A 56193-nucleotide genomic window follows, 5' to 3' on the forward strand; every position below is an offset into this window, starting at 1 on the left:
CCTCGCCGTGGATATCGTCCTCCAGAATGAGCACATCGGCCCCGCCCGCCACACCCGTCCGAAGCCTTCTCCGGAAGGTCCAGCTCGTGGTGCGTCCGCTTCGCGTAAGCTACCCGCAGCCCCGGAATCGCCAGCCGCTCCAGCAAACCACAGATCATCGCCGTCTTTCCCGACCGCGAAGGTCCCCGAACACACACCACCACCGGCCCAGCGGGTCCATCGGTCATCGTCGCCTCCCAGCCGCAGCCGCAGCCACACCATCATCCCCGCGGCTGCCTACCCTTTCTCCGTCCCATCAGCGCCAAAATCCCGACCCTATCGGCCCTACTGGGCCGGCGCAACGAACGACTTGAACGTCGGTTCCATCCGTTCGAACAGCTCGTCCACCGTCCACGGCTTCGCCCCCTGCAGCACCACCTGCGGAGCAATATTGTTGTAGAGCGTGATGCGGTACCCAGCGATTCCAAAACAGCGCCCCGTAATCCAGCCGCCCGCGTCGCTCGCCAGGTACACCAGCGGCGGCGCGATGTTCGCCGGGTCCCGCTCCGTCCCCCGCGCAGCCTCCGAGCTCACCCGCCCCGAACCCTGCGCCGAGCGATCGGCCGGAACCGTATCCGTCATCCGCGTCGCCGCCCCAGGCGCGATCGAGTTCGCCGTCACACCGTAGCGGCCCAACGCCCTCGCGCAGCTCAACGTAAAACCCCAGATGCCCATCTTCGCCGCCGCATAGTTCGGCTGCCCCGGCGCTCCGAAAAGCCCCGAACCCGACGTGAAATTGATCAGCCGCCCCCCATGCCGCGCCTGCCGCCAGTAGAGCGAAGCGAACTTCGTCGTCGCGAACGTCCCCTTCAGATGGACACGAATCACCGCGTCCCACTCCTCCTCCGTCATGTTGAACACCATCCGGTCCCGAAGAATCCCCGCCACATTCACCACAACGTCCAGCCGACCCCACTCGTCCAACACCGTCCGCACCATGTCCTCCGCCGCCTCCAAGTCCGCCACATCACCGAAATGCGGAATCGCCTCCCCGCCGGCCGCCCGAATCTCCGCCACCGTCTGCGCCGCCGGCGAACTGTCCGCACCCTCCCCCGCCACCGACGTCCCCAAATCGTTCACCAGCACCCGGCAGCCCTCCCGCGCAAACAACAGCGCCACCTCCCGCCCGATGCCCCGCCCAGCACCCGTCACGATCGCCGTCTTCCCATCCAGCCGACCAGCCATTGCGAACCTCCAGTCCGTTCAACCTGCGATGGCCCGCAATCTTACCCTCACGTCAGCGTTCGTCGCACCTCACCGCATCGCCTTCGCACCCGCGATGCGCTCGCTGTTCTCCAACAACACGTTCACCTGACTCTCGCTCAAGTGCTCGTCCAAAAGCGGCAGAAAAACCGCGTCCTCCGCGTCGAGGTGCGCCCGCGCCAAAGCGTAGAGCCCGTACAGCAACGGCTCGAGATACCTCGCATAAGCGCCCGCCTCCCCGCCCTCGTTCGCCGCCGCCACGACCCGCCGCAAATCCCCCACCATCGCCCGCATCTCCCCGTGCTGGTGCACCAGAACATCGCACGAGCCCACCGTACCCATCACCCCATCGACCGTCGGAAAGAGCGTAAACTCCTCCGCATCCGAAGCCGGTAGCAGCGTCCCCTCCACAAAACCGAGCGCCTCCGCCAAAGCAGCCCTGGCCTCCCCCTCGTCCCCTCGCCCCACCGCCGCCGCCGCCCTCATCAGCCGCGGCAGCCCCCCACGAAGCGATGCCCGCCACTCCCGGTACGGCCCGATCACCCGGTCCATCGACACCTACCCCCGGCGAAACTCCCCGCCGAGTCTGACGTCCCCGCGCCCCCGGGGCAACTCACCCAGCCCCCGTGCTACCCTTTCCCCAAACCACTGCGAACGAAACCGGAGTAGCACCCGTGGCCACCAAAGACCCGCGCGAACCCTTCACCCGCATCACCGTCCACGAAGCCAAACAAAAACTCGACCGCGGCGAAGCCGTCCTCATCGACGTCCGCGACCCCCACGAATACGTCGAAGTCCACGCAACCGGAGCCCGGCTCATCCCCGTCAACACCGTCATGAACGAAATCAAGCAAATCCGCGAATTCGCCAACGGCAAAGAAGTCCTCTTCATCTGCCGCAGCGGCCAGCGCAGCGCCCTCGCAGCCGAATTCGCCACCGCCGCCGGCCTCGATGACCTTCCCCTCTACAACGTAGAAGGCGGCACCCTCGCCTGGGTCGAAGCAGGCTTCCCCACCGGCGACTAAGCAAACCCCCACCCCATACATCACGACTCGGCACCCTTCCTTTACCGACAGGTAAGGCCACCTTGACCATCGGCTCACCGCATGACTAGGATTCGCCCGCTGCACGTGACGAATCCCGCCACCCGTGTCACCGGCCCGGCACGAGCAGCTTCACTCCAGGAGGGAAAAAACGATGTCCAACGCTCGGGGATGGACCAGGGTCACCTGGCTTCTCCTCATCGCCGCCCTCGCCACCGTCCTCGCCGTCGCCTGCGGCGGAGACGACGATGACGACACCGGCGGCGACGTAACCTACGGAAAGGCCGGCTTCAAAACCGTCGAAATCGCCTCCGGCCAGCCCATCAAGATCGGCTACTCCGGCCCACTCTCCGGCGACCTCAAAGGCATCGGCGAACCGATCCAGAAAGCCGTAGAACTCGCCGCCAAAGACAAAACCATCAAGGGCCACAGCATCCAGGTCGTCTCCAAAGACGACCTCTGCTCCGCCGACGGCGGCGCCTCCGCCGCCACCCAGCTCATCCAAGAGGGCGTCGTCGCCGTCGTCGGCCCCGTCTGCTCCGGCGCCGTCGTCGCCGCACAGCCCCAGTACGAACAGGCAGGCATCACCCACGTCTCGCCGTCGTCCACCGCTCATAAGCCCACCTACCCCGACCGCGGCGAAGTCTTCCAGACCTTCCTCCGCACCACCTATAGCGACGATATCCAAGGCCCGGCCCAGGCCAAATTCGCCAAAGCCACCCTCGGCGCGAAGACCGCCTACATCGTCTACGACACCGACGCCTACGGGTCCGGCCTCCGCGACGCCTTCAAAAAAGCCTTCGAAGCCGAAGGCGGCAAAATCCTCGGCAGCGAAGGCTACGAAAAAAAGCAGACCGACTTCAAAGCCATCGTTACCAACATCAAGAACCAGAATCCCGACATCGTTTACTTCGCCGGCTTCTACTCCGAAGCAACCCCGTTCATCAAACAGCTCCGCGCCGAAATGAAAGACGTCAAATTCCTCGCCGGTGACGGCGTCAAAAACGACGAATTCATCAAAGGCGCCGGCGCCGATGCCGAGGGCGCTTACCTCTCGCTCCCCAGCCCCGTCTACACCGGCACCGCCTACCAGACCTTCGGCGACCGCTTCGAAAAAGAAACCGGCATCAAGCGCGACGCCAGCCCCTTCGTCGCCGAGGCCTACGACGCCGCAACCATCATCCTCAACGCCCTCGAAAAAGTCGCCAGCGAAAAAGACGGCAAACTCGTCATCGACCTCGCGAAGCTCAACGAAGAAATCCGCAAGACCGAAATCGACGGCGCCTCCGGCAAAATCAAATTCGACCGCCGCGGCGAAAACGTCGGCGGCGAGACCCCCGTCAGCCTCTTCGTCGTCAAAAACGGCGCCTTCGAACAGCTCAAACAGTAGCGTCCAAGGGCGCCGGCCCCCATACTCCCGTCGCCCAGCGGAGAGGCGCCAGGCCCCTGGCGCCTCTCCGCACGTCAACCCCGCTCAGGAACGCCCATGTTCGCAGCGCTCCCACTCTCCGTCAGCTTCTGGTCCGACCAGTTCGTCAACGGCCTCACCACCGGTAGCCTCTACGCCCTCATCGCCCTCGGCTACACCATGGTCTACGGCGTCCTCAAAATGATTAACTTCGCCCACGGCGAAGTCTTCATGATCGGCTCCTTCGCCGGCTACGGCGCCCTCGTCGCCATGGGCGGAAACGACCTCGCCGGTCCCACCATCGCCGTCGCCATCCTCGGCGCCGTCATCGTCGCCATGGCCGCCTCCGTCAGCACCTCCGTCATCGTCGAACGCCTCGCCTACCGCCCCCTCCGCAACGCCCCTCGCCTCGCACCGCTCATCAGCGCCATCGGCGTCTCCATCTTCCTCCAGTACCTCGTCCTCGAACAGACCTCCGCGCGGGCAAAGTTCTACCCCGATATCTTCCCCCGCGGCTCCCTCACCGCCGGCCCCTTCCAAATCACCTACATCCAGCTCTTCCTCATCGCCAGCTCCATCGCCATGATGGCCATCCTCTACGCCATCATCCAACGCACCCGCCTCGGACGCGCCATCCGGGCCGTCGCCGAAAACCCCACCAACGCCTCCCTCATGGGCGTCGACGTCAACCGCACCATCGTCTTCGTCTTCATCCTCGGCGCCGCCATGGCCGGCGTCGCCGGCGTCCTCTACGGCCTCTTCTTCCAAACCATCCGCGGCTCCATGGGCTTCATCCCAGGCATCAAAGCCTTCACCGCCGCCGTCCTCGGCGGAATCGGCAGCATCCCCGGCGCCATGGCCGGCGGCTACGCCCTCGGCCTCGCCGAAACCGTCGGACGCGAACTCCTCAACCAACTCCCAGGCATCGACCTCGGCAACCAGTGGCGCGACGTCATCGCCTTCACCCTCCTCGTCGGCATCCTCATCTTCCGGCCCACCGGCATCTTCGCCGAACGGAGGACGACCCGTGCCTGAACCCAACCCCACCCGCCCCCCCGCACTCGCCATCCTGCTCCAACTTCGCTGGCCCCTCTTCCTCGCACTCTGCTGCCTCGTCCCCTTCTTCGTCAGCGACGTCTGGGTCCAAATGCTCGTGTTCGTCACCCTCTTCGCCCTCCTCGGGCTCGGCCTCAACGTCGTCGTCGGCTTCGCCGGCCTCCTCGACCTCGGCTACGTCGCCTTCTTCGCCGCCGGCGCCTACACCATGGGGCTCCTCACCTCCCCAGGCTCGCCCATCGACGCCAACCTCGACTTCTGGCTCATCCTCCCCCTCGGCATCCTCATCGCCAGCGGCGTCGGCCTCCTCCTCGGCCTCCCCGTCCTCCCCCTCCGGGGCGACTACCTCGCCATCGTCACCCTCGGGTTCGGCGAAATCATCCGCCTCTTCCTCATCAACCGCGACGACCTCACCCGAGGCTCCCAGGGGCTCTCCGCCATCCCCCGCCCAGAACTCCTCGGCATAGAAATCGATAACTTCACCCGCTGGTACTACTTCGTCATCGCCGCCGCCGTCCTCGTCGGCTTCTGCACCACCCGCCTCCGCGATTCCCGCATCGGGCGCGCCTGGGAAGCCATCCGCGAAGACGAAGACGTCGCCGCCGCAATGGGCGTCAATACCACCAAATACAAACTCCTCGCCTTCGCCACCGGCGCCGCCATCGGCGGCCTCGGCGGCGTCATCTACGCATCCTTCATCGGCTTCATCAGCCCCGCCGCATTCTCCCTCCAAGTCAGCATCGACGTCCTCGCCATCGTCATCATCGGCGGCATGGGCAGCACACCCGGCGTCATCCTCGGCTCCCTCATCCTCGTCGGCGTCCCCCGCATCCTCCAATTCCGCGAAACCAGCGACTTCCTCGCCAACCTCGGATGGCTCCGCGAAACCCTCAACGCCATCATCGGCGGGCTCGACGCCATCACCCCTGGCTCCATCGGCCGGCTCCCACCAACCGAAACCTGGGGCGCCCAACTCGCCGACGACACCCGCTTCATCATCTTCGGCGCACTCCTCGTCCTCGTCATGGTCCTCCGCCCCTCCGGCCTCTGGCCCTCCACCCGCCGGCGACTCGAATTCGCCCACGACGAACCCCCCGCACCGGCAGCCGCCCCATGACCGCCGCCGAACTCATCGTCGACGGCCTCGGCATGCAGTTCGAAGGCCTCACCGCCCTCGCCGACGTCACCCTCCGCGTCCCTCCCGGCGAAATCCACGGCCTCATCGGCCCCAATGGCGCCGGCAAAACCACCTTCTTCAACTGCCTCACCGGCTTCTACCGTCCCACCGCCGGCGCCGTCTACCTCGCCGGCCAACGCATCGATGGCCTGCCCCCCCACGTCATCACCGGACTCGGCATCGCCCGCACCTTCCAGAACATCCGCCTCTTCGCCAACATGACCGTCCTCGAAAACGTCCTCGTCGGCGAACACCAACACATCGCCGTCGGCGGCACCGACATCCTCAGCACCCGCCGACCCGTCTACCCGACCGTCATCGAACGCCTCCTCGTCCTCCGCGGCTTTCCCCGCGCCGCCGCCAGCGGCATCGTCGAAATCGCCGGCGCCATCGCTCGCCCGCCCCGCGTCCGCGCCGCCGAATCCGCCGCCCTCGACCGCGCCCGCGCACTCCTCGCCGCTGTCGGACTCCGCGGCCGCGAAAACGACCTCGCCCGCAACCTCCCCTACGGCGACCAGCGCCGCCTCGAAATCGCCCGCGCACTCGCCACCCGCCCCAGCCTCCTCCTGCTCGACGAACCCACCGCCGGCATGAACCCCCAAGAAGCCAGCGCCATGGTCAACCTCATCCGCCGCATCCGCGACGAATTCCAAACCACCATCATCCTCATCGAACACCAAATGCGCGTCGTCATGGGCGTCTGCGAAAACATCACCGTCCTCGACTACGGCCGCAAAATCGCCGAAGGCCCGCCCGCCGCCATCCAGCGCAACCCCACCGTCATCGAAGCCTACCTCGGCACCCGCGCCATCCAGAGAGACGGCCATGCCACTCCTTGACATCCGCGACCTCCACGCCGGCTACGGCGCCATCCTCGCCGTCAAAGGCATCTCCCTCCACGTCGAAGAAGGCGAAATCGTCACCCTCATCGGCTCCAACGGTGCCGGCAAATCCACCACCCTCCGCGCCATCTCCGGCGTCATCCGCCCACGATCCGGCCAGATCACCTTCGCCGGCCAACGCATCGACCGCCTCCAGCCCCACGCCATCGTCCGCCTCGGACTCTCCCACGTACCCGAAGGCCGCGGCATCTTCCACAGCCTCTCCGTCCACGAAAACCTCCTCATGGGCGCCTACACCCGCAACGACACCGTCCAACAAGACCTCGACCGCGTCTACCGCCTCTTCCCCCGCCTCCAAGAACGCCTCCGCCAGCCCGGCGGCACCCTCTCCGGCGGCGAACAGCAAATGCTCGCCATCGGCCGCGCCCTCATGGCGCGCCCACGCCTCCTCCTCCTCGACGAACCCTCCATGGGCCTCTCCCCCGTCCTCGTCGAAACCATCTTCCAAACCATCCAGGAAATCCGACGCGAAGGCGCCACCGTCCTCCTCGTCGAACAGAACGCCCTCATGGCACTCGAAATCGCCGACCGCGCTTACGTCATCGAATCCGGCCAAATCACCATCTCCGGCACCGGCGCCGAACTCAGCCGCGACGACTCCGTCCGCCGAGCCTACCTCGGCGAAGCCTAGCCCCGCGCCCAGCCACCAGATCACCAGAACCGAGCATCTCCCGCCCCCTTCCAAACGACCCCTTCGTTCCCCCGACAACTGGCGGCCAATTCTACCACTGCACCATCCGCGCACCCGGCAGACCATCCGCGCCCCCGATACCCCTCACAGGACAGCCGAGCCATCCTTCAGGCACAATCTCCGCGGCACCAACCCCACCGCGACAGGAGCACCATGGACGCACTCCAGGGCGTCACCGTCCTCGACTTCACCAGCCACCTCGCAGGCCCTTACTGCACCAAACTCCTCGCCGACCTCGGCGCCCGCGTCATCAAAATCGAACGACCAGGCGGCGACCCCGCCCGAAACCTCCCCCCATTCCTCCACGACCAGCCCGGGCCCGAACGCAGCGCCACCTTCCAGTACCTCAACACCAACAAAGAGTCCGTCGTCGTCGACCTCAAAAAGCCCCCCGCGCGAGACCTCGTTCGCGCCCTCGTCGCCATGGCCGACCTCGTCGTCACCGCTTCCCCACCCCGCGTCGAAGAGCGGCTCGGCATCGACTACCCCACCCTCTCCAGCTACAAAGACATCCCCGTCGTCGCCATCACCAACTTCGGCCACGACGGGCCCTACCGCGACTACACCCTCGACGACCTCGTCGTCTACGCCATGGGTGCCGAAATGTACAGCCACGGCCTCGCCCACCGCGAGCCCCTCAAACTCGGCGGAACAGCAGCGACCCTCCAATGCGGCGCCATGGCCGCGGTCGCAGCCATGGGCGCCCTCACCGCCTACGAAGTCCACGGAACAGGACAGCTCGTCGATGTCCCCTGCTTCACCACCCAGATCAGCAACATCGACCGCCGCAGCTCCAGCATCCTCGCCTACCGATTCTCCGGCCGCATCCAAGACCGCCCCACCTCCCACATCTCCGGACTCGCCGGCGGCATCTATCCCGTCGCCGATGGCTTCGTCGAAATCGCCGCCCTCCCCGGCACCTACTGGCGACGCTTCGTCGACATGATCGGCGACGAAACCCTCCAAGACCCCGCATGGGATAGCCCCCTCGCCGCCCTCCAGCCCGGCGCCCGCGAAACCGTCGACGCCATCGTCTACCCTTGGATGCTCGAACGCACCCGCGCCGAAGTCTGGCAAGCCGCCCGCGAGCACCACGTCATGTGCGGCCCCCTCTACACCGGCCTCGACCTCTGGAACGACGAAACCTTCCACCAACGCGGCTTCTGGACCACCATCCAGCACCCCGACCTCGGCCAACTCCCCATGCTCGGCCGCCCCTACATCTTCGAAAAGACCCCATGGCGCATCCGCACCGCCGCACCACGCCTCGGCGAACACACCCGCGCCATCCTCGGCGAAGCCGGCCTCCAACCAGCCGCCATCGATTCCCTCATCGCCTCCGGAGTCATCGCATGACCACCCCCCTCCCCCTCCAAGGCATCCGCATCTGCGACTTCACCGCCGTCTGGGCCGGCCAGACCGCCACCATGTACCTCGCCGACCTCGGCGCCGAGTGCATCAAAGTCGAAAACCCCTTCATCTGGAACCCTATGACCCGCGCCGCAAGCCCCCGGATGAACGCCATGATGGCCCAGCTCATGCCCCCGTGGATCGCCGGCCACCCGCCCGATCCCGGCCCCCGCCCTTGGAACAACAGCCCCGCCTTCATCCAAGTCCTCCGCAACAAAAAATCCTTCACCGTCGATAGCCGCCGGCCCGAAGGACGCGCCATCGTCGAACAGCTCATCGCCACCAGCGACGTCCTCGCCGAAAACCTCGCCATCGGCACACTCGAAAAACTCGGCCTCGACGACAACGCCATCCGTGCCATCCGCCCCGACATCATCATCCTCCACATGCCGGCCTTCGGGCGCACCGGCCCCTACGTCGAAGGCCGCGGCTATGGCGCCCACATCGATAGCGTCGCCGGCTCCACCATCCTCCGCGGCTACCGCGACACCGCCCCCATCGACAACGTCAGCATCTTCGCCGGCGACTTCTGGGGAGGCATGCATGGCGCCATCGCCATCATGGCCGCCTTGCGCCATCGACGACGAACCGGCCAAGGACAGACCATCGAAATGGCCCAGGTCGAATCCTCCGCCCATATGTTCCCCCAGGCAGCCCTCGACGCAGCCTGGAACGGCCGCGAACACCGCACCATCGGCAATCGCTCCATCGAAGGCCACGTCCCCAGCGGCGTCTTCCCCACCGCCGGCTCCGACCGCTGGATCGCCATCTCCTGCCGAAGCGACACCGAATGGCAAGCCCTCGTCGATTTCCTCGGCCGCCCCGCCTGGGCCTCCGACCCCACCCTTACCACCGCAGCCGGTCGCGTCGCCGCCCAGGACCTCATCGAACAGCACCTCGCAGCGTGGACCGCCACCCGCGACCGCGACGAACTCTTCCACGCCCTCCAGAACGCCGGCGTCACCGCCGGCCCCGTCCTCGACGCCAAAGAAGCCGCCGAAGACCCCCACCTCGCCGCCACCAACGCCTGGAAACGCCTCCCCGCCACCGACGACTACCCCGAAGTCGATTGGCTCCGCCCACCCTACCGATTCTCCAAATCCGACGTCGACCTCCGCACGCCCCCCTGCCTCTTCGGCGAACATAACGACTACGTCTACCGCGAAGTCCTTGGCCTCGACGACGCCCAAATCGAAAAACTCGCCGCCGCCGGCCACGTCGCCACCACCTTCGACCCCGACGTCATCGCCAACGCATGATCCCCGGCGCCACCAAAACCCTCGTTCCCACCGCTCCCGGGATCCACCTCGAAGTCTACGAAGCCGGTGCCGGCCCCACCGTCATCCTCCTCCACGGCTTCCCCGAACTCGCCTACTCCTGGCGCCACCAACTCGGCCCCCTCGCAGCGGCCGGCTATCGCGTCGTCGTCCCCAACCAGCGCGGCTACGGAGCCAGCTCCGCCCCGCCCGAAATCGAAGCCTACGACCTCGAAGCACTCGCCGGCGACGTCGCCGCCCTCATCCGCCACACCGGCAACCGCCCCGCCGTCGTCATCGGACACGATTGGGGCGCGCCCGTCGCCTGGCACACCGCCCTCCGCTACCCACACCTCGTCCGAGCCGTCGGCTCGCTCAGCGTCCCATACGCCGCCCGCCCGCCTCGGCCACCTCTCCAAACGTTGCGCGAGGCGGCCGGGCCCGACCACATCCACTACATCGACTACTTCCAGCAGCCAGGCCTCGCCGAATCCGAACTCGAAGCCGACGTCAGCGCCTCCCTCGCCGGCTTCCTCTGGTCCATCTCCGGCGACGCCCCGCCCGCCGAACGATTCCGACCCATCCGCAAAGGCGCTCGCTTCATCGACTCCTTCGCCCCACCAGCCACACTCCCCTCCTGGCTCCGCCCGGTCGACCTCCAGGTCTACGTCGCGGCCTTCTCCAAAACCGGCTTCCGCGGCGGACTCGCCTGGTACCGCAACCTCGACCGCAACTGGGAGCGTACCGCCGACCTCGCCCACGCGGTCGTCCACCAGCCCGCCCTCTTCATCACCGGCTCCCGCGATCCAGCTCGCAATCCACCAGCCATCGACCGCATCCGCGACGTCGTCCCCCACCTCCGCATCCTCGCCATCCTCCCAGGCTGCGGGCACTGGACCCAGCAAGAGCGCCCCGCCGAAGTCACCGCCCACCTCCTCCAATTCCTCGCCACCCTCCCCACCGCCTGACGCGCGCTGTCACCCATCGGTACCCCAGCTTCCACCCAACCGTCCGCGCATTTTGCCCGACGTTTACGAATTCCCCGGACGCGCTTCACACCCCACCCGTATCCTGCCCAACGAAGGGTCGGAGGTTCGCACGCTCTCCCCCACCTTCTCCGCCCCGGAGCTCACCGCTCTGGGCCGGTCTCCGGCGAACCTCCCCCCTCGGCCCATTCCCCGCGGCACCAGCCGCGGGTCCGTCCTCGCGAGCGCCCGCCTTTCCCCGGGGCGGGCGCCTCGCCCAAAAGCCCCAGCCTCCCGGCGTCCCACACCTACCTCTCCAGCGTGAACGCCCGACAAGCAGAGAACCCGCCGTTGGCCCGGCGGGTTCTCTCGTCGTACCACGTTCCTAGATCGCTGATGGCAACCCGCCGATCAGCTCGCCGTCGCCGGCACCCGCGCCTCCAGCCGCACCGTCGCAACACCAGCCGTCGCAAAAAAGCCCGTCACCACACCGCCTTGCAACAGACTCGAAAGATACACGTGCCCCGCCGGGACCCGTTCTGTCACCCACGCCGGCGCCTCGACCACCTGGCCGTCACCGCTCACCCGCACCAGGTCGCCCGTCGCGATGCCCAGCGCCCGCGCATCCTCCTCGCTCACCTGGATACGATCGTACCGGTGAAGCTTCTCCGCCTCTGGATGCCGCAGTGCGGCCGCATCCTGCGCCGTATAGAGGTCCCGCGAAGCGATGACGCGCCAGCCCTCGCCCACCGCCGGCGCCTCGACCGGAACGGCCACCGCCCGGCTGCTGCGCGGCACCGGCAGCTTCACCCCCTCCCCGATAATCAGATCCCACGCCGGCTCGTACAACGCATCCGCCTTGGCGATAGCGCCCAACGCCTCGTCCGGCGTCGCCGGCACCTCCACCCCGAGCTCCTTCGCGAGCACGCGGAGCGCCTCCCACAGCGGGACAGCGTCCCCCTCCGGCCGCACCGCCGGTGCCAGCCGCTGCGCCCGAAAATCCGCGCTCGTGTACGTGCCCTCCGACGCATAAGCCCGCCCCTCCGCAATCACCGCCCCCGCCCGCTTCGCCGTCGCATGGGTGAGACCGTCGACTACCACGACCGTACCGATCCGATCCAACGCCGCCGCAGCCCCTGGGAGCCGCATCGTCGGGTCGTCGCGGATCACGAGCAGCCCCGCCAGCCCGTCCAGCGGCGCAGCGCCCCCCTCGGCACCGATCCCCTGGTCCAGGAGCCCCCACGTGTTCGCCTCCGGCGGCAGCACCGCAAGGTGCTCGCTCGCCGCCTCGCCGAACAGCGCAACCGCAAGATTCGCCGCCCCACCCGTCATCGACTCCGCGATCGTCGGGCTCACCGGGTTCGGCGCGCACACCACCATCGTCGCCTCCCGCGGAGCCTCCCGAAGCAGCGCCGCCGCCTGGGCGATCTCCTCGCTCGCCGCGGTTCCGCCATCCAGCGCCTCCGCCAGCCGCTGCGCGGCCAGGCCCTCCTCGCCCGCAGCCGTCCTGATCCAAACCGAGGCAAAGTCGACCAACTCGCTCCGCAGCGGACCGATCACCACGAGCTTCGCCTTTTCCCACACCACCGCATCCTTGATGCGGACGCTCACCACGTTGTGGCTCTCCTCGATATCGTCCGCCACCGTCACGATCGCCTTCGCCTTCGGCAGCCGTTCGAGATTCGCAGCCATCCGCCAGGTGCCGAAGCGCGCCTCGAGCGCGCCCTTCACCGCCCGCACCACCGGCCCCATCGCCTGGTCCGCCGGTCCACCGAACGCCTTCCTCGCCAGCGTCTGGATAACCAGCGCCTCTTCGTTCGTCACCGTCCCGCCAACCAGCACACCCACCCGGCCCCGGCGAGTTGCATCGCGCAGCATCCTCGCCGCCTCTGCCGCCGTCTCCGCCAGCGTCGCAGGCGCCTGAATGTTCCCCCGTCGCAGGAGATGCTTCGCCAGCCGCTCACGCGGCTTCAACGAATCGTAGTGGTATCGACCTCGCACACAGATCTGGTCGCCGCTGAACGCATTCCCATCGCCCGGCCGCACGATCACCCCCCTCCCATCCTTCGAACCCAGACGAATACTGCAGCCCACCGCACACGAATCGCACGTCGTCGAGGTCCACCTCTCCGGTTTGGCCACCCACTTGTTGGGATGCTCCATCAACGTCGCCGTCGGGCAGACATCGATGCAAGCCCCCGAAAAATCGCAGTTGCTCTCGTGAATCGGGCCACCCGCCCCAAAAGCGATCATCGCATCCCAGCCACGCCCACTCAGCGTAATCGCACCCGTGTGCCGCTTCTCATCGCACGCCCGCACACAGCGCGTACAAATGATGCACATCTGTGGGTCGAATTCCATGAACGGATTGCCGCGGTCCGCCGGCGGCTGGGGCGTCTGGTACCACGTCCGCTGCTCCCCCACCCACGGTTCGTACCCCGCACTCCCCACCATCTCGCACGTCGCCTGCAACTCGCATCGGTAGTTCTTCGAGCACGTCAAGCAGCGGTGCGTCACCACATCGTCGCGAAGGCAGATGTCACCCGGGTGGCAGTGCTCCCGCCGATGACACGTCAGGCAGCGGTCGCTGTGATTCGCCAAAATGATCGACACCACCGACCGCCGCCCCTCCAGCACCTCCGGCGTGTTCGTGCGAACCACCATGTTCTCCGTCACCACCGCCGTGCACGAAAGCTGGAGCCCTGGCGGCCCCTCGATATCCACCAGACACGAGCGGCAACCCGCATACGGCTTCAGCCCATCGATGTAGCACAGACTCGAAACGTAGAACCCGTTGTTCTTCAGCACCTCGACCAGCGGCGCACCAACCGGCGCCTCGATCACCTTGCCGTCGACAGTTATCTGGACCATGGGCTCCCTACAGGCGGTGGAAATCGGCGTCCGGGTCCGGTGCCTTCATGCCGTTCGGATACGTATTGTTGTTCCGCTTCAAAAATTCCTGCGCCACCCGGGTCAGCGCATGCTTATCGCGGTACATCTCCTCGAAGTCGTACACCGCATCGTCCAGCGGGCCCCCAGGCTGAATCGCCTCGTACGGGCACGCCTCCGTACAGAGCCCGCAGTACATGCAAATCCGAAAATCGATCTCGTACCGGTCGATATTCCGCCGCCCCTCCGCATCCTGGCTCGTCGCCACCAGAATGCACCCGTCCGGGCACGCCTGCGCACACGTCGAACACCCCGTGCACCGCTCCTCGAACCACAGCAGATTCGTCCGCGCGTAAACGGGGACCTTCCTCACCTCTTCCGGATACTGAATCGTCGCCGGCGGCCTGAACATGCTGCGGAGCGTCAGGCTCATCCCCTTCGCGATGCCCTTGCCGTATGCCATCAGGCCGTCCCCCAGTCGTCGCCGAGTCCCAATCCGGCTTCGGCCCCCTGATCCTACCAACGGGGGATTGTGATTACAAACACAAGGCTCACTCCGGCGCAAGCTCCCGCCGCCTGCCCGCCATCCCCTCCTCCTGCACGAACAGCCCGTACATCACCATCGAGACCAACGCCAGCCCCGCAGCCGTCGGCCCCAACGCCGTATAGCCGCCCACCTCCAGCGCCAACCCGCCCACCAACGACCCCGTCACAATCCCGAACTGCTGGCCCGCCGCATTCAACGCCATCACCGTCCCTCGGTACGCCGGCGACATCTCCGTCATCATCGCCTGCGAGCTCGCGAAGCGCGCACCGCCCGATACCGCGAACAAGAACAAAAACCCCAAGCCCATCGCCATCGCACCCGCCGCCGTCGTCGTCAGCGCAATGAACACCGCGCACATCGCCGACGTCCAGAGAATCACCGGCCGCTTCCCCACCCGATCGGCCAGCCGTCCCCCCGCATTGCTCCCCGCCAACACCCCCAGCCCCATCGTCATCGTCAGCCCGCCCAGCGCCCACTTCGCCACCCCAAACTCATCGTGAAAATACGCACCCATATAGGTCGCAAAAACGAACCAATAGCTCGTCGACAAATAGTTCGAAACCAGCGCGGCCGTCGTCGCCCAGTCCCGCAGCACCCGCGGTACCACCTCCATCCCATTGCCCGACGCACCCGCCTCGCGCGGCGCATCCGGCGGCAGCCGGCGGAACAGCAACCACGTGAACACCACCAACAAGCACGCGAGCGCCACGAACGTCCACCGCCACGAAAGCACCCCACTCACCACCGCCCCCGCAGGGACCCCGAAAATACTCGCACTCGTATTCGCCGAGATCACCCACGACATCGCCCGCCCCCGCTCCTCGTACGAGAACAAGTCGCCCACAGCCGCGAACACCGCAGGCGTCAGACAGGCCACCCCGAGCCCCGCCAGCGCCCGCGCCGCCAGCAGCGGCACGAACCCAGGAGCCAGCGCCGAAAGCACCGTCGCCACCGTCAACGTCGCCATCCCCGCCACCACCACCGGCTTACGCCCGACCCGATCGATGAACGGCCCCGAAAACACCGCCGCCACCCCGCCCGCCACCGAATAGGCCGTCACCAGCAAGCCCGCCACCGCCACCCTCACCCCGAAATCCTCCGAAATCTCCGGAAGAATCGGCGTGATAATCAAATTGTTGAACACCACAGCGAACGAGGCCACCGACAACAGCGCCAGTACCAGCGTCCGTTGCGATCGTGGCCCCGTCAGCGACACACCCCAAGCCTACACGGCAGCCCGCGGATCCGTCAGTTCAGCAGCTTCAGTAGCTCCCTCGTCGCCTCCGCCGCCGCCACCACCTTCGCCCGCTCCTCCTCCGTCAGCGGCAGCTCGAACGTCCGCTGAATCCCGCCCTCCCCCAGCTGGCAAACCGTCCCGCTGAACACGTCCCGGATACCGTACTCACCCTGGTGGTACACCGAGCACGGAATCAGCCGCCGCTGGTCCAGCAAGATCGCCTCCACCATCGCGATCGTCGCCGCCGAAGGCGCAAAATACGCCGACCCCGTCTTGTACAGCTCCCCGATCTCCGCACCCCCACGCATCGCGCGGGCCACGATCGCCTGCACCCGCTCGGGCGGCAGCAAATCCGTCAGCGGCACCCCGCCCACCCGCGTCTGCGAAACCACCGGAACCATCGTCGTGTCCGTATGCCCGCCGATCACGTAGCCGTGCACATCGTTCACCGAAACCCCGAGCTCCGCAGCGATGAAATACCGATAGCGCGCGCTATCCAGCGCCCCACCCTGGCCGATCACCCGCTCCCGCGGAAAGCCACTCGCCTGCATCGCCACGTGACACATCGCATCCATCGGGTTCGAAAAAACGATGATCACCGCCCCCGGCGAAGCCTTCGCCGCAGCCGAAACCTTCGACCGGACAATCTCCGCGTTCCCGTTCAGCAACTCCTCACGGCTCATCCCCGGCTTCCGCGGCGCCCCCGCAGTCACCACCACCACGTCGCTGTTCGCCGTCTCCTCCCAACCATCCGTCGCCGTGAGCCGCGTCGAAAACCCCTCCCATGGCGCCGCCTGCGATTCGTCCAGCGCCTTCCCGTGGTGCATCGTCCCCGCGAACTGCGGATCGTCCTGCAGCACCACATCGCAAATCCCCCGCTCGATGAGGCGCTGGGCCATCGCACCGCCGGTCATCCCGGCGCCCACAATCGTCACTTTCTTCCGAGGCATCGAAGCTCCTGCCGAACTGAACTTTGCTCGCCAAGGCTAGCACGCACCAGCCTTACCCGCGCCGCGCCAACCCCCGTACGTCCGCCCTCGCGTACACTCGAACCGTGGACCAAGCCCACATCCGCAACTTCTGCATCATCGCCCATATCGACCACGGCAAGTCGACCCTCGCCGACCGCCTCCTCGAACGCACCGGCACCATCTCCGACCGCGAAAAAGCCGAACAGGTCCTCGACTCCATGGACCTCGAGCGCGAAAAAGGCATCACCATCAAAGCCGCCGCCGCACGCATGCTCTACCGCGCCAGCGACGGACAAGAATACGAACTCAACCTCATCGATACCCCCGGCCACGTCGACTTCGCCTACGAAGTCTCCCGCTCACTCGCCGCCTGCGAAGGCGCCCTCCTCGTCGTCGACGCCTCCCAAGGCATCGAAGCCCAGACACTCGCCAACGTCTACCTCGCCATGAACCAGGACCTCACCCTCATCCCGGTCCTCAACAAGATCGACCTCCCCCACGCCGAACCCGAACGCGTCGCCGCCGAACTCGAGCGCGTCATCGGCTTCAGCCGTAACGAGATCATCCTCGCCAGCGCCAAAGAAGGCACCGGCGTAGATGCCATCCTCGAAGCCATCGTCCAACGCATCCCACCCCCCCGCGGCAACCCCACCGCACCCCTCAAAGCCCTCATCTTCGATTCTAAATACGACAGCTACAAAGGCGTCGTCGCCCACGTCCGCGTCTTCGACGGCGAGATGCACGGCCGCCGCAACCTCCGCCTCATGGCCACCGGAGCCGTCTTCGAACCACTCGAATTCGGCATCTTCAGCCCAAGCATGCGGCCCCTCGAAGGCCTCGCCTCCGGCGAAGTCGGCTACGTCGCCACCGGCCTCAAAGACGTCGCCGAATGCCGTGTCGGCGACACCATCACCTGGGCCGACGAGCCCGCACCAGAGCCCCTCCCCGGCTACCGCCGCGCCAAGCCCATGGTCTTCGCAGGCATCTACCCCACCGATTCCGACCAATACCAAGAGCTCCGCGACGCCCTCGCCAAGCTCGTCCTCAACGACGCTTCCCTCGTCTACGAACCCGAATCCTCCGCCGCCCTCGGCTTCGGCTTTCGCTGCGGCTTCCTCGGCCTCCTCCACCTCGAAATCATCGTCGAACGCCTCGAACGCGAATACGGCCTCGAACTCCTCACCACCGCCCCCTCCGTCGAATACCGCGTCCAGCTCACCTCCGGCGAAGAAATCCTCGTCGACAACCCAGCCGACCTCCCCGACCCATCCAAAATCGCCGTCATCTCCGAGCCCTGGGCCAAGATCGACATCATCACCCCCAGCCGGTACATCGGACAGGTCATGGAGCTCGTCACCAGCCGCCGGGGCCAGTTCCTCCGCATGGAATTCCTCGAAGCCGAAAACGACCTCGCACCCGGCGAAGCCCGCGTCCTCCTCGAATACGACGTCCCCATGGCCGAAATCCTCGTCGACTTCTACGACCAGCTCAAAGGGTCTACCTCCGGCTACGCCAGCCTCGATTACCAAATCAAGGAGTACCGCCCCGCCCGCCTCGTCAAAGTCGACATCCTCGTCAACGGCCAGCCCGTCGATGCCCTCTCCGTCATCACCCACACCCAAAACGCCGACAAAGTCGGCCGCGCACTCGTCTCGAAACTCAAAGACCTCATCCCCCGCCAGCTCTTCGAAGTTCCCATCCAAGCAGCCGTCGGCGGCAAAATCATCGCCCGCGAAACCATCCGCGCCATGCGCAAAAACGTTCTCGCCAAATGCTACGGCGGCGACGTCACCCGCAAGCGCAAACTCCTCGAAAAACAAGCCGAAGGCAAAAAGAAAATGAAACGCGTCGGCAGCGTCGAAATCCCCCAAGAAGCATTCATGGCAGTCCTCCGCCTCCGCGAATAACCGTCCACCAACACGTAATCCGTCCGAAACGCGAGCCTGTTACCCTACATCCATCCCGGACACCGAGCCGAACCTGGAGCGTCCCCCGTGGTCAAAGCCTTCGTCCTCATCGTCGTCGACCCCGCAAAGACCGTCGAAGTCTACGAAAAACTCCGCACCGTCGAAGGCATCTCCGAGGTCTACCAGGTCATGGGCCCCTACGACATCGTCGCCGTCGTCCAAGTCTCGTCCCTCACCGAAGTCCCCACCGTCATCTCACGCCACATCCGCGCCATCGAAGGCATCGAAAGCACCACCACCTGCGTCACCTTCCCAGAATCCAACAACGCCTGAGACCTCACGGACAAGACGCCAGCGCCTCCCTCACCAGCGCGAACAACCCCTCCGCATCCACCCGCGTCGCCAGCCGGCAGTTCCCCACCGGCCCGACTCCCGGCTCCTCGCTCTCCCAGCGTCGCCGGTCCACCACCGTCATCCCGCGCGTCCACTCGCCCCGCGTCTCCACCTCCACCTGCCCGAAGCGGAACTCGAACAGCTCCGGAGCCGCCAGCACCGCCACCGCACACGGATCGTGCAGCGGGACCGTCGGCGAACCCGTCAACCCCTCCGACGCCGCACGATAAAACTCCAGCAAATCAGCGATAACGCCAGCCGTCCGCGTCCCCACCCCCCGGAACCCCGCGATCGTCTCCCTCCCCACCGCCGCCTGCCGGGTCAGGTCCAGCCCGCACATCGTCAGCTTCGCCCCCGAGGTGAACACAATGTGCGCCGCCTCCGGGTCCGCCCAAACATTGAACTCCGCCGCCGCCGAAACGTTACCCCACGTCGCCGAGCCGCCCATGATGCTCAACCTTGCCACGCTCCGCGCAAAACGCGGCTCCTGCCGCATAGCCAAGGCAACGTTCGTCAGCGGCCCCGTCGCAATCACCACCGTCCCCGGGTTCGACATCACCGTATCGATCAGGAACTCCACCCCATTGCGCGGAATCACAGCCCGCTGCGACCGGGGCAGATCCGCTCCGTCGAGGCCCGTCGCGCCGTGCACTCGCTGCCCCACCCCAGGCAGCGAGCCCATCAGCGGCCCAGCCGCTCCTCGCGCCACCGGAATGTCCGGCCGCCCTATCAAGTCCAGCACTCGCAGCGCATTGTCCGTGACCCGCCACAGCGGCGCGTTCCCTCCCACCGTCGTCACGCCCAACAGATCGAAATGCTTCGCCGCCAGAACGATCGCCACCGCATCGTCATGGCCAGGATCGCAGTCGATAATCGCCTTCATTCGCGCCATACCTGCCCTCCAACGAATCCATCCGTCAGCTCAAAAAATAGGCCCCGTTTCCGGCGCCCCCTCGTCCTCCAAGCCCAGCAGCCACTCCGCCCCCAATAGGCCGCCACCGCGCAGCAGCCGTCGCCGCATCCCACGCAGCGCAGCCTCGTCCGCACCGCCCAACGCCCGCCGCACCAGGTCGAAGAGCGTCCGCGCCGTCACCAGCCCGAACCGATAATTCTCGCAGGCCCGCACCAGCGGCTCGCTCACCTCCGGCTCCCGCTGATCCGGGTCACGCTCACGAAAACCGTTCGCCACAACCAGCCCCCGCGGAGCCGGCCTCCCCGCCAGCAGCTCCGCCTCGATCCGACGCTGGAGCCGGATGTACGGCCACTCCACCACCTGGCCCGCCACACTCTCCAGCTCCACGAACGCCAACTCATCGTCCGAACGGACAGCCAACGGCTCGCCCGGGCCCGAAACCACCGCAAAACCCAGCTCCTGCAACGCCGCCTCCACCGCATCGCGGAAGCCAGCGCCATCACGCCAGAGCAGCTCACGGTGCCGCGCCAGCGCATCGTGCCGCTCGCGCACCGCAGCCAAATGCTCCGCCGCCGCCGTCGCAGCTGCCTCCGCCTCCTCCAATTCCGCCTCCGCCTGCTCCAGACCCGGGACCGCCACCCCCCGCACCCAGAACGGCGGCTCCTCCGGAACCGCCAGCCCACGCAGCTGCCGACACGCATCGACGAACGCCTGCGCCAGCTGCGTCCGCTGCGCCCCGAACGATTCCACGATCACCGGCACGAAAACCACCCGCCCGCCAGACACATCGAACTCCACCGCGATCGGCACCCCCGAGCCCCCCAGCGCGACCACCCGCCCGTTCCGGCGAAACTCCGGCTGCCGATCGTCGAACCACGCACGCCACGCTACCTCCTTGCGATACTCCCGCAACAGCGCGGCAAACGGATGATGCTCGTCAGCGATCCGCACCGTCTTCCCCTCGCCCGCGCGCAACCACGGCGGCGACCACCCCAACCCAGGCGGCGCCGGCAGCCAGTGGTACCGATCGCAACCCTCGAACCCCACCACCCCTGCCTGGAACGCCTCCGGCCGCGCCAAAACCACCACCAACCCCCCAGCCTCCAGCAGCCGTTGCGTCTCCTCCAGCCGCCGCCGAAGCTGCTCCCCCAACCCTGCCACCGTCGCCGACCCCGGCACGTTCAACACCGGCCGACCGTCGAACGCCTCGAACTCCTTCTCACCCGCGAGCAGCTCCCGCACCGTACGGTCCACACCCACCGGATCGACCACCAGCGCGTCGTAATCGTTATAGTTCGGCGCCGTCACCGGGTTGTAATTGTCGACCGACACATTCGGCAGCGGAAACGAAACACTCAGAATTCGCATCAGCCCTCCCCCTTCAGCAGCGGCGCCAACCGGTCACGCAACGCCGGCGCCAACTCCGGCCGCCGCATCGCCGCGGCCACGTTCGCCACGATATATCCCAACGGCCGCCCCGTGTCGTACCGCCGCCCCTCGAACCGCAGCGCCGACACCGGCTCCCCAGCCCCAATCTGCCGCGCGATAGCGTCCGTAATCTGCCGTTCCCCATTCCGCCCCGGCGGCGTCTCGTCGATGTACCGCAGGATGCTCCCCGAAAACACATACCGCCCCACGATACCCAGCCGCGAAGGCGCCTCCTCCAGCCGCGGCTTCTCCACCACACGTCGAAGCCGCATCGGATTCCCATCCTCCATCGGGTCGACGATGCCATACTGCGGCACATCCACATCCGCCACCTCCTCCACCGCGATCACCGTCCCGCCCCTCGCCTCGAACGTCTCAACCAGCTGAGCCGTACACGCCCGCCCGCCCAGAATCACATCGTCCGGAAACAGCAGCGCGAACGGCCGCCCCTCGATGAACTCCCGTGCACACGCCACCGCGTGGGCAATCCCCAGCTGCCTCGGCTGATACACCGCATGGAACTCCGCCTTCGCCGCGATCGCCGCCAGCGAATCCGCCAACTCCTGATTGCCCGTCTCCCGCAGCGCCGTCTCCACCCGCGCACCAGCCCGGAAATGCTCCAGGATCGCCTCCTTCCCCTCAGCGATCACGAACACGATGCGCTCGATGCCCGCCTCCAACGCCTCGTCCACGCAATACTCGATCAACGGCCGATCGACAACCGGCAGCATCTCCTTCGGCACCGCCTTCGTCGCTGGCAACATCCGCGTGCCCAGCCCCGCCGCCAAAATCACCGCCGTCGTCACCCGTTCCTTCATCCACGCCCGATCCTAGGCCCGAGCACCCTTACCGGATATACAGAACACGCCACCCTTGCTAGCATGAGAACCTGTTCGAAACTCTCACGGGGAGCAGTTTGAGGAGACGACCTAAGGTACCACCACGGCCGGCACCGCCGGAGCCCCGGATCAACGAACGCATCCGCGTTCCGGAAGTCCGCTTGATCGACGAAGAGGGCCGCCAAATCGGCATCGTCAAAACGTCCGAGGCCCTCGCCATGGCCCGCCAACGCGACGTCGACCTCGTCGAAGTCGCCGCCCAGGCCAACCCACCCGTCGCGCGGCTCATGGACTTCGGCCGGTTCAAATACGAACAATCGAAGAAAGAGCGCGAGGCCCGCAAACACCAAGTCAACGTCCAGCTTCGCGAAGTCCGCATGAAGCCGAAAATCGACGACCACGATATCGACTTCAAAACGCGGACAGCCGCCAAGCTTCTCAAAGAGGGCGACAAGGTCAAAATCACGGTCATGTTCCGCGGGCGCGAAATCACCCACCCGCAGATCGGCAAAGCCCTCATCGACCGGGTGATCAAGTCCCTCGAACACATCGCCACCGTCGAAAAAGAGGCCGCCCTCGAAGGCCGCCACATGACCGCCATCCTCGCGCCCGACAAAAGGAAACTCGCCGCCCTCGCCAAAGCCGCCTCCGCTCCGTCGAGCGCCGGAGCCCCGGCCAAGGCCGACGAGGAAGACGAAGAAGTCGCAAAAGCCGCCGCCGCTGCCCCCGTAGTCGGCGACGACCTCCCCGACGAAGACGACGACGAAGACGCCGACGAGGAGTAACCCAGCATGCCAAAGCTCAAAACGCACAAAGGCGCCGCATCCCGCTTCCGCGTAACCGGTAGCGGCAAGATCATGCGGATGTACGGCAGCCGCAATAACTTCCGCCGCAAAAAGCGGAAGCCCGTCAACGTCCTCTATAGCCGCACCGTCGAACTCGCAAAATCCCATACCGGGCTCGTCCGCCGGCTCCTCGCCGGCCAAGACTGAGCCCCGAGAGGAGCCACCCCATGAGCCGCGTCAAACGGGGCGTCACCGCCCATCGCCGCCACAAAAAAGTCCTCGCCCTCACCAAAGGCCACTCCGGCCAGCGCCACCGCCTCTTCCGCCGCGCCAACGAGAGCATGCTCCATGCCCTCCGCTACAGCTACGAAAACCGGCGCGACCGCAAAGGCGACTTCCGAGAACTCTGGATCGTGCGCATCAACGCTGCAGCCCGCCTCAACGGCCTCACCTACAGCCGCCTCATCGCGGGCCTCAAGCGCGCCGGCATCGAGCTCGACCGCAAAATGCTCGCCGACCTCGCCGTCACCCGCCCCGACGCATTCGCCAAGCTCGCCGAGCAGGCCCGCGCCGCGCTCGCCAGCTAATCCACCCAGCGCCCACCACACCACCGACCGCGTCGGGATGGCACCGCCATCCCGACGCCCCGTTTCAGGCCCCTACGCACCCGACCAGGTCAACTTCGGAACCCGGCTCGAACCGAACGCATACACCGCCACACCGAGCCCCCCCAGCACCGCAAAATCCACCCCATACCCCAAGAACCCCTCCGAACTCGTCGCGTACGTCGCCAGCTGCAGAGCATCCACCGCGTACGTCAGCGGATTCACATACACCAGAACCTTCATCCAGGCCGGCAGCCCCTCCGTCGGGAAAAACGCCCCCGAAAAAAACAACAGCGGGAACAGCGCCAAGTTCATGATCAAATGGAAGCCCTGCATCGATTGCACCCGCGTCGCCAGCGCCTGCGCCAGGCCCGTCAGCATCGAATTCAGCAGAACGACCGTCAGCAACGCCAGCGCCAGCCCGCCCGCTACCCCGTGCTGCCAACCGAAATCCACGAACGGCGCCGCAACCCCGAGCACGATCGCCGCCTGCACCGCACCGATCACCAGCGCAGCCAGCGACTTCCCCAGCATCACCGCCCGCGCTGGATGCGGACTCGAAAGCAGCAGCCGCAGAAAGCCGCTGTCACGGTCCCGGTAGTACGACGCCGACGAAAACGTCGACGAAAAGACCGAAGTCATCACCACCGTCCCAGCCACCAGGTAGGCCGTAAAGTTCCCCGCCGGGAGGCGCGAAGGCTCCAGCCCCTCCGAAACCCCATTCCCAAGGAACACCAAAAACAACAGCGGCGTCAGCATCGACGAATACAGCTGCGACCGCGCGCGCACCACCGCCCGCAAGTCCCGCGCCGCAATCGCGGCCACCGCCCGAACCGTACTCGCCTCGCTCATCCCGCACCCTCCACGCGACGCTTCACGAACCGGAAGTACGCATCCTCCAGCGAAGCCTCCACAATCCGCAGGCCGGCGATCGCATCGCCCGCCACCGCAAAAAGCCGCGGCACCAGCCCCGCCGCGTCGTCCGTCGTTACCCAGAGCTCCCCGTCCACCAGCGACACGAGATCCCTTCCCACTGCCTCGGCGATCACCTCCGCCGCCGCCTCCCGGCCCGCAGCGAGCTCCACCCGCACCGTTTGGCGCCGCAGATTCCGCTTCAGCTCACCCGGCGTGCCCTCCGCCACCACCCGTCCCGCCTGCACGAACGCCACCCGGTCGCAGACCGCCTCTGCCTCGTGCAAATCGTTCGTCGCCACCACCACCGTCGCCGCCCCACGCGTCTCCCCAACCGTCTCCCAAAGGAGCCTCCGCTCCTCCGGGTCGACCCCCGTCGTCGGCTCGTCCAACAACAACAAGTCCGGCCCGTGGAGCAGCGCCCGCGCCGCTTCCAGCCGCCTCCGCATCCCACCCGAAAGCGTACCGATCGGATCCCCAGCGCGCTCCGCCAGCCCGAACCGTCCCAGCAACACCGCCACGCGCTCCCGCGCCTCCGCCCTACCCACGCCGAACAGCCGCGCCGCGAACAGCAAATATTCCGTCGGCGACATCAGCGGATCCGAAGCATTCTCCTGGAACACCGTGCCAATGCGCCCCCGGAGCCGCAACGTCGGCGTCTCGCCCAAAATCGTCAGCGAACCTTCCGGTGGCCGCTCCGCCCCAGCCACCATCGCCAGAAACGTGCTCTTCCCACTTCCATTCGGCCCCAGAATGCCGAAAATGCACCCACTCGGCACCTCCAGCGAAAACCCGTCCAACGCGACCCGCTCACCATAACGCCGCCGTACCTCGTGCGCGACGATAGCACTGCTCACGAACGCAGTCTCACACCTCCCCCCGCCACGATCGAGTGCCACGCCGAACCCAGAAATCCCATCCGAATGCCAGGCACGGCCTCAAGCCGGTGCCGCGAGCATCGCCACCAGCTGCTGCATCACCAACAACGCCAGAATCGCCATCATCGGCGAAAGATCGATCATGCCCGCCCGCGGCATCACCCGCCGGAACGGGTCGATAATCGGCTCCGTCACGCGGAACAGCAGCTGATACAGTGGGCTCGACTGATCCACCGGAAGCCAGCTCAGCAACGCCCGCGCGATGATCGCCCAGGTCAGAATGTTGAGCCAAGTGAACGTCAGCTGGGCAACGTACGGATTGATGGCTCGCCCCCCTGCGTCGCTCCTTCCAGCTTAGCAGATCGGCCGACCGAAGCCCCGTCTTCACTGCGCAGCCGCACGCTCCACCACCGCAATCATCACATACAACAGGATGATCACCACCATCCCCGAAAAATCGATCATCCCCGTCCGCGGCAACACCCTCCGCACCGGATCCAGCAACGGCTCCGTCACACGGTAGAGCAGGCGAGCCACCTCGTTGTCCTGGCTCACCGGAAACCAGCTCAGGAGCGACCGTAAGAACACCGCCACAATCAGCAACCAGAGAAACAGCGTGAACAGCTGCGCAACCGAATCGTTCATGCCCCACCGCCCAGCTCGACAGCACGGGCGAACGCCGCCCGGACAGCCTCGATCACCGACGCCCGCAGCGCACCCCGCTCGAGCTCCAACAGCCCCGCAGCAGTCGTCCCCGCCGGCGAAGTCACCATCGCCCGAAGTTCCGCCGCACCCTTCCCACTCTCCTGCGCATACTGCGCCGAACCCAGAACCGTCTGGACCACCAGCTCCTCCGCCTGCGCCCGCGCCAACCCTACCGCCACCGCACCCTCGATCAGCGCCTCCATGAACAGAAACACATACGCCGGCCCGCTGCCGCTCACCGCTGTCGCCATGTCGACCTTCCGTTCATCGTCCACATAGAGCTCCCTGCCCACCGCCCCCAGCAGCTGGCGCGCCACACTGCGCTGCTCCACCGTCACCCCCGGCGCCGCCGTCCACACCGTCATTCCCGCGCGAATCGCCGCCGGCGTGTTCGGCATCGCCCGCACAACGAACGGATGGTCGAACGCCTGCTGGATGGTCGCGATCCGCACCCCCGCCATGATCGACACGATCAGCGCACCAGGCCGCACCCGACCCTTCACCGTCGCCAGCTCCTGCGGCTTCACCGCCAACACCACCAGCCCCGCCGAACCCATCGGTTCGAAATCACCCGTCACCTCCACCCCGTACGCCGCACGCAGCTGCGTCCGGCGCGCGTCCAGCTTCTCGATCACCGTCACGTCGCTCGCATCGAAAACGCCACGATCCAACGCACCGGCCAGCAGCGCCTCCCCCATCACCCCGCCACCGACGATCGCCGCCTTCATCGCCGCCCCCCGAAAATCGCCCGGCCAACGCGCACCATACTGGCCCCTTCCTCGATAGCCACCTCGAAATCGTCCGTCATGCCCATCGAAAGCTCGCGCAGCCCATGATCCCGCGCCAGCGCCGCCAACCTTCGAAACACCGGTCGTACCTCCTCCGGATCGGCCACACGGGGCGCCACCGTCATCAAACCCACCAGCTCGACCCCCACCAATCCGCGCGCACGCGCAACCGCAGCCGGCAGCTCGCTCGGAGCTAGGCCGAACTTCGTCGGCTCTCCAGCCACGTTCACTTCCAGCAACACCCGAACCGGGCGACCTGGCGCCCAGCGGTCGAGCACATCGAGGAGACGGACCGAATCGATACCGTGGAGTATAGCAAAGGCCCCGACCGCCGCCCGTGCCTTGTTCGATTGCAAATGCCCGACCAAATGCCAGGTCGGCGCCGAAAGCCCGCGCACCGCCGCCAGCTCGGCAACCGCCGCCTGCTTTCCCAGCGCCTCCTGGACCCGGTTCTCGCCGAAATCCGTCACCCCCGCAGCCAGCGCCTCCACCACCGCCTCCGGCCCGAACGTCTTGCTCGCCGCAATCAACCGCACCTCGGCCGGGTCCCGCCCCACCCTCGCGCACGCCCGCCCCACCCGCTCCCGCACGGCCGCCACCCGGGCCGCGATCTCCCCGCTGCCCAACACACTCATGGCAGATCCGGAGGGTGCCGAGCCTCCCAGATTCCTCGCACCACCACCGCGGCCACCAGAGCACCGAGGAGGGCCAGCCCGAGCCATACCGCCGTCAGGAACGCCCAGAGGAGCACGACGAATCCGATGACCGCACCGAACAGCAGCCCCAGCGGCAGCGCCAGCGCCTTGAACACCACCCAAATGATGATCGCCGTCTCTTTCCACGAGCCCGGCGGCGGCTCGTCCTGCGGCTGATTCGGCCCGTAGTAAAAGCCCATGCCCCGATTGTCGGCTGGCGAGCCCATCCCTGTCGAACCGCCCGGGTACCACGCCGGGGACCGAAACCCCCGGCGTGGTACCCAGCACCGCAGCGTCAGCTCAGCCGCACTTGTTGTAGAAACAGTTGTGGCAGACGAGGCACCCCTCCGCGTAGTACAGCACCGCCCCACACTCCGGGCAGCCCACCCCGCTCGCCACCGCATCGCTGTGCAGCTTCGCCGCCACGCTCGGACCCGTGCTCTCCACAACCAGGTCCGGCGGGATCAGCGCCGGCTGAGCCGCCGCCCTCGAGCCGCCGAACTTCAGCTCCAGCCAACGGAACACATAGTCCACGATGCTCGTCGCGATCGGAATCTCCTTGTTGCTCGTCGGGCCACTCGGTTCGAAGCGCGTGTTCTTCAGCTTCGAAGCCAACTCCGTGAGCGGCACCCCGTACTGCAGCGCATAGCTCGTCAGCATCGCCACCGTATCCATCAGCCCCGAAACCGTCGAACCCTGCTTCGAAACGTTGATGAACACCTCACCAGGCGTCCCGTCCTCGAACAGGCCGACCGTCATGTAACCCTCCTGCTCCCCCACCCGGAACTTGTGCGTAATCGCCTGCCGCTCGTCCGGCAGCCGACGACGCACCGGCCCCACCGCCTGCGCCACGATCGCCTGGGCAGCCTCCACCGCCTTCTCCGCGTCCGACTTCTCGGCGTGCTTCAGCACCTGGAACTCCCGCGAACCATCCCGGTAGATCGTGATCCCCTTGCAGCCCGTCCGATACGCCAGCTCGTAGGAAACGCGCACATCGTCCACCGTCGCCGAATTCGGGAAATTGATCGTCTTCGAGACCGCGTTGTCCGTGAACTCCTGAAACGCCGCCTGCATCCGCACGTGCCACTCCGGCGCAATCTCGTGCGCCGTCACGAACACATCCTTCACCCACTGCGGCACCTCCGGCCGCTCCGACAGATGCCCACCGTGCGCGAGAAAATCCATCAGATCCTCACTGTAGAACCCCTCCTGCCGCGCCACCGCCTCGAACTGCTCGTTCACCTCCCGCAGCTCCACCCGCTTCGTCGGGTCATCCTTGTCCAAGTAGTGCGACCGAACGAACGCCAGCGCGAACACCGGCTCTATCCCACCCGAACAATTCGCGATGATGCTCAGCGTCCCCGTCGGCGCAATCGTCGTCCGAGTCGAATTCCGCATCGGCCGCGGCCCCTCCGGTCCCTTCGGCCCATAGATCGAATCCGCCCAGTCCGGGAAATTGCCCCGCACACGCGCCAACTGCTCGCTCGCAGCATCCGCCTCCTTCTGGATGAACGACATCACCTCGCGCGCCAGCCGTAGCGCCTCCTCCGAGTTGTACGGAATGCGCAGGTCGATCAACATGTCCGCCCAGCCCATCACCCCAAGCCCGATTCGCCGAATCGCGTGCGATGTCTCCGCAATCTCCGGAATCGGGTACTGGTTCATCTCGATCACATTGTCCAGTAGGTGCACCGACCGCCAGACCGTCTTCCGGAGCCGCTCGTAGTCCACCTGCTTCGCCCCCGGCGTACCCACCGTGAAGTGCTTCAAATTGATCGAGCCCAGATTGCACGAATCGTGCGGGTAGAGCGGCTGCTCCCCACACGGGTTCGTCGATTCGATCGGCCCCCGCTTCGGGACCGGGTTCGCCCGCCCCGCATTGATCCGGTCGATGAAAATCACCCCCGGATCCCCGTTCTTCCACGCGTTCCGGACCATCTTCTCCCACACCTCCCGCGCATCGCGCCGCCCGACCGCCTCACCCGTCTGCGGGTCGATGATGTCGTACGACGTCCCCGCCTCCAGCGCCTTCATGAACGGCTCCGTCACCGCGACGCTGATGTTGAAATTCGTCAGCGTCACCATGTCCGCCTTCATCTCGATGAACTCGTCGATGTCCGGGTGATCCACACGCAAAATACCCATGTTCGCCCCCCGCCGCGTCCCGCCCTGTTTGATCGCCTCGGTCGCCGCATCGAACACCTTCATGAACGAAACCGGCCCACTCGCCACCCCCATCGTCGTCTTCACCTTGGCGTTCGCCGGCCGCAGCCGCGAAAACGCAAACCCGGTGCCGCCGCCCGACTTGTGGATGATCGCCGTTTGCTTGATCGCCTCGAAAATCCCCTCGATCGAGTCCGGCACCGGCAACACGAAGCACGCAGAAAGCTGCTGCAGCTCCCGCCCAGCATTCACCAGCGTCGGCGAATTCGGCAGAAAGTCCAACGACGCCATCAACCGATAGAACGACTCCTCGGCCGCAGCCCGATCCTGCTCCGTGCCGCCCAACCGCAGCTCCGCCTCCGCCAGATTGCGCGCCACCCGGCGAAACACCTCGTCCGGCGTCTCCACCGCGTCGCCCAGCTCGTTCCGCTTCGCGATCCGACGCTCGATCACCACCTTCGCGTTCGGCGAAAGCTCGGCCGGCTCGAATTCACCCCCCAGACCTGTCCATTCGTGCGTCGTGGTGACCATCTGCTTCCTCCAAATGCTCCGGTCGCGGGTGACCGGGAGTATACGAACAAACGTTCTTCTTGCCTAGGGCGCCCAGCCCCCCGCCGACGCCCGAACGACAGCCTCGTCGTTCCGCCGGAGAACGAGCTCCCCAAGCCGCGTCCGCCCCACCGCCAGACCCCTCCCCGTACCGTCCAGCTCCTGCCCAGCGAATCGCTCCAGCAACGCTTCCATCGCCGCCTCGGCGCCGACCCGCTCGACCAGGTCCACCAGCTCCTGCGGTCGCATCTGCCGCATCACCAGCAAATACGCCCTCTCCGAAAGCAGGAGACCAGCCACATCCGCGTCGCCATCCGGCGTCGTTCGGATCGGCCCAAGGCCCAGGTTGGCATGCACTTCCCAAATCTTCATGGCGCTACCGTGACGATTCCGCCAGCGCGCTCGGCGCCTCGCGCGCCGCCCGCGCCACCCGAAGCTCGGTCGGCTCGGGATCCGGCAACGCCAGCTGCAAGGTCCGCTCCTCGAACGTGGGCACGTGCCCCTGCTCGAGCTGCTCGACCGCCTCCTTCAACGACTCGATATCGGCGAACGACCGGTACACCGACGCGAATCGGATGTAGGCGATCTGGTCCAACTTCCGGAGCGCATCCATCGCAAGTTCTCCCACTACCTGCGATGGAACCTCCGGTCGACCGTCGCTCATCACCCTCGCCTCGATGTCCGTCACGATCGCTTCCAACTGCCCCACCGAGACATTCCGCTTCGCGCAGGCCGCCCGGAGCCCGCGGAGCAGCTTCTCCCGCGAAAACTCCTCCCGCCGCCCATCGCGCTTCACGATTTGCACCGTCGTCACCTGCACCTGCTCCACCGTCGTGAACCGCTCCCCACAGCGAATGCACTGCCGCCGTCGACGGATACCGTCATCCGTCGACCGGCTGTCCGTCACCCGAGAATCACGATAGTGGCAGTACGGGCAGCGCACGAAAAACTCCTCAACGGTATGGGCGCCTTCGCAATTCCCTTGCGACAACGCATCGGGCACGCGGGATAGTGCCCCAAAATCTAGTACGGTGTCAACCCCAGACCACAAAATCTTGTGATCGCCCCGCAGTCACGCCCCTGGATAGCGCCCCGCCGAGCGCCCCCCGCCAGCCCAGAAATCGCAACCAGGCGTGTCCGTCCACGGGTGCAACACCCCGCTCCCCGGGTGCAGGCACGTCCCCCTCCCCAGCTCGCCGTCCTCCACGAACTCCCGGCAGCGCCCACACGTCCGCACCGAGAGCGACTCCACCACCGAGAGCCCCAACTCCCCCGTCGTCCCACCACGCCCGTCCGTCAGGTCCAATGCCGCCGGCCAGGCCCCATCCACCCCGTCTCCATCCCGCTCGCGGCCCCCGTCCCACCAATCCAGTCCACCGCGGCGGCGCTGGCGGCGCTCCACCTTCCGTGCACGCTTCCTACCCATCACCCCCACCCTACCGCATCGAGCACCGCCCGGCGACCCGCCCCCGTCCACCCGCGCCGCGCGCCGGCCGACCCGGCGGGGCCCCAGCGAAAGGCCCTACGCGGCTGGCCGCCTTCTCCGGTCGACCGGCACCGGGACACTCACCCGTCGCCGCTCCCAGACGAACCGCTCCGAGGTCCCCTTCAGCTCCCGGGCGAGCGCCTGCATCAGCTTCGCCGTCTCCTCCAGCCGGTGCGCGTGAGCCGTCAACTCCTCCGTCGAAGCCGCAACCTGCTCCGCTGCCGCCGAATTCTCCTCGCTCGTCGCCGCCACCTGCAGCACCGCGCCCCGAAGCGACGCCGCCGCGCGGGCCGTCTCCGCAGCCCGCCCGGCGTTCTGCTCCGCCGCCTCGGCGATCGACGAAACCGCACCCACGATCCGCTCCGCACCAGCCCGCAACCCCCCGATCTCCCGCGCGATGCCCTGAATGTGCTCCGTCGAACCCCGCACCGCGTCGATGATCGCCCGCAGCGAATCCCCCGCCCGCGCAGAGACCGTCCGCCCCTCCTCCGCCTCCGCTACCCCAGCGTTCATCGCTGCCACCGCCTGCTTCGTCCCCTCCTGCACCCGGGCCACCAACGCCGCGATCTCCTTCGTCGCCGCCGACGACCGTTCAGCCAGCGCCCGCACATTGTCCGCCACCACCGCGAACCCACGCCCCTGCTCGCCGGCCCGCGCCGCCTCGATCGCCGCGTTCAAGGCCAGGAGATTCGTCTGTCCCGCAATCTCGTCGATGGTTCGCACAATATCGCCGATCTGCTCCCCGAACGTTCCCAGCTCGCCCACCGTGCGCGCCGTCGATTCCACCGATGCCGCCAGCCCGTCGATCGCCCGAATCGCCCGTTGCACCGCCTCGTAGCCCTCCGTCGCTACCTGCTGGCTGTGGGCCGCCTCCACCGCCACACTGCCCGCCCGGGCCGCCATCTCCGTCACCCGCGTCCCGATCTCCTCCGCCTCGCGGCAGGCCTCCCGCGCCGATTCCGCGTTCCGCTGCGCCGTCTCCACCATCATCTCGAGCACCTCGGTCAGCTCGTTCGAATGCCGGTCCGCACCTGCCGCCAGCTCCGCCAGGTGCACCGAGGCCGAGCCAACCTCCCCCGTCGCCGACGCAATCTCTCCCGCCGCCGAGCGCACCATCTCCGACGCCCGGTCGACCTCCTCCGCCGAAGCCACCACCTGCCTCGTTCCCTCCAAGACCTTCCCCACCACCTCGCGGAGGTTGTCCACCATCCCCTGCATCGCACCACCGAGGACGTCGTCCTCCGAAACCCGTGGTACCGGCGTCGTCAGATCCCCCGCAGCGATACGCTGCGCAACCTCGCTCAGGCGTCGCAACTGGCGCGCCGCCTCCGTGAACGAATCCGCGAGCTCGGCGAATTCACCAATCCCTCCGCGCGGAACATCCGCCGGAAGGATACCCACCGCCAGCTCTCGCGCCGCTCGGACAACCGGCGCCGAACCTGCCCGAATTTGCCTCCACAGCCACACCCCCGCAGCCACCGCGCCGACACTCGCGACACACGCTAGCCCGGCGAGAAAGCGCGCCTGCCCCGGCCTCCCTGCGTCCGAAAGAAACCCGAAAGCCAGCACCCCCATCGCCACGATGAGCGCCACCGTCCCGAGGCACGCCCCGAGAAGCAGGTTCGCCACCGAAATCCGCGTCAACAGCCTGCGATCGCTGCCAGACAACATGCGCGACTCCCGAGCGAGCTTCCGCCTCAGTCTCGGGAATTCGCGCCAGCCACTGAATCGGGATACCCCCGCAGGCCCCCTCCTCGCCCCCCGTAGGGAGACGCCCCGTCAGCCGGCCGCTTCCGACATATCCACCTTCACCGTGGCCCGGCGGTCCATGAACTTCGCCTTCAGATAATCTCGGTTCATCTTCGCGATGAACTCGATGCTAATCCCCTTCGGACAAACCGCCTCGCACTCCGCGAAGTTCGTGCAGCTTCCGAAATACTCCTCCATCGTGTCGACCATCGCCACCGTACGGCTCCACCGCTCCGGCTGACCCTGCGGCAGCAGATTCAGGTGCGCAATCTTCGCCGCCGTGAACAACTGAGCCGCACCGTTCGGGCAGGCTGCCACGCACGCCCCACAGCCAATGCACGCCGCCGCATCGAACGCCCGGTCCGCCACTGGCTTCGGAATCGGAATGCTGTTCGCGTCCGGCGCGGCGCCCGTCGGCGCCGTAATGTAGCCGCCCGCCTGAATGATCTTGTCGAATGCCGACCGATCGACGACCAAATCCTTGATCACCGGGAAAGCCGTCGCTCGCCACGGCTCCACCACGATCGTGTCGCCGTCCTTGAAGTTCCGCATGTGCAGCTGACACGTCGTCGTCAGCTTCTTCGGGCCGTGCGGCACTCCATTGATCACCATCCCACACGAACCGCAAATACCCTCGCGGCAGTCGTGGTCGAACGCAATCGGCTCCTTGTTCTCCGCGATCAGCCGCTCGTTCACCACGTCCAACATCTCGAGGAACGACATATCCTCGTTGATCCCCTTCGCCTCGTACACCTCGAAGCGACCAGGATCGTTCGGCCCCGACTGGCGCCACACCTTCAGGGTCAGGTTCAGCGTGCTCATTTGTAGCTCCTCTGCGTCGGGTGCACGTACTCGAACACGAGCTCTTCCTTGTGCAGCTTCGCGTCCTTACCAGGGCCGCAATACTCCCACGCCGCCACATAGGCAAAATGCTCGTCGTCGCGTTTCGCCTCGCCATCCGGCGTCTGGTACTCCTCGCGGAAGTGCCCGCCGCACGATTCCTCACGATGAAGCGCGTCCTGGCACATCAGCTCCGCCAGCTCGAAAAAGTCCGCCACCCGCCCCGCCTTCTCCAGCGACTGGTTCAGCGTCTCCCCCTCACCGAGCACCTTCACATCCTGCCAGAACTCCTCCCGCAGCTCGGCGACCCGCTGCCGCGCATACTTCAGCCCCTCGGCGTTCCGCGACATCCCGCAGTAGTCCCACATCACCTTCCCCAGCTCCCGGTGGAACGAATCCACCGAGCGGTGCCCCTTGATGCTCAACAGCCGTTGGACTCGCTCCCGAACCCCCTCCTCCGCCTCCTCGAAGGCCGGCGAATCTGTCGACGGCACCGGCGTGTTCAAGAGCTGCGCAAGGTCCCCCGCGATCGTCGTCGGCAAAATGAAATACCCGTCGGCCAGGCCCTGCATCAGCGCCGAAGCGCCCAACCGGTTCGCACCGTGGTCGCTGAAGTTCGCCTCCCCCAACACGAACAACCCCGGCACATTCGACATCAGGTTGTAGTCCACCCAGAGACCGCCCATCGTGTAGTGCACCGCAGGGTAAATCCGCATCGGCACCTCGTACGGATTCTCCCCAGCGATGTTCTCGTACATATCGAACAGGTTGCCGTACCGCTGCTCGATCACCCCACGGCCCAGCCGTTCGATCGCCGTCTTGAAGTCCAAATAGACCCCGTTCTTCAGCGGCCCTACCCCATAGCCAGCGTCCACCATCCGCTTCGCCGCCCGCGAAGCCACATCCCGCGGCACCAGATTCCCGAACGACGGGTACATCCGCTCCAGGTAGTAGTCCCGCTCCTCCTCCGGAATCTGATTCGGCGGCCGATTGTCATCCTTGTTCTTCGGCACCCAGATCCGCCCATCGTTCCGAAGCGACTCGCTCATCAGCGTCAGCTTCGATTGGTACTCCCCGCTCACCGGAATGCACGTCGGATGAATCTGCGTAAAACACGGATTCGCGAAGAACGCGCCCTTCTTGTGCGCCCGCCAGGCCGCCGTCACATTGCTCCCCTTCGCGTTCGTCGAAAGGTAGAACACGTTCCCGTACCCACCCGTGGCGAGCACCACCGCGTGCCCCGCATGCCGCTGAATCTCCCCCGTCACCAAGTCACGCGTAACGATCCCGACAGCCCGGCCATTCTCCACCACCAAGTCCAACATCTCCGTCCGCGGGAACATCCTCACCGTGCCCGCATCGATCTGCCGGCAGAGCGCCTGATACGCCCCCAACAGCAGCTGCTGCCCCGTCTGCCCCCGCGCATAGAACGTCCGCGCCACCTGTGCCCCGCCGAACGAGCGGTTATCCAGCAGCCCACCGTACTCCCGCGCGAACGGCACCCCCTGCGCCACGCACTGGTCGATAATCTGAACGCTGATCTCCGCCAAGCGATAGACGTTCGCCTCGCGCGACCGGTAGTCGCCGCCCTTGATCGTGTCATAGAAGAGGCGGAAGACAGAGTCGCCGTCGTTCTTGTAGTTCTTCGCAGCATTGATCCCGCCCTGCGCCGCGATCGAGTGCGCCCGCCGAGGACTGTCCTGAAAACAGAAGACCTTCACGTTGTAGCCCATCTCCCCCAGCGTCGCCGCCGCCGAAGCGCCGGCCAACCCCGTCCCCACCACGATGATCTCGAACTTCCGCCGGTTCTGCGGCGCAACCAGCTTCGTCTCGAACTTCGCGTTGCTCCACTTCTCCGAGATATGTCCCGCGGGAATCTTCGCGTCCAGCATGGTTCCCCCCTTACTCCACGATGCCCGTCAACACCGCGATCGGGAACGACACATTGCCGACCACGATCACGGTCGCGAACGCCACAGCGAACCACCGCCGCCAATGGTTGAATCGCGGATGCGACCACCCCAGCGACTGGAACAAGCTCCACGCCCCGTGGTAGATGTGCATCCCCAGCAGCAGGTTCGCCACGATGTATACCCCCGCCACCGGCCAGCGCGAGAGGCTCGCCACCACATTCTGGTACGGCTCACCGCGCGTGAATTCCGCCCCACCGACTCCCCACGTCAAATCCATCAGGTGATAGATCACGAAGAGGCCGACGATCACGCCGCTCCAGCGCATCGTCCGCGCCGCATAATTCGCCGCCACATAATCCCGCCCGCCCTGGTACTTCGTCCTCCGCGCCTGCCGATTCATCACCGTCAGCGAATACGCCGCGTGAATGTGAAGCGCGAACGCCAGAATCAGCACACTCCGAACGATCCAGAGCAGCCCAGTCCGCGGGAGCACCGGCTCGCCGATCTCGCGCAGATACTCGCCGTACCAGTTCATCTTCTCCGCACCCTCGTACAGGTGCAGATTCCCCAGCATGTGCACCAGGACGAAGCCCAGCAGCACAACGCCCGTCACCGCCATCACGGCCTTCTTGCCGATCGCCGAACCATAAAAATCGAGAATCCACGCACGCGGCCTCACACGCCGCTGTCGCAACGGCTGCACGCCGCGCGCCCGAGTACCTGAGAGCATGCCCCCCTCCTTGGACAACGCTCGCCCGGCTCAGGCTGGTCTCCCGGGCGAACGGCCCTGCCCGGCGATTCCCCGCACCGTCACGCCTGCTGCAGTTCCTCGCGAATCCTACGACCCCATCCGCCGCCCGTTCAATCAGCCGTCATACATCCCAGCTATAGAACCTTCCCACACCTATCGATTCATTGATTCGACGATTCGCGCCCAGCGAAGCACCCCGATGATCGACTTCGCATCGCAAATCTCCCCCCGCTCCACCGCCGCCAGCGCCTCCCCCAGCGTCATCCGCTCCAGCTCGATGTCCTCGTCCTCGTCGCCAGCCAACCGCGATTCCCGCAGCCCCGAACAGGCGAACAAATGGATGTACTCGCTCGTATACCCAGGCGCCACGAAAAACCCTCCCAGCCGCTCCACCCGCCCCGGCACATACCCCACCTCCTCCTGGAGCTCGCGAGCCACAGCCGCCTCCGGCGCCTCGTCCCGCTCCAGCGTCCCCGCCGGCAACTCCAGGAGTCGCCGACCCGCAGCGTGCCGATACTGCCGCACCAAAAGCAACGAGCCATCGTCCAACACCGGCACCATACAGACCGCCCCCGGATGCCGGATCGTCTCCCGCAGCGCAGTGACGCCACCCTCCAGCTCGATCGTCGCCAGCTCCACATCGAACAGCCGGCCCCGATACACCGTCTCCGCCGAAACCAGCCGCGGGCTCCCCATCCAACCGATTCTCCGCCCGCGCGCCCCAAAGGTCGACCGCCAGCGCCCCGTCTCCAAAGCGAGGCGGCCCCGCTGCCGGGGCCGCCTCGCATCCCACCATCGCCGCCGTCAATCCAGATAGTCGCGGAGCTTCTTGCTGCGGCTCGGGTGCCGCAACTTCCGGAGCGCCTTCGCCTCGATCTGCCGGATCCGCTCCCGTGTCACCCCGAACTCACGGCCGACCTCCTCCAGCGTGCGGCTCCGGCCATCCTCCAGCCCGAACCGCAGCTGCAGCACCCGCCGCTCCCGCGCCGTCAGGCTCGCCAACACATCCTCCACCTGCTCGCGCAACAACTGCTGGCTCGCCGCCTCAGCCGGCGCCAAAGCGCTCGGGTCCTCCAGGAAGTCGCCCAGGTGGCTATCCTCCTCCTCCCCGATCGGCGTCTCCAGCGAAACCGGCTCCTGAGAAACCTTCTGGATCTCCCGGATCCGCTCCGGCGTGAAGAGCGCCGCATCGCCCTTCCCCGACTCGCTCATCCCCCGCGCGATCTCCTCGCTCGTCGGTTCCCGCCCATACTCCTGCACGAGGCGGCGGCTCACCCGCACCAGCTTGTTGATCGTCTCCACCATGTGCACCGGGATCCGGATCGTCCGCGCCTGATCGGCAATCGCCCGCGTAATCGCCTGCCGAATCCACCACGTCGCGTACGTCGAAAACTTGAACCCCTTCCGGTAATCGAACTTCTCCACCGCCCGGATGAGGCCGATATTCCCCTCCTGGATCAGATCCAGGAGCGACATCCCCCGGCCGATGTACTTCTTCGCCACCGACACCACCAGGCGAAGGTTCGCCTCCGTCAGCCGCCGCTGCGCCTTCTGGCCGTTCCGCTTGATCGTGTCGAAGTGATACCGAAGCCTCTCCTCCAGCGGGGCCAGCTTCTCGACCAGATCGTCGGCCGGCGGCACCAACTGATCCTCCCCGCCAGCCTCTTCCGCCATCTCCCGCATCAGCTCCGGCGTCAGCACCGCCGTCACGATCGACAACTGCACGATACGCCGGTGCGCATCCTCGTCCGCAATCTTCAGCTTCTTCGCCACATGCGCCTTGAAGTCCGGGTCGATCTCGCCGTCCACCAGCCCGCGGAACTGCGGATCCCCGATCACCTCGCTGTAGCTCAGATTCTTCAGCTTGCGGCCTTGCGGGTCCCGCCACCTCCGCACCACCCCGGGCTCCCCCTCGCCACCCGGCTTCACGAACTTGTCGAACTCGTCGACGAACCGCTTCGCCTCCTTGTACACCGGCAGCAGAGCGGCCCACTGCTCCAGAAGCCGGACCGCAACCCGGCTCGCCGAAGGCGGATGCCCATAATTCTGGACGTACTCCTTCTCGATCTCCTCGATGTGCAGCCCGTGCTCCATCTGGCGGGCCAAATGCTTCTCGTCGTCCGCCGTCAGGAGGTACACCTTGCCGATCTCGCGCAGATACATCCGAACCGGGTCGTCGATCCCCTCCGACTCCTCGGTCAACAGCGCGATGCTCGCGTCCTCATCCTCCTCCTCGATAGGGCTCTCCTCGTCCGTTTCCGCAACGAGCCCGGCAAGGTCCGCATCGGCGGCCTCGTCCTCCTCGTACGCCTTCAAACGGCTCAGCACACCATCGAGGACCGAATCCTCGCTCGCAGTCGTAGAATCGGCCAGGACATCGTCAGCCATCTTCAGCTACAGCTTCCTCTCTCCCTCATGGGGATCCTGAACTCGCGCAGGGCACACTGCGCCTTTTCCATCGTAGCAACCACACCAGAAAAGAAAAAGACCCCGCCCCAGGCCTCGCATCGCGAGTGGAGAGGGGATGCAAACCGCGTGATGCACCGATTCGAGCCTCGCCGCCCACGGCGCGGCAGCCCGCGACCCGTGCCGAACCTCGCTCAGCGGTGGGTCGCTCCCCGGACACCTGGTATCGGCAAGCTCGCGTAATCGGTCGAACCACCCTCCCCACACTCGGCCGATCGCTACTCCCCCAGCCCACCGCCGGCTATACTCCCATTCGACAACCGAAGAGGGCCGCCCCGCGGCCCGCTCATCGGCGATGACCGGGAAGAGTAGCCCGCCAGCCCCCCAGAGAGCCGCGCCACCGGCTGAAAGCGCAGCACCCGGCAGGCGAACACCACCCGCGAGCCCGCACCGAAGCGCCCCACCGCGATAAGGTCGCGCGGTTGGCCCCGTTACCGGCCCCCAACGAGTCCGTGCCTCCGCGCGGAAAAGCCGGGTGGAACCACGAGCGCGCCGCTCGTCCCGGTATCGCGGCGCGCACCCTTACCGCCCGGGGGACACTCCATGGCCACGCCGCTCGAATCCCACGTCGACCTCGCCGCCCTCCCCAGAGAAGAGCGGCTCGCACGCATGCGCCACTCCGCCGCACACCTGCTCGCCGAAGCCATGCTCGAGCTCTTCCCCGATGCCGAACTCGGCATCGGCCCCCCCATCGACACCGGCTTCTACTACGACTTCCGCCTCCCCCGCTCCCTCACCCCCGAAGACCTTCAGTGGCTCGAAAACCGCATGCGCCAGAGCGTCGCCGCTCGCCTCCCCTTCCAAATGGCCCAAATCTCCCGCCAAGAAGCCCTCCAACGCTGGAAGGACCAACCCTTCAAGCTCGACCTCCTTTCCGACCTCCAGGACGGCACCATCACCCAGTGCACCCACGGAAACTTCACCGACCTCTGCAAAGGCGGCCACGTCAACCACACCGGAGAAATCGGCGCCTTCAAACTCACTTCCGTCGCCGGCGCCTACTGGCGCGGCTCCGAAAAAAACCCCCAACTCCAACGCGTCTACGGCGCCCTCTTCGAAACCCCCGAAGAACTCGAAGCCTACGAACGCCAGCTCGAAGAAGCCCGCCGCCGCGACCACCGGCGCATCGGAAAAGACCTCGAACTCTTCGAACTCTTCGACGAAACCGGCCCAGGACACGTCGTCTGGCTCCCCAACGGCACCACCATCCGCCGCGAACTCCAACGCTGGATGGAAGACCTCGAGCTCGAACGCGGCTACCGCCACGTCGTCACCCCCAACGTCTCCAAACGCCAGCTTTACGTAAAATCAGGCCACTGGGACCACTTCCACGACGCCATGTACCCAGTCATGGAGCGCGAAGGCGAAGAATACGTCCTCCGCCCCATGAACTGCCCCTCCCACATCCTCGTCTTCGCCGCCCAACTCCACTCCTACCGCGAATTCCCCATCCGCATCGCCGAATTCGGCAACATGCATCGCTGGGAAAAAAGCGGACAAGTCACCGGCATGAGCCGCGTTCGCATCATGACCCTCAACGACGCCCACATCTTCTGCACCGACCCAGCCATGGTCGAGCAAGAAGTCGAAGGCGTCCTCCAGCTCATGGAACACGCCTACAGCGTCCTCGGCCTCCGCAACTACCGCTACCGCCTCTCCCTCGGCGACCCCGACGACCACGAAAAATACGTCGACGACCCCGACATGTGGGAAAAAGGCGAAGCCCTCCTCCGTCGCGTCCTCGACCGCCTCGGCCTCCAATACTTCCCCGCCAAAGGCGAAGCCGCCTTCTACGGCCCCAAGATCGACGTCCAATTCACCACCGCCCAAGGCAAAGAAGAAACCCTCGCCACCATCCAGGTCGACTTCCACTTCCCCCGCCAGTTCGGCCTCGAATACATCGGCGAAGACGGCTCCCGCCATCGCCCCATCATCGTTCACCGCGGCGTCATCTCCACCATGGAACGCATGGTCGCTCTCCTCATCGAAGAATACGAAGGCAACTTCCCCCTCTGGCTCGCACCGACGCAGGCGATCGTCATCCCCATCGCCGACCGCCACCAGCCCTACGCCAACGAAGTCGCCGCCGCCCTCCGCGCCCACCGCCTCCGCGTCGAAGTCGACGACCGCAACGAACGCATGAACGCCAAAATCCGCGACGCCCAGCTCAGAAAAATTCCCTACATGCTCGTCGTCGGCGACCGCGAGGCCCAAGCTCGCGCCGTCTCCCTCCGCGTCCGCGGCGAAGGCGACCAAGGTTCCGTAGCCCTCCAAACCGTCGTCGAGCGCCTCCGTCGCGAACGCGACGACCGCATCCTCGGGCCAGGCGTCCACCCAGCCACCCCGGCCCCCCGCCTCGGCGAATGACCCTCCCCCAGCCATGACCCAACAGGCCGCCACCCGAACGGGTGGCGGCCTGTCGCTCCGACGAAACGGCGATCGTGGCCTTACACCGCGTCCGCCCGCGCCACAGCCTCGCCCTCGATCACCGTCTCCCCGTTCTGGTTCACCGTCACCACCTTGATCGTCGCGAGGCCATCCTCCACCTTCGTCACCTCGAACTTCGCCGTCAGCGTATCCCCCGGCCAAACCTGCCGCGTGAACCGCACTCCGTACCGCTTCAGCGCCATCACCCCCAGCCAGTCCGTGAGCGCACGGCCCGTCAACCCCATCGAAAGCATCCCGTGCGCAAAGACCGACGGATACCCCGCCACCTCCTTCGCGAACACCTCATCGTGGTGGATCGGATTGAAGTCCCCGCTCGCACCCGCGTATTTCACGATATGCGTGCGGTTGATCTTCTCGATCACCACCTGCTCCCGCGTATCTCCCACCTGCAACGCCATCGCGATACCCTCCTTACTGCTCCACAGCCTTCTCGGTCTGCACGCCGACGCTGATCGCCGTCACGCAGAGCACACCGTCCTGATTCCGATACTCCGTGATCGTCTCCGAAAACGAGAGCTTGCCACCGCGGCGGCCCTCCTTCTCCCATCGCCGCCCCGGCCGCGTCGTCACCGTCAGCGTATCCCCCACAAAAATCGGATGGTGGTATTCATAATGCTGCTCCGCGTGCAGCCCGCGGCCCAGCCCCCCACCACCCTGCCCCTCCGGGCGTGGTTGGCGCGGCTCCTTCCGCGGACGCGTCAAGTCGAGCGGATAATCCGGTTGCCAGTGCGCACTGCACTGCACGAACGTCGGCGGAACCGTGATTCCACCCACCGCCTTCGTCGCAGGATCGTTCGGATCCCAGTACTCCGGCCGGATGTCCAGGAGCGACCGCGCAAACAGCATCACTTGCGTCCGGTCGACCGGGAACTCGAAGCCTTCATCAGCCATCGCGTCTCTCCTCGGAACGATAATGTGCGCCGAGATGCTACCGGAGGGGAGCCTCGCCCGCCATGCCAGAGCGCACCCTACCCATCGTTCTCCCCCTCCGGAATCGTTACCCCAGTCTTCTTCAGTCGCTCACGGTTACGCGCCAAAAACTCCGCCCACCACCCCGCGAACCTCGACTCCAACACCTCCCCCGCCGCCCGCCGCGCCAGCAGCCGATCGAGCTCCGCGTACACCGCCTCCCGCAACTCCTCGAGCGTCCCATTGTTCCGGTACACCCAGTCCGCACCCGGCGCCCGAACCGCAAGCGGTACCATGCTCGCCAGCCGCTGATTCGCCTCCGCCTCCGTCATCCCGCGTGTCTCCATCAGCCGCTGCCGGGCAATATCGTCATCCACCCCGATCAGCCACGTCTGATCGCACCACCGCGCATAGCCCGGTTCCATCAAGTTCACCGCCTCCATCACGCAGACGGCATCGTCGCCGAGCTCCGCACGCCAACGATCGATGACGGCCTTCACCGCCTCCGTGATCGAACCGATCGCCCGCGTCAGCCGGTTCATCTCCTCCGGCTTCCCGAACACCTTCGCGCCCAACACCTTCCGGTCGATAAAACCGTCCGGCCCGATTACCTCCTCGCCGAATGCTTCCACCACCCGCGCGAAGCCTGGCGTTCCCGGGTCGTACAGCCGGTGCACCAGCTTGTCCGCGTCGCAGTGATACGCCCCCCGCTCCACCAGCAGCGCGGCAACCGTCGATTTCCCCGCAGCGATCGTGCCCGCAAGCCCAATCACGAGCGGCATCCCGTCCCTCCTTCTCCTAGTCACCAGAGCGGGGGCGGGCTCGCCCGCCCCCGCCGCGTTCCAATCGCGCCAGCCAAACCCTACGGCCGCTCGTTCGAAAGCACCACCGTCCCCGACGCCGCGAACATCCCGCCTACCCCGTGGGCCACACTCACCCGAACGCCTGGAATTTGCGCCGGCGCCGTCCCCCGGCATTGCCGCACGCTCTCCTGCAGCGCGTACATCCCGTACATCCCCGAGTGCGTATAGCTCAGGCCGCCGCCGTTCGTGTTCAGCGGAAGCTTGCCGTTCGCCCGAGTGTTCCCCTCCCAAATGAACTGCGCCGCTTCTCCCCGACCGACGAATCCCAGATCCTCCAGCCCGTACAACGGCAGATGGGCGAACGCATCGTAAATCATCAAATGATCCACATCGTCGTGCGTGATGCCCGCCTCCTGGAAAGCCCGCGGCCCAGCCACCCGAAAGGCCCGCGAGCTCGTGAAATCCTCCATCTGGCTCACCATCGGCGTCTCCACGCTCTCGCCCGTCCCGAGCACGTACACCGGCTTCGTCGGAAAATCGCGCGCCCGCTCCGAAGACGTCAGGATGAGCGCCCCACCCCCATCCGTCACCAGGCAGCACATCAGCAGCCGAAACGGATACGCGATCATGCGCGAATTCAGCACATCCTCCACCGTGATCGGGTCCTTCATCATCGCGTTCGGATTGCGCGCTGCGTATTCCCGCTGAACCACCGCCACCATCGCCAAGTGCTCCTCCGTCACCCCGTACGTCTTCATATAGCGAAGCACCGGCACGGTGAACATCGTCGGCGGCCCCATCGGCCCCGTCCACCCCTCGAACTGCGCGTTCAACGATTGCCGCGCAAGGCCGAACCCTCCGCGCCCGATGCCCGAACGCCCGCTCTCCCCGTGCGTAATCAGCACCGTCTTCGCCAGGCCCGATTCGATCGCCGCTACCGCATGCCGCACATGAATCATGAACGAACAGCCGCCCACCGCCGTACCATCCACGTACGTCGGCGTAATCCCCAGGTAGAACGCAACCTCGGTCGGGCTCGCCCCCGCGCACGCCACCCCATCGATATCCGAAGGCTTCAGCCCCGCCTCCTGCATCGCGAGGATGGCGGCTCGCGCGTGCAACCCCAACTGCGAAAGATTCGGAAAACGCCCCTCGGGCGAAACCAGCTCCGCCGCACCGACAATCGCCACACTCCCAGGCTTCGGCATCGTCACCCCTCCCTCGCCGGCCGCCACGTCGGCAGCGTGATTTCCTCGTTCACCTTCGTCGGCGCCAGCTCCAGCCGCATATCCAGCTGCAACGCCTCGGGCGTCTGCGGGCAATCCACGATGTTCGTCATCATCTTGATGCCCTCGTCCGTCTCCACCACCGCGATCGCGAACGGCGCCTCGAAACCCGGAGGCGGCCGATGGCTGATCACATAGCTCAGAAGCCGCCCCTTCCCACTCGCCTCGAACCACTCCACCTCCGCGAACGGGTCGCGCGGGTCGAATGGTCGCGGCGGGAAATAGGCCCGCCCCGTCTGCTTGTTCCGCTGAAGCATCAATTTGCCCTCCTTCAACCCATCCCAATACGGCTGGGTCTCCGGCGTAGGCTGCGGGAGAACCTTCGAATAGTCGTGCAATGCTCTGCCTTTCAGTTATCCAGAGTCCGGGCCGCCAAGCCGGTCCCGGCTATCGACGCACCTCCCTTATCTACCGTGAACGTCAAGGTGAGGCAAGCGGCCAGTCCCGCCGCGCCTCCATCTACCTCGCTCGCGCTGGCCGGCTCCCGCCAACCATCGGCTCCCTACGAACGCACCGACCCGAGAGCCACCCCGACCAGTCGATTCAACCCCGCCCCGAGCCCCCTCCGTACAGCACCTCCCGCAGGTCGATGCAAACGTTCGACCCATCGAGCCGGAGATGCCGCGGATTGAACCCCTCCGCATGCACCGCAGCCAACAGCTCGCTTGGGCGCAGCTCCGCTGGCACCGCGCACGCAGCCAGCCCATCCGGGCCCGTCACCACCCGTGCCACCACCCCGTCCCGCCGGTCCGTCACCACAACGTTCGCCCCCGCGATCGGCGGATGCTCGCCCCCCTCCACCGGGTCGTTGTCCGTTACCGCGAACCGCGCCGTCCTCCCGTCGTGCGTCACCTCCACCTCCACCCGCAAGTCTCGCAAATAAATACAAGGCTCGGCCGTCACCGCCGCCATCCCATCGCGCTGCGGAATCCGCGCCGGGTTCGCCCGGAGCTCCACATCCTGCGCCGCCATCCCGTGGTCCGTCGTGATCACGAACAGCGTCGTCTCGAAGAGGCCCCGTTCCTCCAGCGTCCGAACGATGTGCCCAATCCGCCGATCCGTCTCGTCGAGTGCCGCTCGCGCGCCCTCGTGATGCGGCCCGTAATCGTGCGCCGAACTATCCGGCTGCGCGAACTCGTGAAACACGAAAACCGGCGCCGGGTGGCTATCGTCCAGGAACAGCAGCCGCGCTTGCGCCAGGCCGCGGTTGTCGATCTGCCCTTGCAGGCGATGGCCCTCCTCCTCCAGCTCAGCGAACCAGCGCGGATCGATCTCGTGCTCCGTCTCCTTCGTCAACGCGATCAGCCGCCCCCGGTCGCCCACCAGCCGGCGCTCCAGCGAAGCGTGGTCCGCCCCGCGCGTACACGGCTCGTTGATCGATGCCGTGAACGCCCCCGGCCCCAACACCCGCTTGAACGCCTCGAACAACGTCTCCACCTCCTCCGAGAGAAACCGAGCCGTGCCGAACTGCTCGCCCTGCGGCGAAACGAGCTCCCGCCGTTCCCGCAGGTAGTAGGTCGGATTCACGATGTCGTGGTGTCCACACCAAGCCCCCGTCCCGATCGTGTTGTGGCTCGGCCAGGTGATGCTCGGAAAGTTCGTGATACTTCCGTATCGCAGCAGGCAGCCCCGCGCGATAAGCCGGCGCAAGTTCGGAATCGCCCCCGGGTCTCGCTCCAACCGGTAGAGCAGCTCCGTATGCGATTGCCCATCCAAGAGCATCAGGTACACCCGCTCCGGGAGCCCCGAAGCCGCGTCCAACACCTCGTGCAACACCCGCCCATCCTGCCGCTTCAGATACACATCCGGCCCCACGCCCCGCTCGCTCGACCTCCGGCCCGTACTGTCCCGCCCGTCGATCAGCGGAAATCCGGCCACATGAGCGATCGTCGGCGCCACATCCACTTGCTTCGCGGGCGCGTCCACCACCGCCCCCCGCTTCACCCCAGGCCCCGAAAAAATCAGCGGCGACCGCGATTGCACCACGTCCAACGCCCCGTGTTGGCCCGGCTGGCGCCCGTAGGCATAGCTCTTCGGGTTCACCACCAAGTCCGGCGCATTCGGGCTATCGAACAGCTGCGAAATCCGCTCGTACGCGTACGGATACGTTAGCCGCTCCGGTTCGATGAAAGCCCGTTGCGGATCCTCCGGGTTCCCCGCCGCTGCCATCTCCTCGTCGAACGTCGCCAACGCGCGGTAGTCCTGCCGCTCCAGCGGATTCTCGCCAACTACCTCCACCACCTCGTACGCATATCCCCCACCGGGCGCCAGCTTGCGAACCCAGCGCACCATGCCACGGAGAGCCCACGCCTCGTACCACCACGACCCATCCCGCCCCCTCCGGGCCGTCGCCACGAAATCTGTCCAGGCCCGCCCATCCGCCGACGTCAGCAGCTTGTGGATGGCCAGGTTGCCCGATTCCTCCTGGTGCAGGTCCAGCCCCTGGCCTCCCGGCCGTTCAGGGCCCACCAGCAGCGATTCCGTCAGCACCATGTCGCGACCTCCCGAATCGAAAGCCCACCCCGGCCACCATCGCAGGCGGCCATTCACGCCGCGTTATCCCTGCAACTGCCACCCCACGAACGGCTCCTCCAGCTCCACCTCCATCGCCGCCAAAAACCGCGCCGTCATCCCATAGAAGCCCGTCAGCAGATTCACCCCGACCACCGTGCTCGGCGGCACCAACGCCGCGAGCCGGTCGTGCACGCCCTGCGAAGGATGCCCCGAAGCATGGACCGCGTCCACGTACTCCAAAATCGCCCGCTCCAGATCGCTGAAGAGCGGGCTCCCCTTCCAATGGTGGAGCGCCACGATCTGCTCGTCCCGCAACCCCGCTTGCCTCCCGATCCGAACGTGCTGATGCCACTCGTACTGGCTATGGTGGAGAATCGCCGTCCGCAGAATCACCAACTCCCGGGTCGGCACGTCCAGCCCGCAGTGATTCCAGAGCCCGTTCCCCAGACGGAGATAGGCCCGCCACACCTCCGGATTGTTCGCCATCGTCCGAAAAATGTTCGGCACTTCCCTCCCCACCGCGTTCCGGTCCCACACGTAGCGGAGCTCCTCCGGCAGCGAATCCCTCGTCATGAACGGCAGCCTGGCCATATCGCACTCCTCCAGCCACCGGCCCTCGGCCGGCGCCTCGGGAGTGTAGCCGGTCCCGCGGCCTTCTTCAGCCCCGGCCAGCCACGCCCAACACCGCCGCCGCCACCAGCCCCGCGCTGAGAGCCGAAAGGCCACCGCTCAGCGATGCCGTCGCCGCTCGAAGCCCCAGCTCAAATACACACCATCCCAGCATCCCCCAAGCGACCAAGCGGAGAGCGCGGCTCACGCAGCCGCCCCCCGCGCGTCCTCCCCCGCACTCCGCTCCACCATCGCCGCGAACGCCTCCGCCAACTCCGGGTCGAACTGCGTGCCCGCCCCCCGCCGAATCTCCTCCACGGCCATCTCCAGCGTCAGCCCCTTCCGATACGGCCGGTCCGTCGTCATCGCCGAATACGCATCCGCGATACTGAACAGCCGCGTCGCCAGCGGCACCTCCGAGCCCCGCAGGCGCCCGGGGTAGCCCTCCCCGTCGAACCGTTCGTGGTGATGCCGTACCAGGTTCACCACCGAATCCAGATCCGTCACCGCCGCCGTAATCGCTGCCCCCATCACCGGATGCTCCTCCATCGCCCGCCGCTCCTCGGCCGTCAGCGGACCCGGTTTCCGGAGAATCTCATCCGGCACCACGATCTTCCCGAGATCGTGAATCGGTCCCCCGATCGCCAACGCCTGCATCATCTCGTCCGGCAACCCAAGCTCCGTCCCCAGCCCAATCGCCATCCGCGTCGCGTGGTCGCTGTGGAAACGCGTATACGAATCCCGCCGGTCGATCGCCTTCACCAGATTCCGAAGCGCCTTCACATTGCCCGCCTTCAGAAGCGCCTCCTCCCGCTCCATCGCCCGCTCCATCGCACTCGTCAGCATCGCCGGCGAAACCGCCTTGTCCAGGTACATCGCATCCTCCGCCTCTGCTACCAAATCCCGCGGCGATTGTCCCTCCTGCAGCGACGCCACCCCGACCGAAATCCGCGTCGGAAGCGCCACCCGCGCCCCATTCACCACCTCGATCTCCCCGATCGCCCGCCGCACCCGCTCCAGCACACGCTTCGCCTGCACCTCCGACATCCCCGGTAACACCACCACGAACTCGTCGCCACCGAACCGCCCGAAGAGCGACGGCGGCGCAACGTGCGCCCCGAGCGCCTGCACCACACGCCGGAGCACCCGGTCGCCCTCCTCGTGCCCCACGAAATCGTTCAGCAGCTTGAAATTGTCGATATCCAGGTACGCCACCGATAGCGGCCTCCCCAGCTTCCGAGCCTGGAACACCGCATCCGCGAGGAACTCATCGATGAACCGCCGATTCGGGCACCCCGTCAGCGCATCCGTGTACGCCAGCTGCCGGTAGACCGCCGCCTGCTCCGCCGCAATGTGTCGCGCCCGCGTATCCGCCGCCTTGTTCAACACATGCCACAGCATCTCCGCATCGAACGGCTTCCCGAGGAAATCGTCCGCACCAGCCTTCATCGAACGAACCGCCGTCTCCACGTCCACGAACCCCGTGATCGCCACGATGCCAGCCGCCGGCGCCAACCGACGCGCCTCGCTGATCACCTCCAGACCCGACATATCCGGAAGGCTGATGTCCGAAGCGATAGCATCGAACTGGCCCCCGGTCAGCTCCGCAATCGCCTCGCTCCCCGAGCGCGCCAACGTCACCTCGGCCAAATGCTGCCCCAGCACAAGCTGAATCAGCCGCCCGAGCGCAGGGTCATCCTCCACCACGAGGACCCGCATCGGCCCCCGCGCCTCACGCAGGTGAACTGGTTCCACGTCCTAGTTTTCGACGCACATCTCCCGCTCGTGAAGCACTAACCGGGCCTTACCGTACCCTCCGCACCCCTCCCCGGCGCCGCCACCCAAATCTTGTTCGCCACCGGCGTACCGAGCACCACCTGGCGCTCCCCCACACGGAGCGTGATCGTGCCCCGGTAGGGGGCTACCTCCTCCACCACCACCCTCATCCCCGGACGAATCCCCTCCTCGTCGAAAAACCGGAGCAGCTGCTCGTCCTCCTCGTACACCCGGTCGATCACCGCCTCCTGACCCTCCTTCAAATCCGCCACCGTCACCATCGAGAGCCGCCGGGGCGCCCCAGGGCCCGGAATCGGGTAGCCGAACGGACTCTTCTGCGGCCGCCCCAGCATCTCGTAAAGACTTCGCTCCGTAATGTCCGAAATCCCGTGCTCCAGAAGATGCGCCTCCTCGTACGCCCGCCACCAGTCCACCTTCAACACATCCGTCAGCAAACACTCCGCCAGCCGGTGGCGTCGCACCATCTGCTCCGCCCGCCGAAACCCCTCCGGCGTCAGATGGATCACCTTCTTCGCATCCACCGTCACCAGCCCATCCCGCATCAGCCGCTTCAGCATCCCCGCCACCGAAGGCGGCGTAATCTCCAAACGATCCGCCAGCCGCACCGCGATAACGTCCTGGCCCTCGTCGTGGCTCATCCGGTAGATGGCCGTCAAATAGTCGTCGCTGGCGACATTCTTCACCTGCTTCGGCATGCCCCCGATCATGGCACGCCGCCACGTCCCGGCAAAATCCCCTAGCGCATCCCCGCCCGGCCCGCCAAACTGCCCCTCGATGTCCCTCCGCTACGCCATCCTCGGGCTCCTCACCGCCGGAGACCTCTCCGGCTACGAGATCACCCAGCGCTTCCAAAGCACGGTCGGCTACTTCTGGCACGCCCGCGCCCAGCAAATCTACCCCGAACTCGCACGCCTCGAATCCCAAGGGCTCATCGCCGGCCGCACCGTCCAGCAGACCGGCAAACCCGACAAGCGCGTCTACTCCCTCACCGCCCGCGGCCTGGACGACCTCGCCGCCTGGGTCCTCACCCCCTCACCCCTCACGCTCACCAAAGACGAATTCCTCGTCAAAGTCTGGAGCTACGGCCTCGTCCCGGCCGAAGACGCCATCACAGCCCTTCGCACCCATCGCCGTCAACAAGAAGAACGTCTCGCAGCCTACCGCACCATCGAAGCCGCCTTCGAAGGCTCCGATCCCGCCGCCGTCCCTCCCAGCTTCCTCGGCCCCTACCTCACCCTCCGGGCCGGCATCACCTTCGTCGAAGCCTACCTCGCCTGGGCCGAAGAGGCCGAGCGCATCCTCAGCGCGCGCATCACCCGCCCCTGACCGCCCGACCCCCTCAGGCCGCCTTCCGGGCCGCAGCCCGCTCCAGCACCTCGAGCCGAACCGCCCCCTCCGCAGCCGCCTGCCCGCCCAAGTACGCCGCCACGCACGGCGGCACACCCCCATGCGCCGTCCAACAGCGCTCACAATGATGGGCCCGTGTCGCCGCCGAAAACGGACAAGCCTTCTCCAGTCGCGTCATCCTCGTGTCCTCCCGGTTTCTATCCAAGGTATCGACCGCGCCAACCCGGTAGATAAGAGGTAACCACGCACACCGTCGGTCCGAGTTTCGAAGCTTCGCCACGACCAAATTTACCGTCAGGTAGTCCTGGCCTTCCAAGCCGTCTCGCCAAGATGTAGGCTATCGCCCGAATAGACGCCGGCCCCAGGAGAGCCCCATGGCAGCCAACCCCAGCACCCAACCCGGCCTCGACCTTTCTTGGCTCGACCTGTACGAAGACGCCGCCTCCGCAGAGCCCGGAAAGAAAGGCCTCACCCTCAAAGAGATCAACCTCGGCCGCTACGCCGATGCCCAACGGGGACCCGGCGACATGACCTACCGAATGCGCGGCGCCATCCCGCGCCCCGGCGCCCAGCGCTTCGGCCCCAACTACCAGTCCAAAGCCGACGTCTGGGCGGAAAACTGCCTCATGCTCTACGAAGAAGCCACCCAGCGGCAATGGAGCTCCGCCCGCGACATCCCCTGGGACACCCTCGAACCCCTCCCCGATGAGCTCGAACGAGCAATGTGCCAGCTCGCCACCATGCTCACCGAAGTCGAATTCATCGCCGGCGACGTCCCCGGCCAGTGGATGCCCTTCGTCTCCGCCCAGGACTTCGAAGCCGGCCTCTTCCTCATGACCCAGATCATGGACGAAGCCCGCCACACCGACGTCTTCCGCAAACGCGCCCTCGCCAATGGCGGCGGCCTCCTCGCCCAGGGCGCCGGCCTCGGCCTCCGCACCCTCATCGAAGCACGCGACTTCACCGAAATGTCCGTCCTCATGCACGTCCAGGCCGAAGGCTTCGTCCAGTCCATGTTCCGCATGGGCGAACTCATCGGCCAAACCGAGGCCGACAAGCGCATCTTCCGCATGAGCGCCCAAGACGAATCCCGCCACCTCGCCTTCGGCGTCATGCACCTCAAATACGTCCTCGATACCGAACCCGAACGCCGCGAAGAAATCCATCACTACCTCGACAAAGCCGAAGGCGATGCCGCCGGCGGCGGTTCCGGCGATGTCACCTTCCCGCCCGTCTTCGAAGCACTCTGCATCCTCCTCGGTGGTGGCGTCGACAAATTCGACGAAGGGCTCCAGAAGTTCCTCCTCCTCCGCAAACGGCAGATCAACGAATACGTCCACCGGCTCTCCGTCGCCGGCCTCGGCGACCGCCGCCAGCGGCTCGGGCCCCTCATGGCCCAGTTCCTCGACCCGGCCTGATCCCCCACCCCGGCTCCGGCCCCGGAGTCGGCCCGGCCCAGCGGCCCCCATCACGCCCCGGAGGTACCCCCGTGTCCACAGGAGAGGCGCTCGCCCGCGCCGCCCAAGCCACCCAAGTCGAAATCCCCCAAGAAGCCCGCGACAAAGCCCGCGAGCTCGGCTGGGAAGAAGGCCTCATCGAACTCGCCCTCGCCAAAGGCCACTCCCTCCAGGTCATCTGGCAGGCCCTCCGCGCCGGCGTCGATGGCCAGCGCGCAAAAGAATTCCTCCAGGGCGGCCAATCCGCCATCCCCCGCGACCTCTCCTGGATGAACGTCCCCACCGAGTGGGGCATCCGCGCACGCCCCAAAGACCCCGCCATGGGGCTCACCATCGCCGACCTCATGATCGGCACCTACGGCGACGTCCCCGACGTCTGGACCAACCGCTCCGAAATCGCCCGCGGCTCCTACCCCAACCCCATCGTCGAAGACATGGGCTACACCATCTTCGAAAAAGCCCTCGTCTGGGCCGATTGCTGCATCCCCCTCTACGAAGAAGCCATCCGCGACCGCTGGGTCTCCGCCACCGACCTCAACTGGAACAGCCTCGAACCACTCCCACACGACATCGAACGCGCCGTCTGCCAGTTCCTCACCGAACAGTCCGAGCGCGCCTACTTCACCGGCGCCCTCTGGTCCGGCTGGCTCCCCGAAATCTCCTACGGCTTCCTCGAACTCAAACTCTTCCTCTCCACCATCATCTACGACCTCGCCCGCCACAGCGAAGCCTTCCGAAAACGCGCACTCGCCAACGGCGGCGGGCTCGGCCTCCAGGCACCCACCGATTTCTCCCGCGTCGCCAAAGAAGCGCGCTCCTTCCCCGAACTCGCCGCCATCCTCTTCGTCCAGGATTCCATGCTCTACACCCTCTTCTCCCACGGCGACGAATTCGCCCAGAACGAACTCGAACGCGACCTCTATCGCTTCGTCGCACGCGACCGCAAACGCATGCTCGACTACCACATCGAGCGCATGAAGCACATGCTCTTCAAGCTCCCCGAACGCCGCGACGAACAAAACCTCTACTTCAACAAAGCCGAGTCCCGCATGGGCAAAGAATGGATGGACCCCACCGTCAGCGAACCGCTCGCTATCCTCCTCGGCGGCGGCGTCCAGAACATCGAAGAGGGTCGCCGCAAACTGAACGACCTCCGCAAACTCCAAATCGACAACTACCTCGCCGACCTCCAAAAGGCCACCTTCGTTCGGCGCCACCTCAACGGCCGGCTGGAACAAGCCGCCCAGGTCTGAAGCATCACGCCACCGAATAGCGAAAAAGGGGGGCCGCCAGGCCCCCTTCTTCGCCGTCGCTCTGGCACCCCGGGCGCCGCTTACCCCGGAGGCGAGCCCCCGTCGGACGCCCGCGCAGCAACGCTCGCCCGCTCCCTGCGCGAACCCCCATCTGCCGTCGCCTCCACCCTCGACCGCTTGCGCCGAAGAGCTGCCCACGCAACCCGGTGCGCAAATCCCGGCTCACCTTCCAGCTCGGCGCCTAACCGCCGCCCAGTTATCCAGGCCAATTCCCGGACCGTCTTTGCCTGGTGTAATTCGAACAAATTGCGCTCCTTTTCTTGCAAAACCCACCATAGAAGATGGATAACATCACCTATGCCCCGTGCAATAACGGTGCAAAGCTTGCCAGTGAACGGTATCGAGATTCCGAAACAAAAAAGCGCCGTACCGTTGGCGGTACGGCGCTCTGCCGTGTTGCCTAGACGGTAGAATTATGGGCCCGTCACGCCTGCCGCACGCGGCAAACCTCGAACACGACCAAAGCCAATCGTTCCATTCATCGCGCACCCTCCTGCCGCGGCTTCTTGACCACCATAACGCACTCCACGCCGAAAATGTTACCGATGGAACGAAAATATCTTGCCTTGAAACAGTTCCCATCACCCCACCCCACGACTCCCCACCCTACACTGTCCCCATGGCCCGCCTCCGCCCAGCCGTCGCCGCACTCCTCGCCGCGGCAACCGTTGGAATCGCCGCCGGATCCGCCGCCAGTCCACAGCCCCTTCCACCGCCCTTCGCCCGCGAGCTTCGCTACCTCGGTCGGGATCCCCTCACAGGCCTCCCGACACGCGTCGACGACCGCTTCATCGCCGAGTCCGAACGCGCCATCCAACGATACGGCCAGGATGCCGGCCAACCAGTGCCGCCGCCCCCGGCCGCGGGCCCCGACATCCGCACCCTCTCGATTCCGGCCCTCGCCGTCTCCGCTCCCGTCGCACGCCTCGGCCTCGATGCCTACGGCCGACTCGACGTCCCCCAGGACACCGAAACCGTCGGCTGGAACCCCGCCTACACCGCCCTCCCCGGGACCGGTGGCTCCACCTTCTTCGCAGCCCACTTCGAGTTCGGCGGACGGCCCGGCGTCTTCCATCACCTCGCCGACCTCCAACCCGGAAACGACATCCTCGTCGAACGCACCGATGGAGCCAGCTACCGCTACCGCGTCGTTTCCGTCCTCGACTACCCCCTCGCCGCCATCGACATGGGCGCCCTCCTCCGCGGCCTCGAAGGGCGAGAGAGCGTCGTCCTCATGACGTGTAGCGGTCCGCCCGACGAAGGCAACTACCCCTATCGCACCGTCGTCTTGGCCGAGCGCATCGACGCGCCCCTCCCCTGAGCGAGCTCGCGCCCCTTCCACCTCGCGCGGCCCCTCCGCCAGGCCAACCATGAGCGCACCGCCAGCCCAGCGCAAACCGCCACGATCGCCGGCCCCTCGGCCGCCGTGCGCCGCGGCAACCCCAGCGCCCGCCCGACCACCAGCCACGTCGCGGCGCCAACCCCCGCCGCCCCCAGCGAGGCCGCGGCCCGCACCCGATCCCCGCGCCTCAGCCGGAGCACCGCCATCACCGGTGGCACCACCCAGGCCCGCAGCAGCCACGCCCACGCCAGCAGAAACGGCACCGTTCGAGCGCCCAGCACGGGAAACAGATTCTTCTCCAGCCCGGCGAACGCCGCCCGTCGACCCCGGTACATCCGACACGAGGAAACTTGCCAGCCCGCTGCCAGTCGCCACCTCGCCCCGGCCCGCGTGGCCAACCGCGCCAGCGCGACATCCTCCGCCGCCGCTCCTCGGACCGCACCATGGCCGCCGATCCGTTCGTACGCATCGCGCCGAAACGCCAGCACCTGGCCGACAGCCCCCGCCGCCGGAGCGAAGCCCAGAACCTGCGCCGCAGCCGGCGAAAGGTGCGTCATGAGCGCCCACGGGATCACCGGCACCGTCCATCGCTCCCATACCCCTCCCAGTTCCTGGCGGGGCACCACGGAAAGCATCTCCAGCCCCATCCGCTCCATCGTGCCGACCACCGCCCGGACCATCCCCGGCTCGTGATAGGTATCCGCATCCACGAACACCAATAGATCCGCATCGCCGGCTGCCCCGGCCAGCTGGCGACAAGCCCACGGCTTCCCGAGCCACCCTCCCGGCAGCGGCTCACCCGCCATCAC

The 56193-nt window shown here is 66.4% G+C and carries 57 protein-coding genes (1 of these 57 only partly in view); 19 read left to right on the forward strand and 38 right to left on the reverse strand.

From position 1 onward, the window contains the following. The 3 genes from VAE53_RS04765 to VAE53_RS04775 form a co-directional block, all read right to left on the reverse strand. Window positions 1-227: molybdopterin-guanine dinucleotide biosynthesis protein MobB (locus tag VAE53_RS04765; RefSeq protein ID WP_322818225.1), on the reverse strand; the 227-nt coding region annotated here is incomplete at its 3' end. Between the two features lie 97 nt (window positions 228-324). Next, window positions 325-1224, reverse strand: a complete 900-nt coding sequence (locus VAE53_RS04770) for an SDR family NAD(P)-dependent oxidoreductase (RefSeq protein WP_322818226.1) — start codon at window positions 1222-1224, stop codon at window positions 325-327. 69 nt (window positions 1225-1293) lie between these two features. Continuing rightward, entirely contained in the window at window positions 1294-1794 is a 501-nt protein-coding gene (locus tag VAE53_RS04775; protein WP_322818227.1) for a hemerythrin domain-containing protein, read from the reverse strand. A 122-nt stretch (window positions 1795-1916) separates the two neighbouring features. On the opposite strand from VAE53_RS04775, the gene VAE53_RS04780 reads away from it, so the two are divergent. The 9 genes from VAE53_RS04780 to VAE53_RS04820 all read left to right on the forward strand — a co-directional run bounded on the left by VAE53_RS04780 (window position 1917) and on the right by VAE53_RS04820 (window position 11153). Continuing rightward, on the forward strand, window positions 1917-2267 hold the full coding sequence (locus tag VAE53_RS04780; protein WP_322818228.1) for a rhodanese-like domain-containing protein: 351 nt from the start codon (window positions 1917-1919) through the stop codon (window positions 2265-2267). Between the two features lie 172 nt (window positions 2268-2439). After that, entirely contained in the window at window positions 2440-3675 is a 1236-nt protein-coding gene (locus tag VAE53_RS04785; RefSeq protein ID WP_322818229.1) for a branched-chain amino acid ABC transporter substrate-binding protein, read from the forward strand. Between the two features lie 96 nt (window positions 3676-3771). After that, window positions 3772-4728, forward strand: a complete 957-nt coding sequence (locus VAE53_RS04790; protein ID WP_322818230.1) for a branched-chain amino acid ABC transporter permease — start codon at window positions 3772-3774, stop codon at window positions 4726-4728. Continuing rightward, window positions 4721-5866: a branched-chain amino acid ABC transporter permease gene (locus tag VAE53_RS04795; RefSeq protein WP_322818231.1), complete on the forward strand. Its 1146-nt coding sequence runs from the start codon at window positions 4721-4723 to the stop codon at window positions 5864-5866. Before VAE53_RS04790 ends, VAE53_RS04795 begins: the two co-directional genes overlap by 8 nt. Beyond that, the gene (locus VAE53_RS04800; RefSeq protein ID WP_322818232.1) at window positions 5863-6765 is read left to right on the forward strand and encodes an ABC transporter ATP-binding protein; all 903 of its coding nucleotides are present in this window, start codon (window positions 5863-5865) and stop codon (window positions 6763-6765) included. Before VAE53_RS04795 ends, VAE53_RS04800 begins: the two co-directional genes overlap by 4 nt. Beyond that, window positions 6752-7459: an ABC transporter ATP-binding protein gene (locus tag VAE53_RS04805; protein WP_322818233.1), complete on the forward strand. Its 708-nt coding sequence runs from the start codon at window positions 6752-6754 to the stop codon at window positions 7457-7459. Before VAE53_RS04800 ends, VAE53_RS04805 begins: the two co-directional genes overlap by 14 nt. Window positions 7460-7672: 213 nt before the next feature. Continuing rightward, a complete protein-coding gene (locus tag VAE53_RS04810; RefSeq protein WP_322818234.1) occupies window positions 7673-8875 on the forward strand; it encodes a CoA transferase in 1203 nt (400 codons plus the stop codon). Further along, complete coding sequence (locus VAE53_RS04815; protein WP_322818235.1) at window positions 8872-10188, forward strand: CoA transferase; 1317 nt, start codon at window positions 8872-8874, stop codon at window positions 10186-10188. The genes VAE53_RS04810 and VAE53_RS04815 overlap by 4 nt, the downstream gene beginning before the upstream one ends. Beyond that, on the forward strand, window positions 10185-11153 hold the full coding sequence (locus VAE53_RS04820) for an alpha/beta hydrolase (protein WP_322818236.1): 969 nt from the start codon (window positions 10185-10187) through the stop codon (window positions 11151-11153). The genes VAE53_RS04815 and VAE53_RS04820 overlap by 4 nt, the downstream gene beginning before the upstream one ends. 408 nt (window positions 11154-11561) lie before the next feature. Here the strand turns inward: VAE53_RS04820 and VAE53_RS04825 are convergent, their stop codons facing one another. The 4 genes from VAE53_RS04825 to mdh form a co-directional block, all read right to left on the reverse strand. Beyond that, entirely contained in the window at window positions 11562-14021 is a 2460-nt protein-coding gene (locus tag VAE53_RS04825; protein WP_322818237.1) for a 2Fe-2S iron-sulfur cluster-binding protein, read from the reverse strand. A gap of 7 nt (window positions 14022-14028) precedes the next feature. Further along, entirely contained in the window at window positions 14029-14502 is a 474-nt protein-coding gene (locus VAE53_RS04830) for an NADH-quinone oxidoreductase subunit I (RefSeq protein WP_270056946.1), read from the reverse strand. An 88-nt stretch (window positions 14503-14590) separates the two neighbouring features. Further along, window positions 14591-15802: an MFS transporter gene (locus VAE53_RS04835; RefSeq protein WP_322818238.1), complete on the reverse strand. Its 1212-nt coding sequence runs from the start codon at window positions 15800-15802 to the stop codon at window positions 14591-14593. A gap of 32 nt (window positions 15803-15834) precedes the next feature. Next, entirely contained in the window at window positions 15835-16773 is a 939-nt protein-coding gene (gene mdh / locus VAE53_RS04840; protein ID WP_322818239.1) for a malate dehydrogenase, read from the reverse strand. A gap of 104 nt (window positions 16774-16877) precedes the next feature. Between mdh and lepA the strand changes: the two genes are divergently transcribed. Further along, window positions 16878-18701, forward strand: coding sequence for a translation elongation factor 4 (gene lepA, locus VAE53_RS04845; RefSeq protein ID WP_322818240.1), 1824 nt, complete (start codon window positions 16878-16880; stop codon window positions 18699-18701). An 87-nt stretch (window positions 18702-18788) separates the two neighbouring features. Beyond that, window positions 18789-19034: an Lrp/AsnC family transcriptional regulator gene (locus tag VAE53_RS04850; protein ID WP_322818241.1), complete on the forward strand. Its 246-nt coding sequence runs from the start codon at window positions 18789-18791 to the stop codon at window positions 19032-19034. A gap of 4 nt (window positions 19035-19038) precedes the next feature. Here the strand turns inward: VAE53_RS04850 and VAE53_RS04855 are convergent, their stop codons facing one another. From VAE53_RS04855 to VAE53_RS04865, 3 genes are read right to left on the reverse strand one after another with little or no spacing between them, the layout of a single operon-like run. Continuing rightward, window positions 19039-19986 (reverse strand): nucleoside hydrolase, encoded by a 948-nt coding sequence (locus tag VAE53_RS04855; RefSeq protein ID WP_322818242.1) that lies wholly within the window; start codon window positions 19984-19986, stop codon window positions 19039-19041. Window positions 19987-20016: 30 nt separating this feature from the next. After that, window positions 20017-21375 (reverse strand): hypothetical protein, encoded by a 1359-nt coding sequence (locus VAE53_RS04860; protein WP_322818243.1) that lies wholly within the window; start codon window positions 21373-21375, stop codon window positions 20017-20019. Continuing rightward, complete coding sequence (locus tag VAE53_RS04865) at window positions 21375-22253, reverse strand: UTP--glucose-1-phosphate uridylyltransferase (protein WP_322818244.1); 879 nt, start codon at window positions 22251-22253, stop codon at window positions 21375-21377. The genes VAE53_RS04860 and VAE53_RS04865 overlap by 1 nt, the downstream gene beginning before the upstream one ends. A gap of 98 nt (window positions 22254-22351) precedes the next feature. On the opposite strand from VAE53_RS04865, the gene infC reads away from it, so the two are divergent. From infC to rplT, 3 genes are read left to right on the forward strand one after another with little or no spacing between them, the layout of a single operon-like run. After that, on the forward strand, window positions 22352-23059 hold the full coding sequence (infC, locus tag VAE53_RS04870) for a translation initiation factor IF-3 (protein WP_322818245.1): 708 nt from the start codon (window positions 22352-22354) through the stop codon (window positions 23057-23059). A 6-nt stretch (window positions 23060-23065) separates the two neighbouring features. Continuing rightward, a complete protein-coding gene (locus VAE53_RS04875; RefSeq protein WP_322818246.1) occupies window positions 23066-23266 on the forward strand; it encodes a bL35 family ribosomal protein in 201 nt (66 codons plus the stop codon). Between the two features lie 20 nt (window positions 23267-23286). After that, window positions 23287-23646 carry a 50S ribosomal protein L20 gene (gene rplT, locus VAE53_RS04880; RefSeq protein ID WP_322818247.1) on the forward strand — a complete coding sequence of 120 codons (360 nt, stop codon included), beginning with the start codon at window positions 23287-23289 and terminating at the stop codon, window positions 23644-23646. Between the two features lie 72 nt (window positions 23647-23718). Here rplT and VAE53_RS04885 read toward each other — a convergent pair whose 3' ends face one another. The 17 genes from VAE53_RS04885 to rpoD all read right to left on the reverse strand — a co-directional run bounded on the left by VAE53_RS04885 (window position 23719) and on the right by rpoD (window position 39481). Next, complete coding sequence (locus VAE53_RS04885) at window positions 23719-24516, reverse strand: ABC transporter permease (RefSeq protein ID WP_322818248.1); 798 nt, start codon at window positions 24514-24516, stop codon at window positions 23719-23721. Beyond that, window positions 24513-25433, reverse strand: a complete 921-nt coding sequence (locus VAE53_RS04890; protein WP_322818249.1) for an ABC transporter ATP-binding protein — start codon at window positions 25431-25433, stop codon at window positions 24513-24515. The genes VAE53_RS04885 and VAE53_RS04890 overlap by 4 nt, the downstream gene beginning before the upstream one ends. Window positions 25434-25514: 81 nt before the next feature. Then, entirely contained in the window at window positions 25515-25778 is a 264-nt protein-coding gene (locus tag VAE53_RS04895) for a YggT family protein (protein ID WP_322818317.1), read from the reverse strand. A 60-nt stretch (window positions 25779-25838) separates the two neighbouring features. Continuing rightward, a complete protein-coding gene (locus tag VAE53_RS04900) occupies window positions 25839-26099 on the reverse strand; it encodes a YggT family protein (RefSeq protein ID WP_322818250.1) in 261 nt (86 codons plus the stop codon). Continuing rightward, window positions 26096-26887 carry a pyrroline-5-carboxylate reductase gene (gene proC / locus VAE53_RS04905; RefSeq protein WP_322818251.1) on the reverse strand — a complete coding sequence of 264 codons (792 nt, stop codon included), beginning with the start codon at window positions 26885-26887 and terminating at the stop codon, window positions 26096-26098. Before proC ends, VAE53_RS04900 begins: the two co-directional genes overlap by 4 nt. Beyond that, entirely contained in the window at window positions 26884-27582 is a 699-nt protein-coding gene (locus VAE53_RS04910; RefSeq protein ID WP_322818252.1) for a YggS family pyridoxal phosphate-dependent enzyme, read from the reverse strand. The genes proC and VAE53_RS04910 overlap by 4 nt, the downstream gene beginning before the upstream one ends. Beyond that, window positions 27579-27842 carry a hypothetical protein gene (locus VAE53_RS04915; RefSeq protein ID WP_322818253.1) on the reverse strand — a complete coding sequence of 88 codons (264 nt, stop codon included), beginning with the start codon at window positions 27840-27842 and terminating at the stop codon, window positions 27579-27581. Before VAE53_RS04915 ends, VAE53_RS04910 begins: the two co-directional genes overlap by 4 nt. A 100-nt stretch (window positions 27843-27942) precedes the next feature. Then, window positions 27943-30336, reverse strand: a complete 2394-nt coding sequence (locus VAE53_RS04920; protein WP_322818254.1) for a vitamin B12-dependent ribonucleotide reductase — start codon at window positions 30334-30336, stop codon at window positions 27943-27945. Between the two features lie 63 nt (window positions 30337-30399). Next, on the reverse strand, window positions 30400-30726 hold the full coding sequence (locus VAE53_RS04925; RefSeq protein ID WP_322818255.1) for a hypothetical protein: 327 nt from the start codon (window positions 30724-30726) through the stop codon (window positions 30400-30402). Between the two features lie 4 nt (window positions 30727-30730). Next, window positions 30731-31297, reverse strand: a complete 567-nt coding sequence (gene nrdR / locus VAE53_RS04930) for a transcriptional regulator NrdR (protein ID WP_322818256.1) — start codon at window positions 31295-31297, stop codon at window positions 30731-30733. Between the two features lie 129 nt (window positions 31298-31426). Next, window positions 31427-31780, reverse strand: a complete 354-nt coding sequence (locus tag VAE53_RS04935) for a hypothetical protein (protein WP_322818257.1) — start codon at window positions 31778-31780, stop codon at window positions 31427-31429. A gap of 96 nt (window positions 31781-31876) precedes the next feature. Continuing rightward, window positions 31877-33511 (reverse strand): HAMP domain-containing methyl-accepting chemotaxis protein, encoded by a 1635-nt coding sequence (locus tag VAE53_RS04940; protein ID WP_322818258.1) that lies wholly within the window; start codon window positions 33509-33511, stop codon window positions 31877-31879. Window positions 33512-33619: 108 nt separating this feature from the next. Continuing rightward, complete coding sequence (locus VAE53_RS04945) at window positions 33620-34402, reverse strand: succinate dehydrogenase/fumarate reductase iron-sulfur subunit (RefSeq protein ID WP_369294029.1); 783 nt, start codon at window positions 34400-34402, stop codon at window positions 33620-33622. 5 nt (window positions 34403-34407) lie between these two features. Further along, entirely contained in the window at window positions 34408-36321 is a 1914-nt protein-coding gene (locus tag VAE53_RS04950) for a fumarate reductase/succinate dehydrogenase flavoprotein subunit (RefSeq protein WP_322818260.1), read from the reverse strand. A gap of 10 nt (window positions 36322-36331) precedes the next feature. Then, the gene (locus VAE53_RS04955) at window positions 36332-37072 is read right to left on the reverse strand and encodes a succinate dehydrogenase cytochrome b subunit (protein ID WP_322818261.1); all 741 of its coding nucleotides are present in this window, start codon (window positions 37070-37072) and stop codon (window positions 36332-36334) included. Between the two features lie 174 nt (window positions 37073-37246). Then, window positions 37247-37789 carry an NUDIX hydrolase gene (locus VAE53_RS04960; RefSeq protein ID WP_322818262.1) on the reverse strand — a complete coding sequence of 181 codons (543 nt, stop codon included), beginning with the start codon at window positions 37787-37789 and terminating at the stop codon, window positions 37247-37249. Window positions 37790-37897: 108 nt separating this feature from the next. Further along, window positions 37898-39481 (reverse strand): RNA polymerase sigma factor RpoD, encoded by a 1584-nt coding sequence (rpoD, locus tag VAE53_RS04965; RefSeq protein ID WP_322818263.1) that lies wholly within the window; start codon window positions 39479-39481, stop codon window positions 37898-37900. Window positions 39482-40102: 621 nt separating this feature from the next. Between rpoD and thrS the strand changes: the two genes are divergently transcribed. Then, window positions 40103-41926 carry a threonine--tRNA ligase gene (gene thrS / locus VAE53_RS04970; protein ID WP_322818264.1) on the forward strand — a complete coding sequence of 608 codons (1824 nt, stop codon included), beginning with the start codon at window positions 40103-40105 and terminating at the stop codon, window positions 41924-41926. Window positions 41927-42006: 80 nt separating this feature from the next. Here the strand turns inward: thrS and VAE53_RS04975 are convergent, their stop codons facing one another. From VAE53_RS04975 to VAE53_RS05015, 9 genes are all read right to left on the reverse strand, one after another. Next, entirely contained in the window at window positions 42007-42405 is a 399-nt protein-coding gene (locus VAE53_RS04975) for a MaoC/PaaZ C-terminal domain-containing protein (protein ID WP_322818265.1), read from the reverse strand. A 13-nt stretch (window positions 42406-42418) separates the two neighbouring features. After that, complete coding sequence (locus VAE53_RS04980) at window positions 42419-42898, reverse strand: MaoC family dehydratase N-terminal domain-containing protein (RefSeq protein ID WP_322818266.1); 480 nt, start codon at window positions 42896-42898, stop codon at window positions 42419-42421. 77 nt (window positions 42899-42975) lie between these two features. Then, the gene (gene coaE / locus VAE53_RS04985) at window positions 42976-43698 is read right to left on the reverse strand and encodes a dephospho-CoA kinase (protein WP_322818267.1); all 723 of its coding nucleotides are present in this window, start codon (window positions 43696-43698) and stop codon (window positions 42976-42978) included. An 80-nt stretch (window positions 43699-43778) separates the two neighbouring features. After that, entirely contained in the window at window positions 43779-44927 is a 1149-nt protein-coding gene (locus VAE53_RS04990; protein WP_322818268.1) for a hypothetical protein, read from the reverse strand. Between the two features lie 2 nt (window positions 44928-44929). Further along, window positions 44930-45343 carry an OB-fold domain-containing protein gene (locus VAE53_RS04995; protein ID WP_322818269.1) on the reverse strand — a complete coding sequence of 138 codons (414 nt, stop codon included), beginning with the start codon at window positions 45341-45343 and terminating at the stop codon, window positions 44930-44932. A gap of 205 nt (window positions 45344-45548) precedes the next feature. Continuing rightward, window positions 45549-47498 (reverse strand): alkaline phosphatase family protein, encoded by a 1950-nt coding sequence (locus VAE53_RS05000; RefSeq protein ID WP_322818270.1) that lies wholly within the window; start codon window positions 47496-47498, stop codon window positions 45549-45551. Window positions 47499-47561: 63 nt separating this feature from the next. Next, a complete protein-coding gene (locus VAE53_RS05005; RefSeq protein WP_322818271.1) occupies window positions 47562-48110 on the reverse strand; it encodes a carboxymuconolactone decarboxylase family protein in 549 nt (182 codons plus the stop codon). Between the two features lie 222 nt (window positions 48111-48332). Beyond that, the gene (locus tag VAE53_RS05010; protein ID WP_322818272.1) at window positions 48333-49883 is read right to left on the reverse strand and encodes a diguanylate cyclase; all 1551 of its coding nucleotides are present in this window, start codon (window positions 49881-49883) and stop codon (window positions 48333-48335) included. A 38-nt stretch (window positions 49884-49921) separates the two neighbouring features. After that, window positions 49922-50620 carry a metal-dependent transcriptional regulator gene (locus VAE53_RS05015; RefSeq protein WP_322818273.1) on the reverse strand — a complete coding sequence of 233 codons (699 nt, stop codon included), beginning with the start codon at window positions 50618-50620 and terminating at the stop codon, window positions 49922-49924. A 79-nt stretch (window positions 50621-50699) separates the two neighbouring features. On the opposite strand from VAE53_RS05015, the gene VAE53_RS05020 reads away from it, so the two are divergent. Beyond that, complete coding sequence (locus VAE53_RS05020) at window positions 50700-51251, forward strand: PadR family transcriptional regulator (RefSeq protein WP_322818274.1); 552 nt, start codon at window positions 50700-50702, stop codon at window positions 51249-51251. A gap of 13 nt (window positions 51252-51264) precedes the next feature. Here VAE53_RS05020 and VAE53_RS05025 read toward each other — a convergent pair whose 3' ends face one another. Beyond that, a complete protein-coding gene (locus tag VAE53_RS05025) occupies window positions 51265-51450 on the reverse strand; it encodes a hypothetical protein (protein WP_322818275.1) in 186 nt (61 codons plus the stop codon). Window positions 51451-51646: 196 nt separating this feature from the next. Here VAE53_RS05025 and VAE53_RS05030 point away from each other — a divergent pair, with 196 nt between their 5' ends. The 3 genes from VAE53_RS05030 to VAE53_RS05040 all read left to right on the forward strand — a co-directional run bounded on the left by VAE53_RS05030 (window position 51647) and on the right by VAE53_RS05040 (window position 55363). After that, window positions 51647-52690: a hypothetical protein gene (locus tag VAE53_RS05030; RefSeq protein WP_322818276.1), complete on the forward strand. Its 1044-nt coding sequence runs from the start codon at window positions 51647-51649 to the stop codon at window positions 52688-52690. A 71-nt stretch (window positions 52691-52761) separates the two neighbouring features. Further along, window positions 52762-53982: a hypothetical protein gene (locus tag VAE53_RS05035; RefSeq protein WP_322818277.1), complete on the forward strand. Its 1221-nt coding sequence runs from the start codon at window positions 52762-52764 to the stop codon at window positions 53980-53982. Window positions 53983-54661: 679 nt separating this feature from the next. Next, window positions 54662-55363: a class F sortase gene (locus tag VAE53_RS05040; protein ID WP_322818278.1), complete on the forward strand. Its 702-nt coding sequence runs from the start codon at window positions 54662-54664 to the stop codon at window positions 55361-55363. Here the strand turns inward: VAE53_RS05040 and VAE53_RS05045 are convergent. Continuing rightward, window positions 55315-56193: the 3' portion of a glycosyltransferase gene (locus VAE53_RS05045; RefSeq protein ID WP_322818279.1), read on the reverse strand. Its footprint extends 396 nt past the window's final position; the window shows 879 of its 1275 coding nt (coding positions 397-1275); its start codon lies beyond the right edge, outside the window — the gene reads right to left on this strand; it ends in the stop codon at window positions 55315-55317. The genes VAE53_RS05040 and VAE53_RS05045 overlap by 49 nt on opposite strands.

The organism is Tepidiforma sp., assembly GCF_034432735.1.
GTDB lineage: Bacteria > Chloroflexota > Dehalococcoidia > Tepidiformales > Tepidiformaceae > Tepidiforma.

What these genes read in the sequence shown, in the direction of transcription:
- VAE53_RS04805 (WP_322818233.1), top strand. Translation starts at nt 6,752, where the DNA reads ATGCCACTCCTTGACATCCGCGACCTCCACGCCGGCTACGGCGCCATC.
- VAE53_RS04920 (WP_322818254.1), bottom strand. Translation starts at nt 30,336, where the DNA reads ATGGTCACCACGACGCACGAATGGACAGGTCTGGGGGGTGAATTCGAG.
- VAE53_RS05015 (WP_322818273.1), bottom strand. Translation starts at nt 50,620, where the DNA reads ATGCCGAAGCAGGTGAAGAATGTCGCCAGCGACGACTATTTGACGGCC.
- VAE53_RS04860 (WP_322818243.1), bottom strand. Translation starts at nt 21,375, where the DNA reads ATGCGAATTCTGAGTGTTTCGTTTCCGCTGCCGAATGTGTCGGTCGAC.
- coaE (WP_322818267.1), bottom strand. Translation starts at nt 43,698, where the DNA reads ATGCCGCTCGTGATTGGGCTTGCGGGCACGATCGCTGCGGGGAAATCG.
- VAE53_RS05000 (WP_322818270.1), bottom strand. Translation starts at nt 47,498, where the DNA reads ATGGTGCTGACGGAATCGCTGCTGGTGGGCCCTGAACGGCCGGGAGGC.
- VAE53_RS04900 (WP_322818250.1), bottom strand. Translation starts at nt 26,099, where the DNA reads ATGAACGATTCGGTTGCGCAGCTGTTCACGCTGTTTCTCTGGTTGCTG.
- VAE53_RS04820 (WP_322818236.1), top strand. Translation starts at nt 10,185, where the DNA reads ATGATCCCCGGCGCCACCAAAACCCTCGTTCCCACCGCTCCCGGGATC.
- VAE53_RS04950 (WP_322818260.1), bottom strand. Translation starts at nt 36,321, where the DNA reads ATGCTGGACGCGAAGATTCCCGCGGGACATATCTCGGAGAAGTGGAGC.
- VAE53_RS04935 (WP_322818257.1), bottom strand. Translation starts at nt 31,780, where the DNA reads ATGGGTAGGAAGCGTGCACGGAAGGTGGAGCGCCGCCAGCGCCGCCGC.
- VAE53_RS04915 (WP_322818253.1), bottom strand. Translation starts at nt 27,842, where the DNA reads ATGGGCTTTTACTACGGGCCGAATCAGCCGCAGGACGAGCCGCCGCCG.
- VAE53_RS04830 (WP_270056946.1), bottom strand. Translation starts at nt 14,502, where the DNA reads ATGGCATACGGCAAGGGCATCGCGAAGGGGATGAGCCTGACGCTCCGC.
- VAE53_RS04910 (WP_322818252.1), bottom strand. Translation starts at nt 27,582, where the DNA reads ATGAGTGTGTTGGGCAGCGGGGAGATCGCGGCCCGGGTGGCGGCCGTG.
- proC (WP_322818251.1), bottom strand. Translation starts at nt 26,887, where the DNA reads ATGAAGGCGGCGATCGTCGGTGGCGGGGTGATGGGGGAGGCGCTGCTG.
- VAE53_RS04885 (WP_322818248.1), bottom strand. Translation starts at nt 24,516, where the DNA reads ATGAGCGAGGCGAGTACGGTTCGGGCGGTGGCCGCGATTGCGGCGCGG.
- rplT (WP_322818247.1), top strand. Translation starts at nt 23,287, where the DNA reads ATGAGCCGCGTCAAACGGGGCGTCACCGCCCATCGCCGCCACAAAAAA.
- VAE53_RS04960 (WP_322818262.1), bottom strand. Translation starts at nt 37,789, where the DNA reads ATGGGGAGCCCGCGGCTGGTTTCGGCGGAGACGGTGTATCGGGGCCGG.
- VAE53_RS05040 (WP_322818278.1), top strand. Translation starts at nt 54,662, where the DNA reads ATGGCCCGCCTCCGCCCAGCCGTCGCCGCACTCCTCGCCGCGGCAACC.
- VAE53_RS04825 (WP_322818237.1), bottom strand. Translation starts at nt 14,021, where the DNA reads ATGGTCCAGATAACTGTCGACGGCAAGGTGATCGAGGCGCCGGTTGGT.
- VAE53_RS04940 (WP_322818258.1), bottom strand. Translation starts at nt 33,511, where the DNA reads ATGTTGTCTGGCAGCGATCGCAGGCTGTTGACGCGGATTTCGGTGGCG.
- VAE53_RS04815 (WP_322818235.1), top strand. Translation starts at nt 8,872, where the DNA reads ATGACCACCCCCCTCCCCCTCCAAGGCATCCGCATCTGCGACTTCACC.
- VAE53_RS04800 (WP_322818232.1), top strand. Translation starts at nt 5,863, where the DNA reads ATGACCGCCGCCGAACTCATCGTCGACGGCCTCGGCATGCAGTTCGAA.
- VAE53_RS05020 (WP_322818274.1), top strand. Translation starts at nt 50,700, where the DNA reads ATGTCCCTCCGCTACGCCATCCTCGGGCTCCTCACCGCCGGAGACCTC.
- VAE53_RS04790 (WP_322818230.1), top strand. Translation starts at nt 3,772, where the DNA reads ATGTTCGCAGCGCTCCCACTCTCCGTCAGCTTCTGGTCCGACCAGTTC.
- VAE53_RS04865 (WP_322818244.1), bottom strand. Translation starts at nt 22,253, where the DNA reads ATGAAGGAACGGGTGACGACGGCGGTGATTTTGGCGGCGGGGCTGGGC.
- mdh (WP_322818239.1), bottom strand. Translation starts at nt 16,773, where the DNA reads ATGCCTCGGAAGAAAGTGACGATTGTGGGCGCCGGGATGACCGGCGGT.
- VAE53_RS05025 (WP_322818275.1), bottom strand. Translation starts at nt 51,450, where the DNA reads ATGACGCGACTGGAGAAGGCTTGTCCGTTTTCGGCGGCGACACGGGCC.
- VAE53_RS04955 (WP_322818261.1), bottom strand. Translation starts at nt 37,072, where the DNA reads ATGCTCTCAGGTACTCGGGCGCGCGGCGTGCAGCCGTTGCGACAGCGG.
- VAE53_RS04785 (WP_322818229.1), top strand. Translation starts at nt 2,440, where the DNA reads ATGTCCAACGCTCGGGGATGGACCAGGGTCACCTGGCTTCTCCTCATC.
- VAE53_RS04775 (WP_322818227.1), bottom strand. Translation starts at nt 1,794, where the DNA reads ATGGACCGGGTGATCGGGCCGTACCGGGAGTGGCGGGCATCGCTTCGT.
- VAE53_RS04990 (WP_322818268.1), bottom strand. Translation starts at nt 44,927, where the DNA reads ATGCCGAAGCCTGGGAGTGTGGCGATTGTCGGTGCGGCGGAGCTGGTT.
- VAE53_RS04975 (WP_322818265.1), bottom strand. Translation starts at nt 42,405, where the DNA reads ATGGCGTTGCAGGTGGGAGATACGCGGGAGCAGGTGGTGATCGAGAAG.
- VAE53_RS04855 (WP_322818242.1), bottom strand. Translation starts at nt 19,986, where the DNA reads ATGGCGCGAATGAAGGCGATTATCGACTGCGATCCTGGCCATGACGAT.
- VAE53_RS05030 (WP_322818276.1), top strand. Translation starts at nt 51,647, where the DNA reads ATGGCAGCCAACCCCAGCACCCAACCCGGCCTCGACCTTTCTTGGCTC.
- VAE53_RS04925 (WP_322818255.1), bottom strand. Translation starts at nt 30,726, where the DNA reads ATGAAGATTTGGGAAGTGCATGCCAACCTGGGCCTTGGGCCGATCCGA.
- rpoD (WP_322818263.1), bottom strand. Translation starts at nt 39,481, where the DNA reads ATGGCTGACGATGTCCTGGCCGATTCTACGACTGCGAGCGAGGATTCG.
- VAE53_RS04810 (WP_322818234.1), top strand. Translation starts at nt 7,673, where the DNA reads ATGGACGCACTCCAGGGCGTCACCGTCCTCGACTTCACCAGCCACCTC.
- VAE53_RS05005 (WP_322818271.1), bottom strand. Translation starts at nt 48,110, where the DNA reads ATGGCCAGGCTGCCGTTCATGACGAGGGATTCGCTGCCGGAGGAGCTC.
- VAE53_RS04770 (WP_322818226.1), bottom strand. Translation starts at nt 1,224, where the DNA reads ATGGCTGGTCGGCTGGATGGGAAGACGGCGATCGTGACGGGTGCTGGG.
- VAE53_RS04980 (WP_322818266.1), bottom strand. Translation starts at nt 42,898, where the DNA reads ATGGCTGATGAAGGCTTCGAGTTCCCGGTCGACCGGACGCAAGTGATG.
- VAE53_RS04875 (WP_322818246.1), top strand. Translation starts at nt 23,066, where the DNA reads ATGCCAAAGCTCAAAACGCACAAAGGCGCCGCATCCCGCTTCCGCGTA.
- thrS (WP_322818264.1), top strand. Translation starts at nt 40,103, where the DNA reads ATGGCCACGCCGCTCGAATCCCACGTCGACCTCGCCGCCCTCCCCAGA.